Here is a 56632-nt window from a genome sequence, read left to right on the forward strand (position 1 = left end):
TGGGTGAGGGCGGCGGGCGTCGAGGCGTAGCGACCGTTGGGCGCGTAGTAGGACACGACGTAAGTCGCCCCCGGCGTGAGCGCGACCGGTGTCGGCAACGTGGCCGTCTGCCAGCCGGTCGCGGTCTCACCGGTGAAGGTCACCTGGGTGATCCGGGTGCCTGCCGAGTTCCACAGCGAGCCGGTGTGGGTGCCGGTGTTGCCGGAGCCCTTGTAGAACCGGATCGCCGTCACCGTGCCGGCCACCGACGTCGAGAACGCGGTGCCGACCTCGATCGGCATCAGGTCGAGCGTCGACGCGTTCTGCGGAGTCACCCCGGTGAACAGCGACACCTCGGTCACGACGGCCGGGACCGTGGTGAACGACCACGTCTGCGTGGGCAGGTTCGCCCCGTCGGTCGAGACCACCCCCGAGACCGTCACCGACACCGTCGCCCCGGACGGCAGCGCCGCCGACGGGGTGAAGCGCAGCGTACGTCCGTCGCTGCTCAGCGCGGCCGAACCCGCCACCGAGGACCCATTGGCCGTGACCGACATGTTCCAGCCGCTCGCGATCCCTGTCGAGAACGTGATCGACGGGTTCACCGAGGTCACCACCTCGGTCGTGCCCGGGTCCGGATCCCGCTCGGTGACCGAGATGGTCGCGGCCGCCCGCTCGAAGACGACGTCGGCGAAGTAGTTCGTCGACCCGAACGAGTACTGCGGGAACCCACCCGCGGCACCGTAGAGATAGCGACCGTTGGTGCCCGCAGGAGCGGTCAGGTCACCCGAGGAGTACGCGGTCGCGAAGAACTGCGACGTGGTCGCGTAGTGCCCCTGCGGAGCCAGGTAGGAGACCATGTACGACACCCCTGCCTGCACCTCGACCGGACTGGAAAGCGTGGCCTGCTGCCAGCCGGAGGCGGTCTCACCGGTGAAGGTCACCTGGGCGAGCCGCTGGCCGGTCGAGGTCCACAGCGACCCGACGTGGGTGCCGCCGTTGCCGGCACCCTTGTAGAACCGGATCGCGGTCACCCGCCCGTCTCGGGTGGGACTGAACAGTGTCCCGACCTCGACCGGAGAGCTGTCGTCCTGGGCCTCGACCGCGGGCACCACGTCACCGAAGAGCGTCTGACTCGCTGGTGTCTCCGCGGATCTGGTCCGGAACGTCCAGGTCTGCGTGGGCAGACTCGCCCCCTCGGTCGAGGTGACCCCACTGATCGTGACCGTCACGTCAGCGGATGCGGGCAGCAGAGAGGTCGGGTCGAAGGTGAGCGTCGTCCCGGAGTTGCCGAGCGTCGTCGTCCCCGGGATCGGCTGGCCGCCCGAGGTCGCCGACATCGAGTAGCCGGAGCTGATCGCCGAGGAGAACGACGCCACCACGTTGGTCGAGCGAGGCACCTCGACCGCCCCGGGAACCGGGCTGCGCGAGGTCATCGTCAGCGACGGCGCGCCCTTCTCGAAGACGACGTCGACCATGTAGCTCGAGGGCGAGGTCGCTGCCGGGAAGCCGGTGCCATAGGCGTACGCCCCTGCCGTCGAGGTCACTCGCAACGGCGGCTTCGACAGGTCGGCCGAGGCGAAGGCGTTCGGGGTGGCCGAGTAGTAGCCGTTGGTGCGGTAGGAGGCGACGTAGTCGGTGTTCGCCTGGATCTGCACCGGCTCGGTGAAGGTCAGCGTCTGCCAGCCGCTGGTCGTCTCGCCGGTGAAGGTGCCCTGGGCGAGCACCGCCCCGTTGGCCGACCACAGGGTGCCCGTGTGCGGGGCGGCGTTGTTGACGCCCTTGTAGAACTTGACCCCGGTGACGGTGCCGGCGACGTCGGCGCGGAACCTGACGCCCAGCGTCAGCTGCGCGTTCTCCGGGTCCTGGAGGACCGTCGGTGTGGCGTCCTCGTCATAGATCGAGCACGGGCAGACTCCTGCCGTAGCCGGCGGCTTAGCCGTACGGAACGACCACGTCTTCCCGGTCGTGATCGCCGTTCCACCGCTGTCCTGGCCCGAGAGCGTTGCGGTGTAGGTGACGAACCCGGCGAGGTTGGCCGAGGGGGTGAAGGTCACCGTCCTGGTCGTCGAGTCGTAGGCCGTCGACCCGGCCACCACGTTGCCGAGGGAGTCGGTCAGTCGCAGCCCGACGGTCGAGGCGACCACCGGCTTGGTGAACCTGGCGCTCACCGTCGTGTTGCGCGGGACCGAGGACGAGTCGGCCAGCGGCCACTGGTTGGTGGCGGTCAGCGGAGAGTTGTCCGTGGTCGTGAACAGCACGTCCACGAAGTAGTTGGGGTTCTGGTACGAGTTCGCCGGGAACTGCCCGGCACCCGCGTAGACCCCTGCCGGAGCGGCACCGTAGCCACCCTCGACCTCGAACGGGTACGCCTCGAACCCCTGCGCCGCGAAAGCCCAGGGCGCCACGGCATAGTGCCCGGCTGGAGCCGTGTAGGAGACGGTGTACCTCGCCCCCGCGGCGACCGCGACCGGCTGGCTGAACGTCGCCGACTGCCAGCCGCCGCTCGACTCGTTGGCGAAGGTGACCTGGGCCAGCCGCTCGCCGCTGCTGCTCCACAGGGAGCCCACGTGGGTGCCGGTGTTGCCGGCGCCCTTGAAGAAGCGGACGCCCGCGACGTACCCGTCGGCCTGCGGGGTGAAGCGCAGGCCGAGCTCGGCGGCGCCGCCGTCGTTGGCCGACGGTGTCGCCGGGCTGGTGACGGCGTTCCAGGTCGTCGGAACCTCCCGCTGGCCGAGGATGCTGCACGGGCAGGTCACGTTGAAGCTCCGGTTGACGGCGGTGCCGATGTTCGCGCTGTCATCGACGGCGCGGACCCGCACCGGGGTGCTGCCGACCCCTGGCTGGACGTACGTCACCGACCAGGCGGTCGTCCCGGTGGCCGGGTGCCACGAGGTGCCGTCATCGAGGGAGTACTCGACTCCGGCGACCACGCCACCGCCCGTGTCGGTCGCGGTGCCGGTGAGCGTCACCTTGGTGCCGTTGGGCTGGGTCGACCCGGCAGCCGGCGACGTGATGGCGACCGACGGGCCGGTCGTGTCGGTGGTCTTGGTCGCCGCGACCAGGCCGCTCATCAGCGTCGTCGGCTGGGCGTCCATGTCGGCCAGCAGGTTCACCTGCGCCTGCTGCATCCGGCGGTCGGCGGTCTCGTCGTGGTACGGGTTGTCGTGCTCGGAGTCGAGGCCCCAGGTCCACTGGACCGATCCCGCGCCGAAGACCAGCGCGCCGCTGGCGGCCCGGTAGAGCGTGAGGGCATGGGTCGTGGTGCCGTCGCCCGTGGTCCGGCCGAAGTCGGTCATGTACTGGTTGTCGATGAACCCGGTCGTCTCCGACATCCGGATCAGCCCGGGTGGTCGGAACCCGTTGTCCTGGTCCTCGTCGGACTCGTAGCCGACCGTATGTGGCGCCAGCGCGGTCTGGTCGGCGGTCATCCCGGACAGCCCGGTGTTGCGCCACAGCCGCAGCCCGCCCTGGGACTTCTTCACCGTCACCGGCAGGTCGGTCAGGTTGGACATGAAGATGGTGCCGGTCAACGAGTTCTCCGGCTTCCCGCCACCCAGACTCTTGGGGGTGTAGCGCGGATCGCGCCAGGTGCCGGTCGACTCCGGCGCGGGGTCGAGCTTGGCCTGCGCCCAGGACTCCTTATAGGTGACCAGGGTCCGGTAGGGCGTGTTGGTGCCGTCCTTCGAGGCCTCGTAGCGGGTCCGCCAGTAGACCTCGTTGCCGCTGAGGAACTGCAGGTTCACGCCCGCGTCGCGGGCGGCCTCGACGTTGGCCCGCTGCTGCCCGCTCCAGTACTCGTCGTGCCCGACGCTGAGGAAGGTCTCGTGGTTGGTGAGGAGCCCGCCACGACGGTCGGTGTCGATCCCGGAGATGTAGCTGACGTCGTAGCCGTTGCGCTCGAGGAACCGCACCAGCGGGTACTCGTTGGCGAAGAAGAAGTCGTGGGACGTCCCGCCGGAGCGGGTCGCGAACGGGCGGTTGTAGCTGAGCTTGTAGGCCCGGCCGTTCCCGCCGCCGGTGTAGAAGCTGGACCCACCGTAGGAGTTGTACGCCTGCCAGGTGGTGTCGGAGGTCTGGAAGACGACGTCGGAGTGGCTGTCGTCGTCACGGACGATGAAGGTGATGTGGCTCGACTCGTTGGTGTCGGCGCGGTCCAGCTTGGCGACGTAGACGCCCGAGACCGCGGTCGCCGGCACGTTCCAGGAGGCCGAGACGGCCCAGTTGCCGCAGTCGGTGATCTCGGTGGTGGTGTCGCGATAGCAGTTGGGCTGGTTCTGCGGCAGGCTCGCCGACGGAGTCACCGAGGTGATCCGGCGGGCGCCGTCACCGCCGTAGTAGCCCATCCGGTAGATCGTGACCGTGTACGCCGAGGCATTCGTGTCGACCTTGAAGTCGATCCGGTTGCCGGCGTCGACACTGATGTCGGTCGCGAACCCCTGGATCGAGTCGTCACCGGCGCCGGTGATGCCCCATTCGCTCGCGGGACTTCCTGGTTTGCTGTTCTCACACGCGATCGCGTTGCCCTCCGGGCCGCACGGGTCGGCACTGGCGCTCGTCGCAGTGACGAGCGAGATGACAGGGGTGACAAGAACAACTCCGAGCAACGCGGCCAGTCCCGTTCGCAGCTTCACAGTCGTGCTCCTTCTCGGATCAGGCCCGCGAACTCTCGTCGCGCAACCAGGTGGTGTAGTCGCCGGTCCGGACAGCTCTGCGGGAGAGCATCCGGGCGACGAGGGTGACTGTCATGAAGACCGGAACCCGAAGTCCGATCGCAGGCTGACGCAGCCCGAGCATGAGGAGATCCGAGAACGAGGTGGATCCGTGCCGAGCACCATGGGCGTCGGCTTGAGCGTTCCCGGTCGCGACGCGGATCCTGCGTCTGACCAGGTCTTTGACCGTACGCGGCGGCCGCACGACCACGGTCGCGTCGGTGACGACACGGCGCTCGGCGGGCGTGAACAGCTCCGACGCGACCAGGTCGTCGTTCATCAGGCTCGCTCCCGGACCGGTGGCGGCGGCGACCCGGGCCTGGCCCTCGGCGGTGAGGCAGAAGGCCCCACGGCCGAACAGGCCGCTGCGTACGGCTGGGAGGGACTGCCACACCCGGTAGTAGGCACGGACCGGCCAGGAGGAGTGCTCGGTCGGGATGCTCCGCCTGGGCGCGACGGCCAGCACCCCGTCCTCGTCGAGCGCGTCGACCAGCCGGAGCAGGTCGACGCCGGTGAGGCGTACGTCGGCATCCAGATGAAGTCTCGGATAAGTGACCGCAGCGGCGTTGCCCACCTCGACCGCGCGCGCCTTGGAGGCCTCGGCGATCTCCAGGACGCGTACGCCCGGGACCTTCCGCGCCACGGCGGCGGTGTCGTCGGTGCAGCCGTTGCACACGACCACCACCTCGACGGCCCCGTCGGGGATGCCGTCGAGCAGGGCCGTCAGATTCTCCGACAACCCCTTGGCCTCGTTGTGCGCCGGCACCACGACGCTCGCGATCATGATGGTCGCTCCCCGCTGGGGACGACGAAGTTGATCATGTTGCTGTTGTCGTAGTCCTTGGCGATGACCCGGCCGGGGTTGCCGCCGACGAGGCTGTGGGGCGGGACGTCCTTGGACAGCACCGTCCCGGCGGAGATCGTGCAGCCGTCGCCGACCGTGATCGCGCCGGAGATCACCGCGCCGGGACCGATCCAGACGTCATCGCCGATCGTGGGCAGCCCGAGGTCGCCGTCGGCGATGCGCTGGCCGATGGTGACGTTCTGGTGGAGGACGCAGTTGCTGCCGATCACGGCCGGGCCGAGGATGATCCCCGAGCGGTGCATGATCAGCAGCCCGGGCCCGATGTCGGCGCGCCGGAAGATGTCGGTGTGGTGGACCCGGATGTTGCGCCGGTTCCAGAACCAGTAGACCCCCAGCGCGAGCACGCCGAGGAAGCCGTTGCGGGCGCGCAGCCGCGTCGCCCAGCGTCCGTAGCGGTAGCAGGCGACGCAGTGCAGCTCGTAGTCGAAGAGCCAGAACCGCAGCTTGGCCAGCCAGGACGTACGCGTGCCGGAGAGGACGATCGCGTACATCTTGACCAGGTCGACCGCGAAGTCTCCTGTCACCGGGGCACCGTCAACTAGCAAGGCTCTCTCGATCCTGGGCCGCCGTCTTCCGGCCGACGTACGCCACCAGATTGGCGACCCCGTCGAGGTTCTCGGGCACGGTCTCGGCCTCGTCCACGGAGATCTCGAACTCCGCCTCGAGGAACTCGATGAGTTCCAGGATCCCGGTCGAATCGATCACGCCCGACTCGACCAGCGACTCCGACGGCCCGGGCAACCGGGTCTCATCACCCAGCAGCAGGCTGTCCAGGATGAAGCCTTCGATCGTGCGCTGTACGTCCGCCATCACATCTCCCTGTTTGTGAACGGTCTACGAATGCCCCTCCGTTCTGTCAGCCGAAGCGGGTCGGGAGCAGAAATCGGGCCCGGAGATGCCGACATTGGGTGATAAACGGGTCGATCCCGATGCCCTGGCATACCTGCACGAGCAAACCTTCGGGCACCGTCCGGGATCGATCGAGGAGCGCCATGTGCGGGATCTGTGGGGTGCTGAGCAGCACCGAGGCGCCTGACCCTGCCCTCGTGCGGGACATGCTGGGCGCTCTCGCCCACCGTGGCCCCGACGGCAGCGGCTACTACCGCGACGAGCGGGTCGCGCTCGGCCACACCCGGCTGGCGATCGTGGACACGGTGGGCGGCACCCAGCCGATGACCGGCCGCTCGTGCCGATCCTCAGGCGAGAGCGAGCAGGTCTGGGTCACCTTCAACGGCGAGATCTTCAACCACGTCGAGCTCGCCGCCCAGCTCCGCTCCCGCGGCCACGTCTTCGACACCCGCTCGGACACCGAGGTCATCGTGCACGCCTGGGAGGAGTGGGGGCCGGGCTGCTTCGAGCGGTTCAACGGCCAGTGGGCGCTGGCGATCTGGGACCGCCGGACGGGAACGCTCGTCCTCTCCCGGGACCGCTTCGGCGTACGCCCGCTCTTCTACACGCGCGCCGCGGGGCAGCTGCTCTTCGCCTCCGAGGTCAAGGCCCTGTACGCCTCCCCCGATGTCCCCCGCGAGCTGGACCCGGCCGGGCTGGACCAGGTGCTGACGCTGTGGTCGGCGGTCGCCCCGCGCACCGTCTTCCGTGACATCGCGCAGGTGCCGCCGGGCGCCTACCTCTCCTTCAGGGACGGGGTCGAGGTCGAGCGCCGCTACTGGGCGCCTTCGTTCCCACCGGCGGGGGCCGAGGAGCTCACCGACCTGGAGGCCAACGCCGAGGCGCTGCGTACGACGCTGATGGCCGCCACCCGGCTGCGGTTCGAGCGCAGCGACGTGCCGGTGGCCGCGTACCTCTCGGGCGGGATCGACTCCGCGGTCACTGCCGGGGCAATTGCCGGGTTCACCAGCGCGCCTCTGCACACGTTCTCGCTGCGGTTCGCCGAGGCCGAGTTCGACGAGGGCGGCTTCCAGGCGCTGATGGCCGAGCGGCTCGGCACCGTCCACCACGACGTCGTGGTCAGCGAGCGCGACATCGCCGACGTCTTCCCCCAGGTCGTACGCCACGCCGAGTCGCCGCTCCTGCGGACCGCCCCGGCGCCGATGTTCCTGCTCTCCCGGCTCGTGCGGGAGGCCGGCTTCAAGGTGGTCGTCACCGGCGAGGGTGCCGACGAGGTGCTCGGTGGCTACGACATCTTCCGCGAGGCCAAGATCCGGGACCTGTGGCTGCGGGACCCGGCGGCCGCCGAGGCGGCGGTCGAGCAGCTCTACCCGTGGATGCACCGCTCCCCCAACCAGGCGCCGGCGTTCGCACGCAGCTTCTTCTCCCGCAACCTCTCCGCCGACGACCTGGCGATGTCGCACCGGCCGCGGTGGGACTCCACGGCGGTGCTGGCCTCGATGCTGCGGCCCGAGATCCGGTCGGTCGGTGGCAGTGCGGCCGGCGTCGTCGACGCGATGCCCGCCTCGGCGGCGTCGTGGGACCCGGTCGCGCGCGCCCAGTGGCTGGAGATGACGACCCTGCTGCCCGGCTACATCCTGGCCTCCCAGGGCGACCGGATGCTGATGGGCAACTCGGTCGAGGGACGGTTCCCGTTCCTCGACCCGCACGTCGCCGAGCTCGCCGGCCGGGTCCCGGCCGAGCACAAGATCCACGGCATGGACGAGAAGCACCTGCTCAAGCGGGCCTTCGCCGACCTGGTGCCCGAGGAGATCCTGCGCCGCCCCAAGCAGCCCTACCGGGCGCCTGATGCAGCCGCGTTCTTCGCCGGCGGCACCCCGGACTGGGTCTTCGACGTCACCTCCGGCTCCGCGCTGGAGGCCGCCGGGGTCTTCCGGCCGGACCTCGTCCAGCGGCTGCTGGAGAAGGCCCGGCGGACCGGCGGACGGGGCCTGGGCAACACCGACAACATGCGCCTGGTCGCCGTCCTGTCCACCCAGCTGCTGCACAGCGAGCTGCTCACCGCACCGACCTCATCGGCCGCACCGCCGGCCCCGCTCACCGTCTTCGACACCACTCTCGAGACCACCGGCCTCGAGCCCACCGGAAGGACCTCAGGATGACCACGACCAGCCAGAACGCAGCGTACGGACTGGAGACGCTCCGCTTCGACGAGGAGGCGGAGGCGAACCGGATCGGCGAGGCGATCCGCCACTATCTGGTGACGAACAAGCGCAAGGGCATCGTGCTCGGTGTCTCCGGCGGGATCGACTCCAGCGTGGTCGCCGCGCTGGCGGTCAAGGCGCTCGGCCCGGATCGGGTCTTCGCGCTGCACATGCCGGAGCAGGAGTCCTCCGACGACACGATCGGGTTCAGTACGAAGCTGACCGATGCCCTGGGCATCGACTCGGTGCTCGAAGACATCTCCCCGGTCCTGGTCGGCCTCGGCGCCTACCAGCGGCGCGACGACGCGATCCGGCGGGTCGTGCCGGCGTACGGGCAGGGGTGGAAGTCGAAGATCGTGCTGCCCAGCGTGGTCGACTCAGACGCGTTCCGGCTCTTCTCGGTCGTCGTCGAGGACCCGTACGGCGCGCAGAGCACCCACCGCCTCACGACCGAGGCCTACCTGGAGATCGTCGCGGCGACGAACTTCAAGCAGCGTGCCCGCAAGGCGCTGGAGTACTTCCACGCCGACCGGCTCAACTACGCCGTCGCCGGCACCCCGAACCGGCTCGAGTACGACCAGGGCTTCTTCGTGAAGCTCGGCGACGGCGCCGCCGACGTGAAGCCGATCGCGCACCTCTACAAGTCGCAGGTCTACGCGATGGCCGCCCACCTCGGCGTGCCCGAGGAGATCCAGGCCCGCCCCTCGACCACCGACACCTACTCCCTGGAGCAGTCGCAGGAGGAGTTCTACTTCTCGCTGCCCTACCAGCGGATGGACCTGTGCCTCTACGGGCTCAACCACGACGTCCCGACCGCCGAGGTCGCCGAGGCCACCGGCCTCACCGTCGAGCAGGTCGAGCGCGTCTATCGCGACATCGAGCAGAAGCGGCGTACCACCGCCTACTTCCACGCCGCCCCGATGCTCGTCGAGGACGTCGCCGAGATCGCCAGTCCTAGGTAGATCTCCGACGCTGCGGCTCGCCGTGCGGTGACCGGAACAGGGTGGGTGGAGACATGTCCCACCCAGAACCGAGGAGGTTCCATGTCCGAACCATCACCAGAACCCGGCGAGATCGTAGACCTTTCACTCGGTCTCTCCGACACCGAAGCCAAACCGATGATCGACGCACTCGAGATCGACATCGACGAGGCCGTCACCGCTATCAACATCTTCGACGAGGACACCGAGGACGGCGAAGCTGCGGAGACCGCAGGCACCGACGCGATGATCCCTGCCGAGGATCTCCCGGAGGACCTGATCTATGACTGAGATGCTCAGCCTCAACGGCAAGCCGATCGACTGGAACAACCCACCGAAGCAGACCTCTCTGGCGCTGTGGTCACGAACGACCTCGAGCGGCAAGCAGGTCAAGGGATCGGCTCGGACCATCGCGCACCTGTGCGCGATCGACACCGCTGCGCAGAAGAAGTTCGGCACCAGGATCGTCATCCTCCAGGCGCCGTTCAACAACACCGTCAGGGCGTCCGCGGGCACCCACGACCACGACGCCTGCACCGACCTGCACATCCCGGGCGTCAACTGGAGAACCCAGGAGAAGTGGCTCCGGGCACTCGGGTACGCCTGCTGGTACCGGTTCCCGCCGCTGTTCGGCCACCACATCCACGGGTTCACGCTTCCGCCGCAGTCCGGGGTGGTCCGGACCGACGACTTCCGCGACCTCGGGGTCACCGTCGGAAAGTACGTCGACGGAGGCTCGGCGCTCTTCGGCTTCCAGGCCACGAGCTCGCAGCTCGAGGACTACCTGCACCACGCGTTCGGCCTCAAGGGCCAGCACGGTGAGAACTCGGACAAGGCCTGGCACCCCGCCGACATCAGGGCCACGATCTTCGACTACGCGGCGTACGCGAGGTCGAGGGCCAAGCCCGTGTGGAAGCCGAAGAACACCAAGTCGAACCTGGCGATCGTCCAGCAGCAGTTCCAGATCGCCGCGGGACTCCGCAAGGGCAAGCGGATCCGCACCAACGGCGTGGGGTGGATCCAGAACGCGCTCAACGCCAAGGCCGGTTCGAACCTCGTGGTCAGCGGCATCGTGGATGACGCCACGCTCGCCACCTGGAAGAAGTTCGAGCTCAAGACAGGCGGCACCGGCGCGAAGTCGACGCCGGATCCCCGGAGCCTCAAGAAGCTCCAGATCGCGTTCCGGTTCGTCGGGCCCGAGGCGCACCTGCCCGTCGGGTGAGCGGGTTGAATATCAACATTCCTTGATATAACGTCGGCAGGCATGAGCACACCACCCTTCATCCCTGCCGACCACCTCGGCGCCGTGAACCGCGCCCTGACCACCACGACCCGCGGCGGCGAGGAGCTGCGCGTGCTCGTCGTCGAACGCAGCTACGACGCCGACCCCGACGAGGTCTGGGACGCGCTGACCACCAAGGAGCGCATCCCGCGCTGGCTGATGCCGGTCACCGGCGACTTCGAGGTCGGCGGCCGCTACCAGCTCGAGGGCAACGCCGGCGGCGAGATCCTCGCCTGCGACCGCCCGAAGCTGCTCTCGATCACCTGGGCCTACGGCGACATGATGTCCTGGGTCGACGCGACCCTGACCGCCTCCGGCGGACGTACGCTGCTCCGCCTCGAGCACTCCGCCCCCGTACCGCCGGAGCAGTGGAAGGAGTTCGGCCCCAGCGCCGTCGGCATCGGCTGGGAGCAGATGCTGCTCGGCCTGGCACTCCACCTCTCCGCCCCCGAGGCCGAGAAGATGGACCCCATGTCCCCCGACGCGCTGCCCGCGATGATCGAGCACACCAAGGGCTCCGCCGCCGCCTGGGTCGAGGCCGACATCGCCTTCGGCACCTCCCCCGAGCAGGCCCGCGCCGCCGGCGAGCGCTGCGTAGCCGCCTACACCGCGATGCCGGAGTAGCCGCTTGCACGCCTTCGACGTCCTCGGCGATCCCGTACGCCGCCGCATCCTCGAGCTCCTCGCCGACGACGACCTCACCTCCGGCGAGATCGTCGAGACCATCTCGGCCGAGTTCGGCATCCGCCAGCCCGCCGTCTCCATGCAGCTCAAGGTCCTGCGCGAACACGGCTTCGCCAACGTACGCCCCGACGGCACCCGCCGCATCTACTCCCTGGACACCGGCCCCATGGCCGAGGTCGACGCCTGGCTCACCCCCTTCCGCCGCTTCTGGACCCAGCACCTCGACGCTCTCGACACGGAGATTCGGCGTGGGCGTCGGGAGGGTTCTACTGGGGACTGAGCCGCATTGGGCCCGGCCGCCGACCCGTTACGGATGGTGTTCTCGACGAACCCCGGAGTCAAGGACGGCCTTCGGCCGCCGGCTTCGCCGGCCGCTTCGCGGTCCTTGACACCGGGCTCCGCCGAGAATTTTGGCTGGCTATCGGGTCGGCGGCGGGGTTTGGCGCGGAGTCAGTTAGTTGGGCACGGGATTGGGATCTCGGGCCAGTGACGATGGGCCGCAAGGCTCGCGGGTGGCGGGGTCACGAGTTCCCCACTCACCGGAAGAGTTCCCCACGGGCGCGGCGGTTCCCCACGCTCCGGAGCGTGGGGAACCGCCACCGCAGTGGGGAAATGTCCCCGCCAGCAGGGAAACGGCGAGCGTGAATCGAAAGGGGTGGCCGGCATGCGACACGACCACCAGTGAGGAGTCCTAACGCAGCCGATTAGGGGCGGCGGGTGAACCTGATCGTGCCATCCGGTAACCGCTCATGGACGTACGCCGGGTTGTGCGCCAGACGGTGATGATGGGGACACAGGAGTGCCCCGTCTTTCAGATCTGTCTTCCCGCCCGCCGCCCATGGTTCGAGGTGGTGGGCGTCGCACCATTCCGGTGGCATGTCACAGCCCTCGGCCTGGCAGCACTTCTGCTGCAACCGCATCGCCTTGCGTTGAATGGGCTGGAAGAACCGGCTGCCTCGGCCGGCGTCGAGGACCTCACCGTCACCGCCGAGAACCCAGGGGATGATGGTGGCGTTGCACGCCATCCGCCGCGCCTCGGCCGCACTGATCGTGGTGCCGTTGGTCTCGTCGTAGCCCAGGGTCGCGATCCCGAGGTCCTTGCGGAGCTCCTCGAGGCTGATGACCACGTTGATGGTGGTCGCGTCGCCACCGTGGCGGGGCAGCGCGGCGGGGTCGATGGTCTCCAGGAGCCGGGCGAAGCCTTGCCCCATCAGTCGCTCCCACGGCGGCAGCGGGGCACCCTTGCCGACCAGTTGCTGTTTGCGGGGCTGGGCGTAAGCCTCGACCAGCCGCTTGAACCGCATCCCGATCGAGGTCGGCAACACACCCTCGAACCCGACGGTCCCGTCGTGGTTGTCCCAGACCCGCAGCGCGGTCTTCTGCTGAGCCCGCTCCTCCTCAGCGAGAAGGGCCTTGGCTTCGACGTCCTCGAACCGGGCCGGGTCGACCTCGGCCAGGATCCGCTTACCGACGATGTGGAGCTCGTTGGCCGTCAACCGGATGGCGTAGTCGACCAGCAGCTTCTCGGCCAACACCAAGTCCTCAGCGCTCGCGATCGGGTTGGCCTCGATCTTGTCCAGTGCCCGGGTGATCACCCTGGCCTTGTCCTGGGACAGCACACCCTCAGCGAGACCGGCGGCGACGAGGTCGTATTTAGCGACACTGCTCGCGAGCTTGATCTGCGAGCGGGCCACGGCCTTGTCGACCAGCAACTCGGCGCGCATCCATCCGGAGGCGTCCTTGGCGCCGGTCTCCTCGGCGATATCGCCGGCAGATGCGAGCACCCTCAGCTTCAACGCGGCTTGCTGGGCCTGGAGCTTCTCCAGTCGTTCCAGCAGGTCTTTCTTCTGTCCGGTGCGCCAATAGGCAGGGTCCGTGGAGAGGAGTTCTTGGAGGGCGGTCTCGATGGCCTTCAAGGCAGCGTCGATCGCGTCGCCGGGATTGGTGCCCCAGTGGTCGATCGAGCGGCCGAGACTCATCGCCATCCTCCCCTTCAGAGGTGTGCTGTGATGGGTCTGATTCTACGCCTCTAGCCCCGCCATTTCCATCTATTTTCCCAGGTCAACCACTGTTTTCGCGGTGAGCGAACGACCTAGCATCTGTGGATGGTAAGTGGCCCGAAGGGTCACCCTTCCGCCCAGAAACCTGACCTGTCCAAGGCAAGAATCCGCTGCGCCACACCCGGGCCGCCGCCCCGATAGCCAGCCAAATCCTTTCTCGATCTGGTCCGGAGTCCAGGACCGCCGAAGGCGGCCGGCGAAGCCGGCGCCCGAAGGGCGTCCTTGACGCCGGATCGGATCGAGAAGACCCTCAAGAACGGGTCGGCGGCCCACCCCAACCCCGAAGAAACAGTCCGCAAGAGAGACGACCGAGAAGATCACTCGATCCGAGCCCGACGCCGATCAGTAGTGATGAGCTCGACATTGATCCCAGCAGCCCGCACGAACGCGATGAGCTCGTCGTCGAACATCTCCCCAGGCTGAGGCGGACTGAGCGTACGAGCCCCAGCGACCCCGAGCTCGACGAGAGTCGACTCGAGGTCAGGAACCATGAAGGCAAGATGATGGAGACCGTACGCATGCGGCCCAGGAGTCACCGGAGTGATGAGCTTGACGGCGATCGAGTCAGGCTTCTCCAGGAAGACCCCGCAGACGCCGTGGCGGGTGTTGACGACCGGGTCCGTGACGCGGCGGTAGCCGAAGAGCCGCTCGAACGCCTCGGCGGTGCGGAGCAGGTCGCGGACCTGGATGCCGATGTGGTCGAGTCGGAGGTCAGGCATCGTCGCCTCGCATCGCGGCGCCTTCGGCGACGGCGGTGGCGATGGCCATCCGGGGCCCGGGGACGGTGGCGACGCGGACTGCGGTGACACCGGCCAGCGCCGCGAGATCCGCCGCGGGGCCTTCGAGGGTGACCTCGAGAGACCCGGGAGCATCCTCGAGCACGGTGATCCCGCGCCACGGCAGCGGCCCGGACCATTCGCCGGGACCGAGGGCCTTCCAGACGGCCTCCTTGGCGGCGTACCTCATCGCGAAGGCCGTGGCGGGGGTGGTCGCAGCCATGCACTGGGCGATCTCGGCGTCGGTGAACCAGCGCACCGCGAACCCTGAACCACGCATCGCCAGGAGCCGAGCGAACCGCCTGATGTCGGCGATGTCGATCCCGACCCCCTGCAGGCTCATCGCACGCTCATCGCCGTGTGTCAGCACCTCAGGCGACCGGACTGTGGGTCGCCACCATCTTGAGCAGCTCGGCGGCGACGGCCTCCGAGCCGGCCTCGTTGAGATGACCGCGGTCGAAGGTCAGGTTCTTGTTGAGCACGTAGTAGGTGCTGCCGTCCTGGCTGCGCTCCCCGGTGCCGTCGGCCTCGGCCGCGGCGATGTCGACGAGGCGGCCGGTGGCGCCGTACTTCTCCCGGATCATCGCGTTGTAGCGCTCCCGGGCGATGTTGTCGGCAGGCCCCATCTCGTCGTCGCGACCCAGGGCCGCCTTGACCTTGGACTTCCAGTTGCGGTCGGCGGTGAGCGGCACGGTCGTGTAGAGGAAACGTACGTCGGGATGGGCTGCCTCGACCTCGTCCATCGTCGACACATAGGCGTCGAAGACGGCCTGCACATCGGTGGAGGCGGTGATGTCGACGTAGCAGAGCTTCATCAGCGCCACGTCGACGTCCTTCCCGGCAGGGCTGTCCACCAGCTCCGTGAACGCGGCGAACTTGCTGAGCGGGTCCTCGTTCACCCCGATGTAGGCATGCCGCATCGTCGCGCCCTCCGCATCATTCATGCTGGCGCCGGAGATCTCGGGACCGGTCACATCGGCCATGGCCGGCGCCGGCACCGAGGCATCGGCGTACACCTTCGAGACCCCGTCGAGGATGTTCATCCCGACGGAGTTGTGCCCGAAGAGCACCTTGGTCTGCCCCACGACCTGCAGCTCGGACTCGCTGGGCTCTGCGATCGCGACCTGCTCGTTCATCCCTGGACTCCTCAGCAACCATGCCCCGGCCAGCGCGACCGCGACCACCAGCACTCCTGCCCACACTCCGGCCAGCACCTTCACCGGACCGGACAGCTTTCCCCTCGGCATCCTCAACCCACCTTGACCCCTTCGAAGCCGGCATCATCCGCATCATCGACGTCGTCGTCCTGCCCCTCGGCCGGCTCCTGGGCCAGCCGCAGACACATCGCGCGTACGTCACGCTTGATGACCTTCCCGTTCGCGTTCAGCGGCAGCGCGTCGACGAAGCGGACGACCTCGGGCACCATGTGCTTCGAGAGCCGCTCGCGACAGTGCGCGATCACGTCGGCGCCGCGCAGCACCGACCCGCGGCGCCGCACCACCACCAGCTCGACCCGCTCACCGGCGGCATCGTCCGGGAGCCCGACCGCGGCCGCCGCCACCACGTCCGGCAGATAGAGCGCCGCGGACTCGACGTCCTGGCTCGCGATCCGGTGCCCCCATGACTTGATGAAGTCCTCGACCCGGTCGACCACGTAGATGTAGCCGTCCTCGTCGACCTTCGCCAGATCTCCCGTACGCAGCATCCCGCCGGGCATCTTGCGGGCCGTCGCCTCGGGGTCGTCGAGATAGCCGGGCGAGATGTTCGCGCCGCTGGCCCAGATCTCGCCGACCTCACCGGGGGCGACGTGCACGCCGTCGCGGTCGAGCACCCGCAGGTCCACGCCCGGTATGCCCCGACCGATCGACCCGGGCCGCAGGGAGACCTGCTCCGGCGGGAGGTAAGAGAGCCGGGCGGTGGCCTCGGTCGCGCCGTACATCACGAAGACCTCCGCCTGTGGCTGGGCGCGCGCCATCTGCTCCACCAGAGCCGGGGCCAGCCGGCCACCGGCCTGCTGGATCGTCCGCAGCGACGGCAGCGCCTTGCTGCCGAAGGTGCTGTTGCGCAGCAGCATCCCGAAGGTCGACGGCACACCGGCGAAGCCGGTGCAGTGTGCGGACGCCATCCGGTCCACCACCGCCTGCGGGAAGACGAACGTGGGCTGGATGACCATCGCGGCGCCGGCGCGCAGATGGGTGTGCAGGAGCGAGAGCCCGAAGACGTAGGTGAACGGCAGCACGACCAGCATCCGGTCCTCGGACGTGATGCCGAGGTAGCCGAGGATCGAGGTCGTGTTCGCCTGGATGTTGCGGTGGGTGATCCGCACCGCGCGCGGGTCGCCGGTGGTGCCGGAGGTGAACATGTAGAGCGCGTCCTGGTCCGGGTCGACCTCGACCGCGTCGGACAGCTCGACCGGCGTCGATCGCTGCTTCGGGACCAGCCGCTCCTTCCGCTCCACCACGACCGGGAGGCTCCGCGGCAGGCTCAGCCTTAGCGCCTGGGCCTGGGCGCGGCCCACCAGCAGCGCGTCGGCGCCGACCCAGCGTGCCCGGGCCACGACCTCCTCGGTCGGCAGCGTGACGGCCAGCGGCACCACGATCAGCCCCATCCGGAGCGCGGCGAGATAGGCCGAGGTCCAGAACAGCCCGTTGGGCGCCATGATCCCGACCGGCGTGCCCGGAGTCAGGCCGAGCACGGAGAGCCGTCCCATGAGCACGGACACGCTGGCGCGTAGCTCTTCGAAGGTGTACTCGCGACCCGCTTCGGCGAGCGCGATCGATTCCTCGGGCGCGTGCTCGAGAAGAAAGTCGGCTGTGTTCAACGTGGCCCGTCCCCCGGGATGCTTGGGCCGGGACCGTTCCCGGCTACGGCAACGTCGCATGCCTCACCTCGACCGGCGGTGGGCCGCTCGGCAGGCTGCCTGAAATTGAGTACGCGACCCGCCCATCGGTCCCGACTCGACTCCACTGCGCGTCGACTGGTCTCGTGAACCTCAAGCGCCTCCTCATGTTCGTGCTGCTCGGCGTGCTCGTCGGCGTCGCGATCTTCTGGATGCCGGGGCGCTTCGCCGACTCCTCGTCCGGCAAGGACGGCGGAGACTCGACCTCCTCGTCACAATCCGGCTCGCCGGGTGCCGACGCGAGCTCGAAGGCGAGCGCCGGGTCCGGGTCCGGCCGGAAGTCGGAGTCGGATCCCGAGCCCGCGACCGAGGCGCTCCCTGAGGCGGCCTCGACGCCCAGCGAGTCGGGCCTGCCCGGCCTCAGCGAGAAGCCACGTACGAAGACGGCCGCGCTGATCTCGGAGCCGCTGCCCAAGCAGGCGGTCCGCAAGGGCACGCTGGTGGCCGGCTACCCGGCTGCACTCGAACCCCCGTCCCGCACCGCTGTCGACGTCTCCAGCGTCTCGCCCACCAAGGGCGCGCTGCAGGTCGCGCTGACCGCGAGCTGCCGGAAACCCTGCGACGTACTGCGTCACTTCCGGACCCGCCTCGCGCAGCACGGCTTCAAGGAGGTCACGACCACGTCGGTCGAGAACACCCCTGCGATGTCGATGCACCGAGGCGACGAGACCGTGAGCGTCACGGTCACCCACACCGGCCGCCGCAACGTCGACTTCACCCTCTACTCCGTCCTCCACACGAAGACCTGAGCCGGTGTATCTGTCTCTCAGCGACCGTCCCACCACGAGTGCCGAGCCGCGGCCCACCGGCGGGCGGGTCTCCCGGACCGTCGTCACCCTCGGCATCGTCAGCCTGCTGACCGACATCTCCTCGGAGTCGGTCTCGGCGATCCTGCCGCTCTACCTGACCGCGGTGGTCGGGCTCTCGCCGGTGGCGTACGGGCTCATCGACGGGCTCTACCAGGGCGTCTCCTCGCTGGTACGGATCGCGGCCGGGTGGGCGGCCGACCGCACCGACCGGCCGCAGCCGGTGGCGCTGGCGGGCTACGCGATGAGCGCGGTCGCGCGGCTCGGGCTGATCTTCGCCGGCGGCTTCGGGACGATCTCGGCGGCGATCTCGCTGGACCGGGTCGGCAAGGGCGTACGCACTGCTCCGCGCGACGCGATGATCGCCGCCTCCAGCGACCCGGCGCATCTCGGCCGCAGCTTCGGCGTCCACCGGGCGCTGGACACGATCGGGGCCACGATCGGGCCGCTGCTGGCGTTCGTGATCCTGTGGCGGATCGCCGACGGCTACGACACCGTGCTGGTCGTCTCGCTCGGCTTCGCGGTGCTCGGGGTGGCGACGATGGCGTGCTTCGTGCCGTTCCGCACCGGCGCCGTCCGCCGGACCGCTCCTCGCCGCAGCGAGCCACGCCCCAAGGTGCGTTGGCGCACCGTGCTCACGCCCGGCCTCACGCGGGTGACCGGTGTGTCCGCCGTGCTCGCCTTGCTCACCATCGGTGACGGGTTCGTCTACCTGGCACTGCTGGAGACCGGCGGATTCGCGGCGCAGTGGTTCCCGGTCCTCTACGTCGGGACCAACCTCGCCTACCTCGCCCTGGCCGTGCCGATGGGCCGCCTCGCGGACCGGTTCGGGCGCGTCAAGGTCCTCGTCCTCGGCCACCTCCCGCTCGCGGCCGCCTACCTGTGCGCCGCGACCGGGTCCGGCGCGCTATGGACGACGTGCGCCGCGGTGCTCCTCCTCGGCGTCTTCTACGCCGCGACCGATGGCACCCTGGCCGCGGTCGCCGGGCAGCTGGTCCCCGAGACCGTACGCGCCAGCGGCATCGCCACCGCCCAGACCGCGGTCGCGCTGGCGCGGCTCGTCGCGGCGACCGGCTTCGGCCTGCTCTGGTACGCCGTCGGGCCCCGGGTCGCCATGCTCGCGGTCTGCGTGGTGCTGCTCGCCGCGATCCCGGCCGGGTACGCCGTGATGCGCAGGGCGGTGCGATGACCACGTTCTGGGTCAAGCAGCGCACCGCGATCTTCGGCGCGATCGTCGTGCTCGTCACGGCCGGCGTGACGGCGTACGCCCTCTCCGCGATCGCGGAGAACGACCGGCGTACGTCCACGGCGACCGCCGCGACGACCACCTCCCTGGCGCAGGTGGAGGAGGGGCCGAGGATCCTCTTCCGGCACACCGGGCGCGACGCCGACTACGGCCACGTCGGCGCGGTGGCGCTGGCCGACCCCGGCGGCGCCCGGGCGCTCACCGACCTGAGCTGCGACCGGGTCTACGCGCAGGCGGAATCGATCTCGTGCCTGACGACCGAGCGGGGCGTGGTCAGCCGCTACCGGGCGACCGATCTGGCGACCTCGGCCCCGGGTAAGGCGTGGCGAGAGGTCGACGGGACCGACCTGCCCGGTCTGCCCAGCCGCACCCGGATCTCGCCGGACGGACAGCTCGTCGCCTCGACGGTGTTCGTCAACGGCGACTCCTACATGGTCAGCGGCTTCTCGACGCGCACCCTCGTCCGCCGGATCGGCGGGGCGAGCTACGGGGACCTGGAGAAGTTCAGGCTGGTCGTCGACGGCCGCAAGGTCTCTCCGGTCGACCGCAACATCTGGGGCGTCACCTTCGCCGACGACGACCGCACCTTCTACGCCACGGTCGCCACGGGCGGGCGGACCTACCTGGCCCGCGGCGACCTCAGCGAACGCTCGCTGACGACCATCGCCGACCACGTCGAGTGCCCGTCGCTCTCCCCCGACGGCACCCGGATCGCGTTCAAGGAGGCGGACAAGGACGGCACCCGGTGGACGCCCGCGGTCCTCGACCTCGCCACCGGCCGGCGCACCGTGCTCGCGGGTGAGACCCACAGCATCGACGACCAGATCGAGTGGCTCGACGACGACACCGTCCTCTACGGCCTGGAGCGCGCGGGCGAGCCGGTCAGCGACGTCTGGGCGCTCGACACCTCGGGCTCCGCGACTCCTCGCGTGCTCGTCCCGGAGGCGGCCTCGCCCGCGGTTCTACGCTGAATCGGGTACTCCATCCCGGGTCTTGCCCACTCGCCGTCCGAGTCCCGGTTTGCTGTGGGGATGACCGTTGAGGAGACTCACGCCGCGCCCAGGATCGCGCCCAGGATCGAGCCCAGCGCGGACGTCGACGACCGTGCCACGATCGGCGACGGGACCCTCGTCTGGCACCTGGCCCAGGTCCGCGAGCACGCCCGGGTGGGCAGCGAGTGCATCATCGGACGCGGGGCGTACGTCGGCCCCGGGGTCGTGGTGGGAGACCGCTGCAAGATCCAGAACCATGCGCTGGTCTACGAGCCTGCGGTGCTCGAGGACGGCGCCTTCGTCGGGCCGGCGGTGGTGTTCACCAACGACTACCTCCCCCGTGCCGTCAACCCGGACGGCACCCTCAAGGACGGCGAGGACTGGGAGGCCGTCGGCGTGACCGTACGCACCGGCGCCAGCATCGGTGCCCGGGCCGTCTGCATCGCGCCGGTCACGATCGGCGCCTGGGCGATGGTCGCGGCGGGGGCCGTGGTCACCCGCGACGTACCCGACCACGCGCTGGTCGTCGGGGTCCCGGCGCAGCGGATGGGCTGGGTCGGGCACGCGGGCGCGCCGCTGGTCGCCCAGGGAGATGCCTGGCGCTGCCCGAAGACGGGCACGCTCTACGGTCTGCGCGGGACGAGCGAGGACGACGGCCTGGTCGCGCTCTGACGAGCCGATCGACCGCGGGTCAGGCGGCCCGCCACTCGGCTTTGTGGGCGATGCTGACCGCAGCGATCTGCGAGGAGACGCCGAGCTTGGCGAGGATCGACTTCACCTGGGTGCGCACCGTCGCCTCGGACACGACACGGAGCTTGGCGATCTCGCCGACGGTGAAGCCGTCCATCAGGTGCTCGAGCACCTGCGACTCACGCGGGGAGAGCTGGGCGAGCCGGCGACGGATCTCGATGACGCCCTGCTCCTGCCCCACCCAGGCCCGGATCAGGCGCTCACGGTCGTCGACGTCGAGCACGCTGAGACCGTAGTTGAGCCTGCGTACGGTGCCCAGGATCTCGCCCAGCGGCACCGTCTTGGACAGGACCGTGCGAGCCCCGACGTGCAGGGCGTGCCCCCAGCGGGTCTCGTCGGTCGAGCCCGTCACCACGACGACGTCGGCACCCGCCCGGGCGAGCGGGGCGATGAGGCGTACGCCCGAGCCGTGCTGGCCCAGATCGAGGTCGAGCAGGACGATCCGCGGCTGCGAGCGCATGATCAGGGAGGTGAGCTTGGCCTCCGAGGGCGGCTCCTCGGGCAGGTCGACGCGGTGGGCGTCGTAGCCCTCGAAGGTGAGGGCCAGCTCGAGCGACTCGGCGAACAGGGTGTGGTCCTCGACGATGACCACCTTCACCCTTTTACGCGGCGACACCACGGCGACCTCCCCGGGTCGGGGTGTCGTGCTGGTCGGCCTCGTCGCCTGCCCTGCCATCGGCACAGCCGAGCATCGGGATGCCCAGGACGAAGGTGGTGCGGTCGCTCGCCTCGACCAGCTCGAGGTAGCCGCCCTGGCGTTCCATCAGGTCTCGCGCGGCGTGCAGGCCGATGCCCTGGCCCGTCGACCCTGGTCGGCTGACGCCCCAGGCGAAGATCCGCCGGCGCAGCTCGGGGGCGACCCCCGGGCCGTCATCGGTCACCGCGATCTCGACCGAGGTGCTCGCCGGCTCGGCGGCACGTACCTCGATCCGGACCGATCCGCTCCCGTGGGCGGCGGCGTTGTCGAGGAGCACGTTGAGCGCCTCGGTCAGCTGGTCGGAGTCGCCCAGCGCCAGCATCCGGCTGGGACGCCACACCACGTCGGTGCCCTTGGCCTCGTGAGCGAGCACCATGGTGGCCACCACGGAGTCGAGGTCGATCACCTCGGCCCGCATCTCACCGGCCGACATCTCATCGGCTCGCATCTCATCGGACCGCGGCTCCGGGATCCCCGGCCTCGCGGCATCCTGCTGCCGGCGGACCATCCGCTCGAGTCGCTCCAGCTCGCTCTGCACCATCGCCGTCATCGCGGCTCGCCGGTCGTCACCGATCGCGCCGGGTGAGTTGAGCAGCGTGGTCGCCGCCCGGATCCCGGCCAGCGCGGAGGCAGCCTCGTGCAGCCGGGCACGTTCGTCCCGACCGACTCTTGACATTGACACAGCTCTCCCCTGGTCATCCTCGTCGTGCCACGCCCTCCCAAGACGCAGCCAGGCGGCATGAAACACGCGTGGACCCGAAGGTCCGACATGAACAGCGCCGTACGGCAAAGGGACTTTACTCACTCAATCCGGGGGACGGATCGCCTACCTATTTTTGGTTACCGGCCGTTACCGACTGGTGCCTCAAATTGAGGAATGGCGAGCATCTGGACCCCATATGGAGGGAGTCCCGGGTCCCATACTCAGGTGGCCATCCTCGATCATCCGCCCGTGCCGCCGCAGCCGGATCCTGCGGACGTGCCCCCCGCGCGCGGATGGCGTCGTGCCCGCAAGCCCCTGATCGGGCTGCTGGTGTGTCTCCTCCTGCTCTGCGCTGCGGCCCTGACCGGGGTCCTGTGGCTCCAGGCGAAGGTGGAGAGCAACATCCAGCGGCTGCCCGACACGTTCACCGGCCTCACCGACCGGCCCGACAAGCCAACCTCCGGGTCGGCCGCCGACGCGATGAACATCCTGGTCCTCGGCACCGACACCCGATCCGACGCACCCACCACCGGAGCCGAGGCGCCCGGCTGGGAGCCGGGGCAGGCACGTTCCGACACGATGCTGCTCGTCCATCTCGACGGCGACCGCGACTCCGCGTCGGTGATCTCGATCCCGCGCGACTCCTGGGTCGACATCCCCGGCCACGGCAAGGGCAAGGTCAACTGGGCCTACTCCTTCGGTGGCCCCAACCTCACGGTCGAGACCGTCGAGAAGATGACAGACGTACGCATCGACCACCTCACCGTCATCGACTGGGACGGCTTCAAGGCCCTCACCGATGCGATCGGTGGCGTCGACATCGACATCCCGAAGACCGTCTACGACTCCGCCCGTGGTGTCCGCTGGGAAGCCGGCCGCCACCACCTGGACGGCGAGCAGGCTCTCCTCTACGTACGCCAGCGCTACGGCCTCCAGGGCGGCGACCTGGACCGCGTCGCCCGCCAGCAGGCCTTCCTGCGCGCCCTCCTCAAGCAGACCCTCGAGCAGGAGCTGCGCAAGAACCCCGACCAGGTCCTCGACCTCCTCTCCCTCTTCTCGAAGCACGCCTCCGTCGACGACGACTGGTCCACCACCCAGATGGCCAAGCTCGCCGCCTCACTCCGCAACCTCCGCACCGACGACATCAGCTACCTCACCGTCCCCACCGACGGCACCGGCATGGTCGGTGACCAGTCAGTCGTACGCCTGGACCCCTCCCGCGACCGCGACCTATGGCGCGCCGTCCGCGAGGATCGGATGGGCGATTGGGCCGAGGACAACCAGGATCTGCTGACGCCTGACGTTGTGCGTTGAGCCTTGCACCTGCTGATCGTTCTCAAAGGCGGAGTTTGGCGCGGATTCCTCTGGTCGCGTACGGGCTCGGGAATCCGGACCGGCGACGACCTGGGCGTGGCAGACGGCGCCGTCTCAACGGCGGCTGCTCACGCCGGTCTCAGACGGCTCGCACGGCAGGGTGATCAGTTGACGACGGCCAGATGCAGCCAGGCGGGCTCAGCCTGACATACCGAAAAGGTCGCAGATCAGGCGGGTGCCTGGGCATGACACGACGGCGCGCGAAGACACAGATCAGGTACGCCGGGTGAACCGGATCCGCCCATCCGGAAGGCGCTCATACCCGTAGTTGGCGTCATGGATCCGGCGATGATCGCTCGAACACAACAAGACCATGTTCGCTAGGTCGGTTCGACCGCCTTCGGACCACGGTTTCAAGTGATGCGCCTCGGTCCAGGCTGCTGGAGCGTCGCAGTCTTCGGCCTGGCAACACTTATCGCGTAGCCGGGAGCGCCTTGTGTTGGATCGGGTACGCCAACCGTGCGGTGCGGCCGAAGTCGAGGATCTCGGAGTCGGTGCCCAGCACGACCGGGACGAGGTCTGCGTTGCAGGCCATTCGTCGGGCTTCGGCGGCGGTGATCTGCTCGCCGTTGAAACCCAGTGCGGCGGTGCCGAGGTCTTTGTGGAGGTCCTCGACGCTCATGGTGATGAACACCGTGGTGCCGTGGCCACCGTGCCTGGGCAGTTGGTCCACGTCGTAGGTCTCGATGACTCGGGCAAAGGCCTGGCCGAGCAGCCGGTCATAGGGCGCCTTGCGGCCCTTGTCCTCGGCCGACAGCTTCCGCGGCTGGGCCAGCGAATCCAACTGGGTCCGCAGCCGCATCCCGACCGCGCGGGAGACGCGGGCGTGGATGTCGATGGTGCCGTCACCGTTGTCGCGGGATTGGAAGAACGTACGCCGCTGGGCGTGCTCCTCCTCCCGCTGCAGGGCTTTGGCCTCGGCGGCTTCGAACCGTTCGGGGTCGATCTCGGCCAGGATCCGTCGGCCGACGATCTTCAACTCGTTCGCCGTCAACCGGTCCGCGTAGTCGACCAACAGCTTCTCGGCCAGCACCAGATCCTCAGAACTGGCAGCTGGGGCGTTCTCGATGGCATCGAGGGCCTGGGTGATCACCCGAGCCTTGTCCTGAGACACCACACCCTCAGCCAGGCCGGCAGCCACCAGGTCGTACTTCGCGACACCGGCGGCCAGCTTGACCTGCGAGCGCGCCACGGCCTTGTCGACCAGCAGTTCGGTCCGCATCCACCCGGAGGCGTCCTTGGCACCGGTCTCCTCAGCGATGTCACCGGCAGACGCGAGCACCCGGAGTTTCAACGCAGCCTGTTGGGCCTGGAGCTTCTCCAACCGCTCCAGCAGGTCCTTCTTCTGCCCCGTGCGCCAGTAGGCGGGATCGGTGGCCAACAGGTCTTGGAGGGCGGTCTCGATGGCCTGCAGAGCAGCGTCGATCAGGTCTCCGGGGTTGGTGCCCCAGGGGTTGATCTCGCGGCCGAGACTCATCGCCATCCTCCCCTTCAGAGGTGTACTGTGATGGGTCCGATTCTACGCTCGCTGCGCCTGTCTGACCATCTATTTTCCCTGGTCAGCCACTATTTTCTCGGTGATCGAACGACATCGTCTCTGTGGATGGTAAGTGGCCCGAAGGGCCACCCTCAGCCCCATCAACCTCACCCTTCCCAAGCAAGAATCCGCTGCGCCACACCCGGGCCGCCGCCCCGATAGCCAGCCAAGTCTTTTCTCGATCTGGTCCGGAGTCCAGGACCGCCGAAGGCGGCCGGCGAAGCCGGCGCCCGAAGGGCGTCCTTGACGCCGGTCCAGATCGAGAACACCCTCAAAGAACGGGTCGGCGGCCCACCCCAACCCCGAAACAGGGATCAGGAAGCAACCTCCCCAAGATCAACCCGATTCTCCGGACGCGGCAACCCATAGTGATCCCGAAGAGTGACCCCGGTGTACTCAGTCCGGAAAAGCCCCCGCTCCTGCAAGATCGGAACAACAGAGGATGCAAACGCCTCGATCCCCGACGGCAGCACAGCAGGCATGATGTTGAACCCGTCAGCAGCACCGTTCTCGAAGTAGTACTGGATCGTGTCGGCAACCTGAACAGGAGTCCCGGTGAAGGTGCGATGGCCGCGCCCACCACCCAGTTTCCCGATCAGCTCACGAACCGTCAGACGATCACGACGAGCCCAGTCGACGACGAGCGTGTAGCGGCTCTTGGCACCCTCGATGGAGTCCTCCGACGGTAGATCAGCCGGCAGCTCAGAATCCAGGTCCAGCCGCGAAGGGTCGACCCGGAGCAGCTGAGCGAGCTGGGCGAGGGCGTACTCCGGAGCGATCAACCGGTCGAGCTCGGCCTCGAGCTCACGCGCCTCGGCTTCGGTCTCGCCGAGGACCGGGACGATCCCGGGGAGGACCAGCACATGGTCGGGGTTGCGGCCGGCCGCCACGACCCGGCGCTTGATGTCGGCGTAGAACGCCTGGCTCTCGGCCAGTGTCGGCTGGGCGGTGAAGATCGCCTCGGCCCAGCGGGCCGCGAACTCCTTGCCGTCGTCGGAGGAGCCGGCCTGGACGAGCAGCGGGTGGCCCTGCGGCGATCGCGCCAGGTTGAGCGGACCCTCCACCGAGAAGTGAGGCCCAACGTGAGAGATCGGCCGAATCCGGTCACCGAGCGCATGCACCCCGGCATCCTTGTCCGCCACGATCGCGTCGTCGGCCCAGCTGTCCCAGAGCTTGGTCGCCACCTCCAGGAACTCCGAGGCCCGTTCGTACCGGGTCTTGTGCAGCGGCTGCCCCTCCAGACCGAAGTTGCGCGCCGCGGCGTCCCCGGCGGTCGTGACGATGTTCCACCCGGCCCGACCGCCGGAGATGTGGTCCACCGAGGCGAGCCGCCGGGCGAGGTTGAACGGATCGTTGTACGACGTCGAGGCGGTGGCGATCAGGCCGATGTGCTGCGTGGAGACCGCCAGCGCGGACAGCAGCACGGTCGGCTCGATCCGCCCCGACGGCCGACGGCCCGGCTCGCCGAACAGAGCCGGCGAGTCGGCCAGGAACAGCGAGTCGAACTTGGCCTCCTCCGCCACCCGCGCCAGATGCTGATGCGCCGCGAGCGACAGGTTGGCATGCGGGTCCGAATCCGGGAGCCGCCACGACGCCTCATGGTGACCGGTGTCGAGCAGGAACAGGTTGAAGTGGAGCTGTCGGGCGCCCATCAGGCCACCTCTTCCTCGACCACGCCGAGCTCGGCCAGCAACTGGGCCCGCAGCGCGGCGAACCGCGGGTCGCCCGGGCTCCGCTTCGCACCCAGGTCGATCCGGAGGTCGGAGCCGACGACTCCGTCGACCAGCACGATCACCCGGTCGGCGAGGGCGATCGCCTCGTCGACGTCGTGGGTGACCAACAGGATGGCGGGGTTGTGGGCGGCGTACAGCTTCTTGAGGAGCTTGTGCATCTTGATCCGGGTCAGCGCGTCCAGGGCGCCGAACGGCTCGTCGGCGAGAAGCAACTGCGGGTCGCGGACCAACGACCGCGCCAGCGCCGCGCGCTGCTGCTCGCCGCCGGAGAGCTCGTGCGGCCAGGCCCTGTCGCGGCCCTCGAGCCCGACCTCGGAGAGCGCCTCGAGCCCACGGGCTCGGGCGTCGGGACCCGACAGACCCAGGACCACGTTGTCCAGCACCCGCCGCCACGGCAGCAGCCTGGAGTCCTGGAAGACGACCGAGACCCGCTCGGGCACCTCCACGACACCCGAGCCCGAGACGGCGCGGTCGAGGCCGGCCAGCGCCCGCAGCAGCGTGGACTTCCCAGATCCCGAGCGCCCGATCAGCGCCACGAACTCGCCGCGGGCGATGGTGAGATCGAGCCCGTTGAGCACCCCACCGGCCTCGGAGAAGCTGCGGCGCAGCCCCTCGACGCGTACGGCGGGTCCTTCGGGTGCAGTCAGTGACTCTCCAGCGTGCGTCGCCATGCCAGTGCCTTCCTCTCGGTGAAGCGGACGATGCCGTCGGCGACCAGGCCCAGCAGGGCGTAGACCACCAGGCCGACGACGATGATCTCGGTCTGGCCGTAGCTGGACGCGAGGGTGATCATGTGGCCGATGCCGCTGGTCGCGTTGACCTGCTCGACGACCACGAGCGACAGCAGCGCATTGAGCACCGCGAACCGCAGCCCGAGCAGGAAGCCCGGGGTCGCACCCGGCAGCACGACATGCCGGACGAACGCTCCACGGCGGAGGCTGACGGTCTCGGCGAGCTCCGCGTAGCGGCTGTCGATGCCACGCAGCCCGTTGTGGGTGTGGATGTAGATCGGGATGAGTACGCCGAGGGCGATCGTGATCACCTTCATCGGCTCCCCGATCCCCAGCCACAGGATCAGCAGCGGCATCAGCGCCAGGCTCGGGATGGCCCGCTTGACCTGCACCGGACCGTCGATCAGCGCCTCACCGACCCGGCTGAGCCCGGAGACGAGCGCGAGTGCCAGCCCGACGCCGACCCCGATCACCAGCCCGAGCGAGGCGCGGTAGGCAGAGGTCGCGAGTGCCTCGGGAAGCCGTCCGTCGGCGATCAGCCGCTGAGCGGTCTCGACCACCACCCACGGCTCGGACAACGTACGCGGATCGAGCACGCCCGTCGCCGAGGCGAGGCACCACAGCCCGAGGAGCAGGATCGGTCCGATCCACAGCGTGCCGGGGACCCTCGGCCCGGGGCCGAGGCGGCGGCGTACGACCCGCTTGTCCGTGGTCTTCTCGGAGACGACGCCGACGATCGGCGCCTCGACTGCGGTGGTGGCCATCACTGACCGCCCTTCACGGCCTCTGCGATGACCTTCTCGTAGCGGCGGTCATAGAGCTCGGCGACGTCCAGCTCCGGATGGTCCTGCTCCTTGGAGAGGATGTCCGCGGTCTCCTGCTGGCGTTCGATGAAGCCGTCCCAGTTCTCCGGGATGACGTTCTGGCCAGAGGTCTCGAAGACCTTCTTGCCGTCCTCGAAAGTGAGTCCCTCGTGGTCGACGTAGTAGGCCTGGATCCACTCGTCCGGGTGCTCGTCGACCCACTTCTCGGCCTTGACCCACAGCGCGAGGAAGTCCTTGAACGCGGCCGCCTTGGCGGCGTCCTCGAAGGTCTTCTCCGGCCCGTAGATGAGGGTCGCGTCGTCGCGGATGCCGGTCCGGATCGAGGTGGCACCGTCACGGCCGTACTTGGCCAGATAGGAGGTCAGCTGCGGCCCACCCAGCGGGGCGACGTCGACCTGGTTCGAGGCCAGCGCGTTGGAGAAGGTGTCGTCGACGCTCTGGATCTCGACCAGCTCGACGTCCTCCTGGCTGAGCCCAGCAGCCTTGAGCGTCTTGAGGACCAGCGCACCCTGGGCCTGGCCGGGCGAGTAGGCGATCTTCTTGCCCTCGAGGTCCGCGAGCGTCTTGACCTTCGACTTCGGCGCGACGCCGAGCTCGTAGATCGGGTTGTCGAGCGGGTCGGGGTTCTCGGTGACCGCGACGATCTTGACCGGGGTGTCGGTCCAGGTCGCGAACAGCGGCGGGATGTCGGCGACGTAGCTCGCGTCCAGCGCGTCTGCGCGGAACGCCTCGATGCTCTTCGGACCACCGGAGATGTTGGCCCATTCGATCTCGTAGCCCTCGACCTCGTCGATCAGGCCGGACGCCTTCAGCGCAACCTCGATGGGCGGCAGCCCGAGGCGCAGGACGGTCCCCTCGGGGACCTGGTCGGGGAGCGCCGCGTCGGCGGCGAGCTTGGAGGCACTGGACGCATCGGCGCCGCCGCAGGCCGTCAGCCCCAGGAGCAGGGTCGAGAGAACGGCGGCGATGGCGGTCAGGCGCGGTGGGGTGGGGCGGATCATGGCTCTCCTCTGGTTGGTCCGTCCAAACCAGAGTAAGTCACTAGAGTTTAGTCATAAATGCTTGTTCGGATCCTGAGACCGCCGAGAAGTCAGGTACGCAGGCCGAGACGTCACTTGCGTCGGCCGAGATGGCACTCGATTGCCGTCTCGGCCGACGGGAGCGACGCCTCGGCGGGATGGGGTCAGACGCGGTCGAGCCAGTCGGCGAAGCCGGAAGGATCGTGACGACCGAGGACCCCGTGCTCGAAGAGCCCCCAGCCCTCGACCCCATCGGCACCCGGACCGTGCGCGACCGCACGCCCGACATGGTCGATCACCCCGAACGGCACCCGGCCGCCGACGTCGGGCGCCTTCATGTCGTAGGTCAGCCGCTCGGTGAACCCGGCGCCCTTCCAGATTCCGTGGGACCAGTCGGAGTCGCCGCCATAGCCGCCACCGACGTGGATCGGCACTCCCAGCAGCGAGGAGACCTCGAGCACCAGCGGCTCCCCGGCCGGAGTCGTGCACGTGATCGTCGCGCCCTCCGGGAGCCTCGTTCCCTCCTGGTAGTGGACCCGGACGTGCGGCCAGCCGAGCTGCTCGACCCGACCGTCCGCGAAGGTACGGGTGCAGTCGTTGAGCGTGCGATGACCGTCCGGGGTCTCCTGGATGATCAGGACGACGGCGAACTCCTCGAACCGCAGCGGCACATAGAGCCACCACATCCCGTCGAACCCCGGGTCGGCCGGCTTGCCCGGCGGCAGCCCCTCGCCGGAGGGGCGGATGCCCCAGGACCGGTCCCGGGTGCCGACCCAGCGGTCGGGGTCGACGACGATCGCCTCGCCGTCGACCTCGATCACCCCCTCCCAGGTCCCGACCTGCGCGAACCGCTGCGCGTCGAGCACTGTCGCCGCACCCTGACGCATCACGTGCGGCTGCTCCTGGACCACCTCGAACGAGCCCTCCCATCGCAGGTCCAGGGCGATCCCGTGGGTCTCCTCCATCACCAGCCGGAGCTTCCGCAGCGGCTCCGAGACCTCGATCCGGTACGCCCCGACCCGCTGCTCCAGCCGGTCACCGCCCCGCGGGTCGGCGCCGTCGCCCAGGTGAACGGCGGTCTGCTCGTCGCCACGGCGGAGCAGGACGTACGCGTCCTTGGTGCCGAGGTTGGGATAGAACCCCATCCCGGAGATGAGGAAGAGGTCGCCGGTGCGGTCATGGGCGTTGAGGTAGCAGCGGTCGTAGAAGTTGCGGTCGCTGCTGCCCGCCCAGGCCACCGGTCGCGGGAGCTGGTGGATCGGGTACTCGTCGAGCGGCCCGACACCGACGTACTCCCCGTGCCCGCCCAGCACGCTCATGCGCCGACCTCGTCCAGCATCGTCGCGAACATCGCCCGGTGGTAGAGCACCGACTCCGGATCCTCGGGCGCCTCGATCTCACCGAAGTGGATCTGCCGCGCCGCGATCCGCAGATAGATGATCCCCCACATGACGGCCGCGTGGACCTCGTGCCAGGTCAGGTCACCGAGCTCGACACCGCTCGCCGCGGCATAGGCCTTCCGGACCTCGTCGGCGCTGAGGAAGCCCGGCATCCCCGGCAGCTCCAGCATCGCGGCCAGGTCCTCGAAGATGCGGTGGGCGAAGATCATCCAGGTCACGTCCATCTCGCGAGGGCCGAGACTGACCATCTCCCAGTCGAGGACCGCCACCGGCGCGAAGTCGCGGTAGATGATGTTGCCGATCCGCGCGTCACCCCAGCACAGGACGGGCTCGCCGCCATCTTCGGAGAGACCAGTCTCGGGGAGGTGGGTCTCGAGCCAGGCCAGACCTCGCTCGACCAGCGGCGAGCGGCCGCCCCATTCCTCGGCGGCGGAGGCGAAGGCGTACCAGGCCCGGGTCTTGGCCAGATTGCGGGCGACCAGCGTCTCGCCGGAATGACCGGCCGCGGCGGGATCGAGGAAGGCGAACCGCGAGGCAGCCTCAGGGATCGAGTGGAGCCCGGCGAGCACCTCGACCGAACGCCTCTGAAGCGCCACCCGGTCCCCGGGCGAGGCGTCGAAGAGCCAGCTGTCGCCGAAGTTGTACGGCATCACGTCGGGCGGGACGACCCCCTCGACCCGCTCCATCAGGAAGAACGGCGTGCCCAGGACCGAGCCGCTCATCTCGGCGAGGCCGACCTCCGGGACCGGCACGGGAGACAGCGAGCCGGCCAAGCGCATCGCGTCGTACTGCGCCTGCAGGTCATAGGTCGCGAAGACGGGGATGTCCTCAGGGCGGGGCGCCACCCGCAGGACGTACGCCTTCGTCTGCCTCTCTCCGGCGACGGTCGAGGTGACATCGAGCAGGACGGTCTCGCTGGAGAGCCCGTTGGCATCGATGCCCCCGATGATGGCGACCTCGGGATCTGCACCTGGCGGTAACGCCGTGGCCAGCCACTGCTCCAGCCTCGCGCCGATCGCCGCAGGGTCGCGGCCCGATCGCTGGAAGGTCATCTCGGGCGGCGGGGGCGCCTGGGTCACGTGCTCCTCCTGGTGGTGTGTGAGTCAGGTCACACACCACCAGGTTGGTGGAACACGTTCTAGTTTGTCAATCGGTCAGAACCGGATCTTCGCCGGTGTCTCGGTCGGCGCGGCCTTGCTGACGAACGCCTTCCGCTTCGCGGCGAACCCGAAGCGGTCGTCGAAGATGTCGCGAGCCATCTCGGCCAGCTCGATGCTCTGGTAGTAGGACATCGGCATCACACAGGCACGGCGTGCCTCGCGGGCCGCCAGGGCCGGGACGTACGCCTCGGGCTCGGCGACGCTCTGCGCCAGGTTGCGCAGCCAGCCGTCGAACTCGGCCGCGTCGCGCGGACCGAGTTCGCTGACCATGTCGATGCGCGCCGCCTCGGCCGCCGAGATCGGCAGCTTCGAGCCGAGCAGCTCGTCGGCCTTCTCGGCGCCGACCCGGCTCGGCAGGCCCCAGGTGTGCAGCTCGGAGCCGAAGATTCCCATGTCGTAGTAGGGATTCAGCACGACACCGGCGCGCGCGACCGTGATGTCGGCACAGAGGCCGGCCATCACGCCGCCGGCTCCGGCATTGGCGGTGAACGCGGCGATGGTCAGCTGCTCGGCCTCGGCGATCGCCAGGCAGAGCTCGTCGATGGCCCGGATGTTGTCCCAGGCCTCGGCCGCCGGGTCCTGCGCCGCCTCGATCACGCCGAGGTGGATGCCGTTGGAGAAGGCGTGCTCGGTGCCGCGTACGACCAGGACCCTGGTGTCCTCGATGAGCGCCTTGCGGACGGCATCGGTCATCCGGCGGCACTGCTGGGTGTGCATCGCGCCGCTGTAGGAGCGGAGGGTGAGGTAGCCGACGTCGCCGTCGCGCTCGTAGGTCGTCTCGGCCAGCGCATCCGGCATCCTCCGGTAGGGCGCGTGCCCCGTGTCGAGCACCCAGGCCGCCGGAAGCTTGGGACCGCGCTTCTTCTCGAGCGTGGCGGCGTAGCCGACCCACAGGGTGCCCTCGCCGGTGGCGATCGCCACCGCGTCGGTGTCGACGCCGACGATGGTGCCCGGCTCCACGTCGCCATGGTCCTCAGGCGTCGTGGCGGCGTCGAAGAGGCAGTACGCCTTCCCGTCGACGGTCGCCGGCGCACCCGGGGCACCGTCGGCCGCCGCGATCCGCCGGGCGATCTCGGTGGCCGGCGCGGACCAGTCGATCTCGAAGGCCTTGCGACGCAGCAGCGGCAGCTCGCCGGTGCCGTCGACCTCAGCGGCCCACTCGTCGGCGGGCTTCGGCGCCTCCCCCGCGGCGACCATCCGGAGGACCTCCGCGACGCAGTCCATCGCGGCATCGGCGACCGGGCCGTTGTAGAGCGCGCTCTTCGCGATCGGGACCTCTGGCATCTCGAAGGTCTCGGTCGCCCAGACCGGGCCGGCGTCCATCTCCTCGACGGCCGACAGCGCGGTCACGCCCCAGCGGTCCCGCCCGTCGAGGGTGGCGTGGTCGAGCGAGGACGGGCCTCGGTCACCGACCGGGCCCGGGTGGATCACCACCGTTCGATAGCGACCCCAGATCGCCTCCGGCACCCGGTGCTTGAGGAACGGGCACAGGATCAGGTCGGGCTCGATCGCTTCGACCGCCGCCACCAGGGAGGAGTCGTCGTGGACCGGCGCCAGGAGGACACCGACGTCATGGCCGCCCTCTTTGAGATCGCACCAGACACGTTGGGTAAGACCGTTGAACGCGGAGACGAGCAGAAGAATGCGCATGTGGGGGAAGTGTCCTTCTCGTAGGTAGCCCGAACAGACCTCATATCCCCCGAGGGGTATTTATCCCCCGAGGGGTGTCACTGTATCGAGCGCACCCAGCCGGCTGCACCTCGGTGTCCAGAAGAGGGACCGAAGACCCGGTCATCTCCGGGCCGCTCGCCCCGGTCTCATGCCGGGCATCGCGGCGACGTCTTGTCGCTGCCTGCAAAGATGACTCTGTCAGGAGGGGACAATGACAACAGTCGACGACAACCCGTTCAACGGGTTGGTCGATCTCGTCGAGGCGAGCGCCAGCGACATGACCCGTGAGATGGCGCGCGACCTGGCCAGGTTCCGGATGCGCTACAAGTTCGCGATCGACGAGGTCTCGACCAAGATCGCGATCCTGCGCGAGGAGTTCGAGCACACCCACGACCACAGCCCGATCGAGCACGTACGCACCCGGCTCAAGACGCCCGACAGTCTGCTCGCCAAGGCCCGCAAGATCGGCTGCCCACTCACCCTCGAGGCGCTCGAGCAGCAGATCCGCGACATCGCCGGGATCAGGGTCGTGTGCCCGTTCGTCTCCGACGTCTACTGGATCATGGAGATGCTGGGCAGCCAGTCCGATGTCGACGTGGTCGAGGTCGAGGACTACATCGCCGACCCGAAGGCCAACGGCTACCGCAGCCTCCACCTGATCATCAAGGTGCCGGTCTACCTCTCCGACCGGGCGGTCGACGTGCCGGTCGAGCTGCAGATCCGCACGATCGCGATGGACTTCTGGGCCAGCGTCGAGCACTCGATCTACTACAAGTACGACGGCACCGTCCCCACGACCCTGCGCGACGAGCTCGGCGCCGCCGCCCGCACCGCGGCCGACCTCGACGCCACCATGGCCCGGCTACGCAGCGAGGTCCACGGCCCGGTTCGCTGAACCGAGCCGTGGACCCTCACAGGCTCAGCGGCCGTTGACGAACCGCTGATACTGGGCTCGCGCCTCGTCCGGCGTGATCGCCCGGTCGAGGAACATCAGCGAGTCCATCCGGCAGTTGCAGGGGTTCCGCTCGACGGTGTCCTGCGGGAACGATCCACCGACCTTGATGCCTCGCGGCAACGTGTCGGAGGTGCCGGTGCCGTCGACCTGCCACGGGTCACCGGCGGAGGTGTAGAACCCCTCGACGGCCTTGCCGTTGCGGTAGAGCGCCATCTTGCCCGTGGTGTAGTCGAACGTCGCCGCCAGGTGCACCCACTGACCTCGTGGCAGCAGGGTCTGCCAGTCCGCCGAGGCGGCGAAGGTCTGCGAGGCCCCCTCGTCGAGCCGGCGTCCCAGCGCGACCAGGCGCAGGGTGCCGTCGACGTTGATGAGCTCCAGCAGGGCGCGTACGCCATGGCCGTCGGAGTTGCCCGAGAGCACCCCGGCCAGCCCGATCGCGTTGAACCGGTCGGTCGGATCGGCGGTCACCGAGTTGAGCGCCGGCCCGTCCATGTCGACCTTGAACCAGCCGGCCACGGTGATCTGCTCGGCTCCCGCGAGCGGCGCCAACGAGGCGACCCCGTCCTGGTTCCACACCCCCGCCTTCCAGTCGTCGTTGCCGTTCACCTCCGGGTTCAGCTGCTGGGTCTGCAGCGCGTTGTTGCTGGTCCGGTAGGCCGAATCACGCACCTGCATGGCGTTGCCGCCGTTGACCTGGTTCAGCAGCGTCCGCGAGAAGCCCTGGTCCTCCTCGCGCGATCCCGGGGCGAAGGGGTGCTCGAAGTCGTAGTAGCTGACCAGGTCCTCGCGCAGCGACGGCACGACCTCGCTCGGCCATGGCCGCTGCACCGTGTTCACGACCTTCCAGATCTTCCCGTTGGCCTTGGCCAGCAGGTAGAGGTTGCGGCGGGAGTCGGTGCCGAAGCGCAGGTCGACACGCGGGTCGTCGACGAAGTCCTGCATCGAGAGCCGCTTGCCGGAGGTGTCGAAGAGCTGCATCTGGTGCAGGGGCGCCTCCTTGCTGCTGCCGCGGCGCATCTGTCGGGAGTCGGTCCAGTAGACCTCGCCGTTGACCAGGTCGCCGAAGACGTACTTGCCCTTCAGGTCGTCGAACCGGCCGCGGTAGACGACACCGCCGCTGACCGCGTGGCCGCTGTCGGAGGTGCAGGAGTAGTTGGCCGGCGGGTCGTGGTCGAAGGAGGCCACCGGAAGGGTGAAGCCGGACATGTCGTAGTCGTCCGGGACCGTGTAGAGCGCACACTCGTCGGTGTTGTCGTAGAGCAGCCGGCCCTCGATCTCGCTCCAGCCGAGATTGTCCCCGGCGCGTACGTCGTAGACGCCCTCGATCGCGTGCTGGCCGATGTGGCCGAGCAGGAGCGTGCCCTTCTCGGCGTCCCAGGAGAACCGGTGCGGGTCGCGCATGCCGTACGCCCAGATCTCGCCGATCGCGCCCTCCCGGTCGACGAACGGGTTGCTGTCCGGCACCCCGTACGCCCCGTTGCGCCCGTCGCGGGCGAGCGGGTCGATCCGGAGGATCTTGCCGAACGGGTTGCCGAGGTTCTGCGGGTCGTCGCTCTTCACCCCGTTGCCGCCGTCGCCCGAGGCGATGTAGAGCAGCCCGTAGTCCTCGTCGCCGGGCCTGGCGGTCGGGTTGAAGTCGAGCTGCTGGATGGCGTGGATCTGACCGGCGAAGTCGATCCGCATCACCTCACGGCTGGTGCCCTCGAAGGTGTCGGCCGCAGGGTCGTTGGCGTGCCACTCGGTGACCACGCTGACCGTGCGCCCGGAGCCGGGGTTGGTCTGCGACGGGAAGGTGGGCGTCTTGGCGAAGCCGCCGAAGCGCTCGGTGTGGGTGGTGTAGAAGAGCCCGTTCGTCTCGAACTCGGGGTGGAACGTGATGAACCCGGCGCCGCTGCCCAGCCCGGCACCGGACCAGAAGTCGACGAAGTGGTCCCGGAGGTCGAGGTACTCGTGCTGCTGCCCGCTCTCGAGCAGATACATCGGCCCGTTGAGGTCGGGGACGTACATCCGGCCCGAGCCGTCAGGGACCTCGCCGATGAAGTTGATGCGGTTCTGGCGGACGAGGCGCTGGTCGGTCGGAGCGGGGTAGGGCTCGGTCTTGGGAAGCTGTGCGACCTCCTGGAGCACGAGGCCGAGGCTGCTGCGTAGGGGCTGTTCGGGGATGGGGTCGGGGACGGGCTCGCTGCCGGGGATGGCGGCGTTGGCAGAGAGCGTGGGGGTGAGTAGCGCGGCGAGCATGGCGCCCACCGCGAGACCGCCCCATAGACGTGAGGTTCCCATGGGTGTGTTCTCTCCTTACCGAGGTTCAGCGATGACGGAGGCCCGCGACCGTGACGTCACGGATGCGGCCGAAGTTGTCGAAGGAACCGAAGCCGAACCGGCCTCCGGTGAAGGTGGTGTCCGTGGCGGTCATCCGGGGCTCGTCGGCACCGTCGAGATAGACCGCGATCGCGCCCGTGCGGGCGTTGTAGTCGAGACGTACGTCGTGCCACTCGGCATCGGTGATCGACGGCGCTGCGCCGACGGTGCCGTTCCACTGGTGATCGATGCGCAGCCGGTCGGCGTCGTTGACCACGAAGATGCCGTTGTGGGGGTAGATGGTGTTGTCGGTCGAGAGGTGGGCGTAGTAGAAGCGCGTCGGGGACTGGTAGTTCCAGACCAGGATCACGTCGCGGTTGGTGACCGTGACGGCCTCGTCGATGCGGACCTCGGCGCGGTAGGTCAGCGAGCCGAGCTCGGGACCCTTGGTCACCACGGCGTACTCGAAGGGACGTCGTGGGCCGGGCTGTGCCGTCCCAGGCTCGGTCAGGATGACCTGACCGTCCTCGAAGGCCCATTTATCCTCGGTGACCGGATCCCAGTCAGCGAGGCTCGCCCTGGGCTTGACCACGGTCAGACCGGGGCCTTCGGTCGGCTGCGTATATATCTGGGCCTGGGCTCCGGCGAGCGGAGCGGCCAGCGCCACTGCGAGGGCGACCACACCGGCGCGTACGCCTCGCCCCACCATTCGGTTCAGCTTCCATCTCATGGTGCTTTCCCTTCCCCTAATCGGGACCGTCGGTGGTCCCTGCTGAGGTTGTTGCGGCTCCCCCGAGATAGAGCTCAGCCATGCGCGGATCAGCGAGCAGGTCGGCAGCGGCCCCTGCGATGTGCACCCTCCCCAGATCCAGTACGCACCCCAGATCCGCCGACTCCAGGGCCCGCCGGGCGTTCTGCTCGACGAGCAGGACCGCCAGACCGGCGTCCCGCATGCGTACGACCTGCTCGAACACGGTCGCCGTGGTCTTCGGGTCCAGGCCCATGCTGGGCTCGTCGAGCAGCACCACCTTCGGGCTCACCATCAGCGAGCGGGCGAACTCGACCTGCTTCTGCTGGCCGCCCGAGAGCGCGCCGGCGAGGGTGTTCCACCGCTCGGCGACGACCGGGAAGAGCGTCTTCACGAAGTCGGTCCGCTCCTGGATCGCGGCCGCGTCGCGCACCGTGTAGGCGCCCAGGCCGACGTTCTCGGCGACCGTCATCTCCTTGAACACGGAGTGGCCCTGGAGGACGTGGGCCATGCCCGCGCGGAGCATCTGCTGCGGCCCGTTGCGGGTGACGTCGACGCCGTCGACGGTGATGGTCCCCGAGCGTGGCGTCAGCATGCCGCTGGCCACCTTGAGCACCGTGGACTTGCCGGCCCCGTTCGGACCGACCAGACAGACGATCTGACCTGCGGGAACGATGACGGTGAGGCCTCGCAGCACCAGCGCCGCACGGCCGTAGCCGGCCTCGATGTCGCGCAGCTCGAGAAGAGGTTCAGACACCAAGGTAGGCCTCCAGGACTCGTGGGTCGTTCTGCACGTCCGCCGGCGCACCGGAGGCGATCGGGCGGCCGCGGTCGAAGACCACGACATGGTCGGAGAGGCTCATCACCAGCTCCATGTTGTGCTCGACGATGACGAAGGTGCGGCCCTCGGCGTTGAGCTCGCGCACGAGCGTGGCGATCCGGCCGATCAGCGCCGGGTTCACTCCGCCGGCCGGCTCGTCGAGCATGATCGTGTCGGGCTCGGCCATCAGCACCCCGGCGAGCTCGAGCAGCTTCTGCTGCCCGTAGGAGATGTCGCGGGCCTCGCTGCGCTCAAGGTGCTCGATGCCGACCCGGGCCAGCAGCTCCCGCGCCCGGGCGATGTCGTCGGGGTTGTGCGCCCCGCGCAGCCGATGGACCAGCCCCTTGGACCGCACTCCGGCCAGCACGTTGTCGAGAACCGTCATCCGCGGGAAGATCCGGCACAGTTGGAAGCTGCGCCCGAGGCCGGCCCGCGCGATCCGGTGAGGTGCGTGGCCGGTCACGTCGCGACCCTGATAGGTCACCGTGCCCGAGTCGGGCCGGATCATCCCGGTCACGCAGTTGAAGAAGGTGGTCTTGCCCGACCCGTTCGGACCGATCAGGGCGTTGATCTTGCCCTCCTGGAAGCTGACCGTGGCCTCGTCCACGGCGCGTACGCCGCCGAACGCCTTGGTCAGGTTCTCGGTCGCCAGGAAGTCCTTGTTCGCTGCGCTCATGACTTCGTCTCCTCGAGCGCCTTGCGCTCCTCGGCCAGCTGGGCGGCGTCGACCTCGCGGATCGAGGTGTCGCCGGGTCGGAACCGGTCGAACTGCGCGGTCAGCCAGGGGATGACCCCGTCGGGCATGAAGAGCACGACCAGGGCGAGCAGCAGACCGAGCGCGACCAGGTGCAGCTGGGTGTCGCCGTACTGGTTCTTGAAGAACTCGACCGCATAGCCCACGATCACCGCGCCGACGACCGGACCGAGCAGGCTGCGTACGCCGCCGAGCAGCGACATCAGCACCAGATAGGAACCGGTCAGGATGGAGAACTGGAAGATCGGGTCGAGCGAGCCGAACCAGAGGGCGTACATCCCGCCCGCCATCGCGGTCATGAACGCCGAGACGACGAAGACGAACAGCTTGTAGGCGAACGTGGGCACGCCCAGCGCCTGGGCCTTGTCCTCGTCCTCCCGGATCGCCTTGAGGCCGGTGCCGAGCCGCGAGCGGTCGATCGCCCACCACAGCACCAGGGCGACCAGAGTCAGCGCCACGAACAGGTAGAAGAACCGCTCGTGCTGCTCGGGCCGGAGTACGTCGGTGCCGAACGGCCGCGGCACCCGCAGCCCGTTGGACCCGCCGGTCACGTCGGCCCAGCTCTGCGCGACCAGCAGCAGGATGAGCACCAGTGCGATCGAGACGATCACGAACGAGGCGCCCCGGACCCGCAGCGACGCGATCCCGATCGGCACCGCGGCCAGGCCGACGAGCACGGCCGCGACGACAATCGAGACCCACGGGTTCACCCCGGCCTCGGTCACCAGCAGCGCGGTGCCGTAGCCACCCAGTCCTGCATAGGCGGCATGTCCCAGCGAGATGTAGCCGGTCAGCCCGCCGACGAAGTTCCACGCCACCGCGAGCGCGGCGTAGCTGGCGATCACCACGCCCACCGACAGGATGAACGGGTCCGGCGCGAGCGCCGGGAAGGCGAGCACGAGGCCCAGCGCGACCGCTGCCGCGACGAGCTTCGCCACCAGGACGGAGCGGCCCGAGGACGTACGGCTTTCTTGGTGTGTCGCAGTCCTGTGTCTAGAAGCGCTGAGCAAGGCGACCTCCGAAGAATCCCTGGGGGCGGAACATGAGGGTGGCGAAGAGGGCGAGGTAGAAGACCGTCTGCGCCCAGGTGGTGCCCATCGGGATCTGCAGCAGGCTCTGGGTCACCCCGAGGACCATCGCCGCGACCGCGGCGCCCGGGATGCTGCCGAGGCCGCCGATCACGATGATCGCCATCAGCGGTCCGATCCAGTGCCAGTGCAGCGAGGGATAGATGGTGGCGTCGAGCGCGAGCGCAGTGCCACCGACCGCCGCGGTCGCAAGGCCGAGCCCGAAGCCGAAGCCGGCGATCCGGTCGGTGTCGATGCCGAGCAGCTGGGCGGCCTCACGGTGCTGGATCGTGGCACGCAGCGCCTGCCCGAAGCGGGTCTTCTTGAGCAGCAGGAAGAGCGCCAGGAGCGAGACCACGGCCAGCCCGAAGGCGACCAGCTTCACCACCGCGATCCGCGCTCCCCACAGCTCCAGGCTCGCGCTCGAGTAGCCGAGCTGGATCCGCCGCTGGGTGCCGGAGAAGAGGTAGCCGAGGCCGCCCTCGATGACCAGCGCGATCGCGAAGGTCAGCAGCACCGACATCATCGTCAGCGTCGCCGGCCGCAGCCGGGAGAGCAGCGCCCGCTGCATCCCATAGCCGGCCGCGAAGAAGAGCGGCACGGTGATGATCAGCGAGAGCAGCGGGTCGAGCCCGGTCTGCGTGGTGAAGAACCAGGCCAGGTACGCAGCCAGGATCAGGAACGCGGAGTGGGCGATCATCACGACCCGCATGACGCCGAAGTAGAGCGTCAGGCCGGCGGCGAGCAGGGCATAGAGGCCTCCGAGCAGCAGCCCCAGGATCAGGCTCTGCAGAAGGAGTGGACCTGACATCGGCTCACCACGCCGGCTTCGGGTAGACGAACTCGGCCTCGGCCTGGTCCTCGGGCAGGACGATCTTGATCTCGCCGTCCACCCACTGCTGGATCATGTGGGCGCTCTGCGGGCGACCCTTGTCGTCCCAGCTCAGCGGCCCGACGACGGTCTCGACCTCGTTCTCGTGCAGCCAGTCGATCAGCTTGGACTGGCAGTCGGGGTCGGGCTCGGCGCACTCGACCGCCTCGACCGCTGCCGCGACGACCTGACCCGTGGTCCAGGCGTTGGCCTCGTCCTCACCGGGCGCCTCACCGTGCTTCTCCTCGTAGAACTTCACGAACTCCTGGTTCTCGGGGTAGTCCGCCTTCGTGGTGTAGCCGGTCGGCGCGATGATGCCCTGCGTCTTGTCGCCGATCGCCTCGGCGAACTCGGTCTCGGTCGGCGCGGTCGAGAACGCGGCCAGCTTGGGCTGGTAGTTGAGCTGCTGCAGCGCGACGATCAGGTTGACGCCGTCCTGGTACTGGCTGCCGCCCACGACCATGTCGGCCTTGCTGTCGGCGATCTTGGCCGCGATGCTGCTGAAGTCGGTGGTGTTGGGCGGGTAGACCTCGTCCACGACGGTCTTGACGCCGCCCTCTTCCAGCGCGTCCTTGAGCCCGTAGGCGGTGCCCTGGGCGAACGGGTCGTCCATCGAGGCGTACGCCGCGGTCTTGGGCCGCTCGGCCTCCGGCATCGCGAGGATGTGCTCGGCGAGGAGCTTGTAGTGGTCGTTCGCGACGGCGGGCGCGGCGTAGAAGAGGTTCTCGAAGCCCTCCTCGAAGACCTCGGGCGCCGCGCCGGCAGGCTCGACGAAGAGGTAGCCGTAGTCCTGGGCGACCTGGGCGGCCGGGATCACCAGGCGGGTGGAGAACGGCCCGACGATCAGGTCGACCTGCTCCTGGTTGATCAGCTTCTCGTAGTCGGCGGCGACACGCTCGGCGCTGGACTGGTCGTCGAGCATCTCCAGTCGTACGTCACGGCCGAGCAGGCCGCCGTTGGCGTTGACGTATTCGGCCCAGGCCTCGTATCCGCGCTGGATGCCCTTGCCGGGCTCGCTGAAGTCGCCGGTCAGGGGCAGCGAGATGCCGATCACGATCTCGTCGTCACCGCCTCCTTCCTCGGCGGCGCCACAGGCGGCGAGGGTGGAGGCGAGAGTCACGGCCGCCGCGGCAGCCAGGGTTGCTCTGGACCGCTTGCTCGCGGTGGGGGTCTTCGTGAAGCGCATCTGCGGGTCTCCTCTACGAAAGCGCTTACGTAAGCGTTTACGATGACGTTACCCACTCTCGCTTAGTGTGGCAAGAGTCACATTCCTGACGACAAGGGGCATCGATGGTCCGAACCAACAGCTCCCCCCGCCTGATCGACGTCGCGCATGCATCCGGCGTCTCGATCGCAACCGCCTCCCGCGCGCTCTCCGGAACCCCGGGTGTCAGCGACTCGGTGGCCGAGAAGGTCCGCCAGGCGGCACGCGAGCTCGGCTATGTCGCCAATCTCCATGCCCGCTCGCTCGCCAGCGGATCGACCGCCACCATCGGGCTCGTCGTGCACGAGATCGGCGACCCCTACTTCTCCGAGATCGCCAGCGGCGTGCTCAGCCTCGCCGCCGAACACGGGCGCACCGTCCAGATCTGCCACACCGGCCGCGACCCCGAGGCCGAGGTCGAGCAGGTACGCAGCCTGGTGGCCAACCGCGTCGGCGCGATCCTGATCGCGGGATCGGGCTTCGTGGACGCCTCGGTCGAGGCGCCGATGCGGTTCGAGGTGCAGCGCTACGCGGAGGCAGGTGGCCGCGTGGCCGTCGTCGGCCGGCACCACCTCGGGGTCGACAGCGTGCTGCCCGACAACCGCCCCGGCGGCCGCGCCGTCGCCGAGCACATCCTCGGCCTGGGCCACCGGCGCATCGTGGTCGTCTCGGGCACCCTGGAGCTGACCACCGTCGCCGACCGTCTCGAGGGGGTGCGCGACGCGCTCGAGGCGGCGGGGCTCGACGCCGGCGACGTACCTGTTCTCGAGGGGCCGTTCACCCGCGAGGGCGGGCGCGAGTGCATCCGCCGGATGCTCGCCGACCACCCGCGTACGACCGCTGTCATCGCCCTCAACGACGACATGGCCATCGGGTGTCTCTCCCAGCTGCGCAGCTCCGGGGTCTCGGTTCCCGGCCAGGTCTCGGTCAGCGGGTTCGACGACGTCGCCGTCGCCCAGGACCTCTCCCCCGGACTCACCACCGTCCGCCTGCCGATGGCCGAGATGGGCGCCCGGGCGCTGACGCTGGCGTTGAAGGAGCCCGGCTCACGCGCTCGACGGCAGCGGGTCCCTGCCGAGCTCGTCGTGCGCGACTCGACCGGGCCTGCCGCTCGATAGCCCCGCGGTCTAGGGTTCTTCGAGTGAAGGATCTTCGGGTACCACCGGGCCCTGGGCTGCCCGAAGGTCTCGTCATCCCCGACACCGAGCTGGTCGAACGCTTCTCCCGCTCCCCCGGCCCCGGCGGGCAGTCGGTCAACACCACCGACTCCCGCGTCGAGCTCTCCTGGGACCCGTCCGCGTCATCCGCCCTCGACGAACGCCAGCTCGCCCGCCTCCTGGCCCGCTCCTCGGGACCGCTCGTAGTCGTCTCCCACGAACAGCGCTCCCAGCACCGCAACCGCATCGCCGCACGCGAGCGTCTGGCCCTCCGCATCCGCGAGCTCCTCGCCCCGCCACCTCCCACCCGCCGCCCCACCAAGCCCACCCGTGGCTCCAAGGAACGTCGCCTCGACGCCAAGCGCCAGCGCGGCCAGACCAAACAGCTCCGCGGCCGCGTCCAAGACTGACCTCCCGAGCCGTCGCTTGCGTCGGCCGAAGCGTCACCCCCGTCGGGCGAGGCGGCAGCCCCGTCAGCCGAGAGGTCAGTCCCGTCGGCCGATGCGTCAGCCCCGTCAGCCGAGAGGTCACGTACGTCGGGCGAGATGCCACCCAGGCGCATCTCGATTCGCCGGAGCGACCTCTCGCCCGACCGGGGTGACGCTTCGCCCGACCGGAGCGACGCCTCGGCCGACGTACGCGCCCTCTCGGCGTCAGGCGGGGTCGGGGTCGGTGGCCAACCGGGCGTGGGTCTCGGTGTCGTAGCGGACGCCGTCGTAGAGCAGTTTCTGGCGTTCGCGGCCCTCGACGAGGAAGCCCGCCGCGGTGGCGACACGGCACGACCCTGGATTGTCGAGCCGGTGGCCGGTCTCGAGGCGGAAGAGGCCCAGCTCGTCGAAGCAGTACTTGGCCAGCAGTTTCAGGCCGGTGCTGCCGACACCTCGGCCGCGGTGCTTCTCGAGGGTCCAGTAGGAGATCCAGCCGATGCTGTGGACCCGCATCTGGGTGGTGACCCGCATCTGCCCGAGGATGTCGGCGCCGTCGACGACCGCGAAGGTGTAGGCCCGGTCCGCGACCGCGTCCTCATCCCACCCGGCGATCAGCCGCTCGGCATCCTCGACCGTGGCCACGTCCGCCGGGCGCTCGGTCTCCATCCCAGCGCCGGCGTACGCGGCGAGCAGGACCTCCGCATCCGACTCCTCCCACTCGCGGAGCCGAAACCCGTCGTTCCTCATGAGGCACACGATAGCCACCAGCCAGCCATGCACGATCGGTGCACCAACCCCGCCAACCCGAATGCACCAATCGTGCATATGCACGATCCAGGCACCGGCGAGCACTGCTTGGGTGCACAGATCGTTCACGCCTACTAACGCACCACAGGGAAGTGGGGACGCCAGGCATCCGAGACATGCTTCGGCACTCCGGGTTCGCCTCGTTCCAGCAACACCCGGTGGATCTTCTCCAGAGTCAGGTCGGGTCGACGGTAGATGCCCTTCGCGACGACGGTCAGGATGCGCCAGCCGTCATCGTCGGCCTCCTCACGTCGCTCGAGGTCACGCTCCCGCTTGAGCATGCCGTCTCCGGTGCCGACGAGGGCGTTGATGCGTGGTTCGGGGAGTCCCGCGAGCACGAGCAACATGCGAAGACGAGTCTCCATCGGGGAGCGCACGTTCTCGCGCACGTAGCCCGCAGCCGTGGCAGCAGCGCGCGAGGCGGGCAGGCCGCCGGCCGCCGCGAAATCGGCCAACGTCGCCGCAGTCACGCCACGGTGACGGCGTGCGAGGTGATCGCCCGCGACGACGAGGTCGACCAGGCTCACCTGACTCGCGAACTCGGTGAAGAGCTGGTCAGGCGAGGAGACACCGATGCCGTCGAAGACCACCGCTCGCGGCTTCCGCATCACATGGCAGACGATGCCGGGATGCGTACGCCGGTGGGCCGCAGCCGTTACCGTCACATGCTCGTCGGGCAGCGTCGGAATCGGCACCTCGTAGACCCGAGCCGCGGACGCGTGACTGGCGAAGCCATTGCCCCGGAACGGCACCAACGCGGCTCGGACCCGCTGCAGCGGTGTCAGCGGCGCATCGACTGAGACGTACACACCACTGAAGAGGCGTACGAAGCGCGGCCCACGCAACGTGCTCGGCTTGATCTTCGCCTTCGCGGCATCTGCTCGCGAGAACGGTCGCGACGTGTCCAGGACGAATGCCTCGTCCTCATCGGCGGGATCCCCGATGAAGGCATCATCCGCCACCCATGCACGATCCGTGCACCTTTGATCGATTGTCGGTGCATGGATCGTGCACATGAATGATCAGTGCACTCGCCGCCGCGGGCCAAGCGCACCGATCGGTCACAGGGTCGACTGGATGCCGGCGAGGAGCTGGCGGGCCATGACGATCCGCTGGACCTGGTTGGTGCCCTCGTAGATCTGGGTGATCTTGGCGTCGCGCATCATCCGCTCGACCGGGTAGTCGCGGGTGAACCCATAGCCACCCAACAGCTGGACGGCGTCGGTGGTGACCTGCATCGCGACATCGCTCGCGAAGGCCTTGGCCGCGGCGCCGAAGAAGGTCAGGTCCTTGTCGCCGCGCTCGGAACGACCCGCGGCGGCGTAGGTGAGCTGACGGGCGGCCTCGATCTTCATCCCCATGTCGGCGACCATGAACTCCACACCCTGGAACTCCGCGATCGCCTTGCCGAACTGCTTGCGCTCCTTGATGTAGCCCAGCGCGTAGTCCAGCGCACCCTGCGCGACACCGACGGCCTGGGCCGCGATGGTGATCCGGGTGTGGTCGAGGGTCTGCATGGCGTAGGTGAAGCCCTTGCCCTCCTCGCCGATGAGCCGGTCGGCGGGGATGCGTACGTTGTCGAAGTAGACCTCGCGCGTCGGCGAGCCCTTGATGCCGAGCTTCTTCTCCGGCGCACCGAAGGACACGCCCTCATCCGACTTCTCCACCACGAACGCGGAGATCCCCTTGGAGCGCTTCTCCGGGTCGGTCACGGCGAGCACGGTGTAGTACTCCGAGACACCCGCGTTGGTGATCCAGCGCTTGACGCCGTTGAGCACCCAGAAGTCGCCGTCGCGTACGGCCCGGGTCTTCTGGTTGGCCGCATCCGAGCCCGCGTCGGGCTCGGAGAGACAGTAGGAGAAGTTGCCCTCACCAGCTGCGAGCTTGCCGAGGTACTTCTTCTTCAGCTCCTCCGAGCCACCGATCTGCACCGGCAGCGAACCGAGCTTGTTCACCGCGGGAATCAGCGAGGCCGAGACGTCCGCACGGGCGATCTCCTCGATGACCAGGACGGTCGCGAGCGCGTCGGCACCGACACCGCCGTACGCCTCCGGCACATGCGGCGCGAAGAACTCGGTCTCGACCAACGCGTCGTGCGCCTCCTGCGGATAGCGAGCCTCCTCGTCGACCGCAGCCGCGGCCGGCGCGATCTTCGCGTCACAGATCTCGCGGATGGCCTTGCGGATCTCCTGGTGCTCCTCGGAGAGGGCGAACAACGGGTACTCGGCACTCATGTCCCGGAGTCTATGCCTGTTTGCTACTCGCCAGTAAGTCGGTGGGTCACGGAATCCACCGACCCCCGTTGTTGTTGAGCGCTACATGACCGTTGCGTGGCTCGACCAGGACACCATCGACAAGCTCCTCGACGACTCCGAGACGTGGGCGGTAGTCGGCCTCTCGGGCGATCCGTGGCGTACGGCCTACGCGATCGCCCAGGAGCTCCAGCAGCACGGCAAGCGGATCATCCCGATCCACCCCGGCGCCGCCGCCGAGGGCAAGGAGGTGCTCGGCGAGAAGGTCTACGCGACCCTGGCCGACGCCGCCGCGGCCGTCGGGAAGATCGATGTCGTCGACGTCTTCCGCCGCTCCGAGGCCGCCGGCCAGTTCGCCGACGAGGCCGTGGCGATCGGCGCCGGCGGCGTCTGGTTCCAGATGGGCGTGGTCGACGAGTCGGCCTTCGAGCGCACCACCGCGGCCGGCGTACCGATGGTCATGGACACCTGCCCCAGCAAGATCTGGTTCCAGCGCGCCAGGGCCGGCGCACAGGCATAAGGGCTACGGCTCGAACGTCATCGTCTGCAGGTGCTCATAGATCACCGAGGTCTCCACGTCGGCGATCTCGGCTCGCGAGGTGAGCCGGTCGATCACGAACGCGTAGAGCGCGTCGTTGTCGGCGACGGCGACGTGGACGATGAAGTCCATCCGGCCGGAGGTGACGAAGACGCCGACGGCCTCCGGGAGCGCGCCGACCCAGTCGCGGAAGGACTCGATGTTGGCGCGCGAGGGCGGTCGGATCCGCACGGCGACGAGCGCCTGCACGCCTCGGTCGATCTGGCGTAGGTCGAGGTCGAGGTACGCCCCGCGGATGAGCCCGCGACGCTGCATCGCCCGCGCGCGGTCGTGCACGGTGGTCGCCGAGACACCGACTTCCGCGGCGATGTCCCGAAGGCTCCGCCGTGCATCCATCGTCCAGGCGGCCAGAATCTGACGGTCGACTTCGTCCATGCACGCCAGATTAACCGATATTCCTGACAATGCCCGGCCCGATTGCGATCACTCCTGACATTCTCAAGACTTGTCCTCGAATCAGTTGGCGAATGACAGGAGTCGGAGTGATGAGCACAGACGTCGAGGAAGCCTCGATCGGGTTCGCCCCGGACGAGATCGACCAGTCCGCGAGCACGCGGGACGTGCCTTTCAAGTGGGTGGTCGTCGTCGACCAGGCCCTTCCCGCCGGACGCGCGGTGAACGCGGCCGTCTGCGTCGCGGGGGCGACCACGCAGCGTACGGTCGGCCTCCTCGGAGAGGACGCGATCGACGCCGACGACTCGACGCACCCGGGCCTGCCCTGGATCGGCTGTACGGTCCTGGGCGCCCCGGCCCAGCGACTGACCGACCTGCGGCGGCGGGCGGTCGCCCAGCCCGGCGTCGCGGTCATCGACATGCCGACCCAGGCGCAGCACACGAGGGTCTACGACGACTACCTGTTCGCCGTCGGGAACAGTCGCGGCGCCGACATGTCCTACTGCGCGGTCAGCCTCTTCGGCCCCCGCCGGATCATCGACAAGCTGGTCAAGGGGCTCTCGCTCCTCCCCTGAAAACTCAGGAGGAGGCGTTGCGGACGACCTCGCCCTTGGCAGCCGCCAACTCGGCGAGGGACTTCTCGTACGCCACCAGCTTCTGCTGGAGCTTGGGGTCGGCGACGCCGAGGATGCGGGCGGCGAGGATGCCGGCGTTCTTGGCGTTGCCGATGGCGACCGTCGCCACCGGGATACCACCGGGCATCTGGACGATCGACATCAGCGAGTCGAGTCCGTCGAGGTACTTCAGCGGCACCGGGACGCCGATGACCGGGAGCGGGGTGACCGAGGCGAGCATGCCCGGAAGCGCAGCCGCACCGCCGGCGCCGGCGATGATCACCGAGAGGCCGCGACCGGCAGCCTCACGGCCGTAGTCGAGCATCTCCTGCGGCATCCGGTGAGCCGACTTCACATCGGCCTCCCACTCGATCCCGAACTCGTCCAGCAGCTCGGCCGCAGCCTTCATCGTCGGCCAGTCGGAGTCGGACCCCATCACGATCCCTACACTTCGCGCGCGCATGAGGCCAAGGCTAGGCCGACGAGCATGTGTACGCGTGAACCGGGCCGCCCAACGGTGTCCGTAATTCGCTGTCGCGCTCCACAAGGTTAAGAGATCGTGTGGCCCGTGATGTCCGCCATGAGATATCGGCTCGGCCAAGCCGTGGTCATCTCGCTGCTGTCCGCGCTGATCACCGCGTGTGCTGTCTTCGCCCCGCTCTACGACCGCGCGATGCAGCAGGCCGCCACCGCGGTCACCCTCGACAACGCGACCAGCGTGGAACGCGACCTCCAGATCTTCGGACCGCAGGCGGACTATCTCCTGGAGCGCACCGACCCCGCAGAGCTCGCGCGACAGCTTCCGAACTCCTCGCTCTTCGAGCCCCCTGTCGCCGGCCGCAATGCCATCGCCGACCTCGATCTCGGCCCTGACTCGCTCTCTGTCCCCCAAGGTGACATCTGGTGGCGCGAGGGCCAGTGCGACCACATCAGGATCACCGCGGGAACCTGTCCCGACCAGAGCCGCGAGATCCTGGTCACCGACAACGAGGCGAAGGTATACGGCGTCGCCATCGGGAGCACGGTGAAGTCGTTGGCGGCCAAGCCCCCTATCGACGTGAACTATCACCAGCCGCCGACACCGTCGGCGACCTACCAGGTCGTCGGCACCTATCGGGCCGACGACGAAGCGTGGTGGCAAGGTCTCCAACTGGAGGGCCGGGCCGGGATCGCCGCCGGTGACATCGTCCAGCACGATGTGTGGCTGACCGACGAGTCGACCTTCGGTGGCACGACACCGTTCCTCGACGCCGAGCGGCCATGGGTCGGATCGCGGTTGCGCGCCGATGCCGTGGGGGTGGACGAACTCACCGCTCTCGAGGGCGACCTACGTGACCTCCGGGCGCGGGCCGAGAAGGTCGAGGAGCACGACGAGATCTTCGAGGACTCGATCACGTCGTTGGTGACGTCGCTGCCCGAGCTCACCGACGAGGTCGACGCTCAGATCGAACAGAGCCGTACGACGGTGCCACTGCTCCTCGTACAGCTGGGTGTGCTCGGGGTGATCGTCCTGTGGCTGATGCTGCTCGCGGCGACGGACCAGCGCCGCCCAGAGGTGGTGGTCGCGCGGCTTCGGGGACGAGGTGCGTCAGGGGCCAGGTCCTTGCTGATGGGCGAGCTTCTCCCCGCTGTGCTCGCCGGGATCGTGCCCGGGACAGCCGTGGCGATCCTCGCCGCCACCCTCGCGCGGGAGTACGCGCTGCCCGGCGATCCACCCTTCGAGCTGCCCCGGGGCATGCTGGCGTCCGGCATCGTCGCAGCCGCGGCCCTGGTCCTGGTGACGTACGCGGCCGTCTACCGGGTCGCCCGCGAACCCCTCGGCACCTTGCTCCATCGGACCCACCGCCGTCGCTCCGGATGGGCGATCGGCGCCGGCGACGCCGTGGCCATGGCCGCGTGCGGGGCGTGCGTGGTCGCCTTTGTGACGGGCAGCCTGACCGGGCCCATCGCGCTCGCCGCCCCTGCGCTGCTCTCCGCGCTCGTCGGTCTCGTCCTCGCACACCTCTTCACCCCGACGGCGATGCGGATCGGGCGCACGCTGCTGCGCCGCGGCCATCTGCGCGCCGGCGTCTCGCTGCTGGACGCGTCGCGGAGCATCGCCACGCGGCGTACGGTCGCCCTGGCCACCGTCGCCAGCGCGCTCGCCGTCTTCTCGGTCTGCGGTCTCCTCGTGGGCGAGCGCAACCGTGCGGTCGCGGCGGAACAGGAGGCGGGCGCCCCGTTGATCGCCGAGCTCCAGGGGCAGCGGTCGGCCGCAGACAACCTCAGGTCGGTACGTCGCGTGCTCGCGAGAATCGACCCCGAGAGCACCCAGGTGACCCCCGTCGTACGAGCCGCAGCTCCCAGCGGTGGCGCCACGACGTTCGCCGTCGATCCGCACGGGTTCCGGCAGATCGCTCTCTTCGGCACCGGGGACGGCCCCAGCGCCGGCCAATGGAAAGCACTCGCCGACGAAAAGGCGCGCGAGCCGATCCCGGTCATCACCACCGGGTCGCTCTTCGAGGACGAGGTCACCATCGTCGGCCTTGACGGCATCGAGCAGGACGGCGAGGAGGTCGCGGCCATCGACCGGGTTCCCGGCGGCGGCCCGGACGTCGCCCTTGTCGATCTCGCCACCGCCCAGGAGCTCGCCCCTCCCGACGCCGATTCCACCATCTCCCTGTGGTTCTCTGCCGAGGATCGGGCGCTGCTCGACCGGGTCAGCGCCGACCTCGAGGAAGAAGGCATCATCGTCACCGAGACCCGAACGCTGAGTGACGTACGCCGCAGCCTGGACGAGTCGGTCGCAGCCTGGAGCCTGCGGCTCGGCGTCGTGGTCGGCCTCGCCGCCGTGGCGATCGCCGTACTCGCGTTGAGCGTGTTGACGGTGACCGGCTGGCGCACCCGCGCTCGCGACCTGGCCTCGCTGTGGTTGGCGGGTGTGGATCGGCGCACAGTCAGGCGGCTCCCCGGCGCCACGCAGCTGCTGCCCGTGGTCCTGGGGGTCCTCGCCGGCGCCGGAGCCGGTGTGCTCGGCGCCCTGCTGACCCTGCCCGACATCCCCCTCTTCGCCGTGCCACCTGCCGTCGACACCATCGACGTGTCCGTTCCATGGCTGGCGGTCGGACTGACCACGCTCGGCTGTCTGCTGGTCCTCGGCACAGCCGCCGTCCTCCTCGGCCGGGCAGTCGCAGCCGCCGCGCGCCTCGACCGGGTCCGGGAGACGGCATGAGCAGCGGCATGAGCAGCGGGATGGGCATCCGTACCCACGGCCTGGTGCACATCTACCACGCAGAGGGACACGACGTGGCGGCCCTATCCGGTGTCGACCTGGACGTGAGACCCGGCGAGCTGATGGGGCTGCTGGGCCCCTCAGGATCCGGGAAGTCGACGCTGATGAGCCTCCTGGCCGGCGTCTTCCGGCCCAGCGCCGGCAAGATCTTCGTGGGTGCGCACGAGGTCTCATCGGCGAGCACGAAGGAGCTGGACCGACTCCGGGCGACCCAGGTCTCACTCATGCTCCAGGGTGCGGGACGCAACCTGCTGCCCTACGCCACTCCGGCGGCCAACGTGGGTTTCGCCCAGCGCGCGGCTCGCGCGACCAAGGATCTGCCCACCGCGGAGGAGGTGCTCAGCGAGCTCGGAATCGCCGACGTGGCCCACCGTCCGCTGGCCGGCCTCACCCCTGGTGAGCTGCAGCTCGTTGCGCTGGCGGTTGCTCTCGCCACCCGGCCCGGGCTCGTCCTCGCCGACGAGCCCACCAGCCAGCTCGGCCACGCCGCCCGTGACCTCGTCCTCGAGCGGCTCGCTTGGATCAACCGCACCCACGGCACGACCGTCGTGCTCGTCACCCACGATCCGCACGTCGCCGCGTTCCTGCCCCGCACGGTCACCATCCGCGACGGCCGTATCGGTGGCGAGGGACGCAGCGGGGAGGAGTACGCCGTGGTGACGGCAGATGGTTCGCTCCCGCTTCCCGGCCACGTACGCGACGCGCTTCCGCCAGGCACACTGGTGCGCTTCCATCCGGTGGACGGTCACTATGAGCTCGTTCCCGAGCACGAGGAGGCGAGCGATGAGTGAGCTTCGCGCGAACGGGTTGACGGTGACGTACGGGAACCTGGTTGCCGTCCAGGCGATCGATCTCGACCTCGAGGCAGGGGTCATGCTGGCGGTCACCGGGCCCTCCGGCGCCGGGAAGTCGTCGCTGCTGTGGGCGCTGGGCGGCGCCCTGCCCCCGGCAGCAGGATCCGTGAACGTGGACGGAACGCCGCTGGCCGGCCGGGACGACGCCGCCGCCCGCGGCGTCACCCTCATCCCCCAGGGCAACGGGCTCGCCGGGGCGCTCTCCGCGGAGGAGAACATCCTGGTACCGATGCTTGCCCGCAAGGTGTCACCCCGGGAGGCGCTCGAGCGCACCTCGGCGGCGCTCGAGCTGGTCGGCCTCGCGGAGTCCGGACGCCACCTGGTCGATGAGCTCTCAGGCGGTCAGCAGCAGCGGGTCGCGCTCGCCCGCGCGTTCGCGATGCGGGCCGCCGTGATCCTCGCCGACGAGTCCACCAGCGACCTGGATGCCGGCAACCGGGAGCGGATGATCGCCGCACTTCGGGCCGAGGCGGCGCGGGGCGCGATCGTCGTCCTCGCCACCCATGACCCTGAAGCCGCCGACGAGGCCGACGCCGAGCTCGCGCTCGACGAAGGGGTCGCGTCATGGCCCCGACCTCTGCCTGTCACCTGAGTGTCGGTCCTGGCCGCTAGTGTGCTGGGCACTCTCCCCCACGACCCCACAAAGGCAGATGGATCCAGCTACCAGCACCGACGTCGTCGTCAGCGCGCGACCGAACCCGACCGCGGTCGAGCGGTTCACCGGGCTGACCAAGGCGGAGCGCAAGGCGCTGCCGTCCCGGCTGCGGCAGGTCGCTTCCTGGTCCCGGCAGGCGGCGTCGGTGACCCGCGCCCGGGCCGAGATCGAGCAGGAGGCGGCCGAGGCGGTCGACCACTACCGGGCGAGCGCGGCCGAGCTGAAGCGCGCGGCGCAGGTGGCCTGGCGCAGCATCGCCCTGGACCGGAGCGATGGGCCGCGCCTGGCCGCGATCGCGCGGCGTCACGCGCTCGAGCCGGTCGAGGAGACCACCCAGGAGCTCGTCGACTCGCTCGTCGCCGCCGCGGACGACGTGGCGCAGGCCAAGAAGGCTTCCGGGGCGCGTCGCCTGCTGGTGCGCAGGAGCCGCCGCGAAGAGGCCGAGCTGGCGGGCAGACAGGTCCTCGATCTGCACCAGCGCGCGAGCGAGATCCAGGCGCCGGCGCGGCTCGACGAGCTGACCAGGCTCCCGTCCCGGCGCCGGGTACGGATCCGCGAGGCGCTGCTGCCGAGCGTCGGCCTCCTCGAGGCGCTCTCCGACCTCGGCTCGGAGGCGGTGCTGGCTCCGCGCAAGGGCGTCCTCGTGCTGCGCAACGAGGGCGAGGCCCTCAACGAGGCCAGACGCTCCGAGGAGCCCGCACGCCGCGCCGCGACCGACGCCGCCAACGCGGTCCGGAGCGCGGACACCGACACGGCGGTCAGGTCGCTGCCGGTCGACGAGCTCGCCGACCTCGTCCGCGTCGAACCCCTCCTCGAGGCCGGGATCCATACCGTCCACGAGGTCATCCATCCCGCCTCTGACCTGCGACAACTCCCCGGCGTCGGCCCGGCCACCGCGATGCGGATGCAGGAGGCGGCGCAGGCGCTGTGGCAGCGCACCTACGACGAGATGCCGCTCGCCATCGACCACGAGCGTCGCACCCCGGCGGCCACCAGGCTGCTCGCGCGGCTGGCGGAGTGGGAGGCCGGGCGGCGTACGAAGGACGCGGGGGCGGAGCTCGCCCTGGTCCAGTCGCTGCGGCCGCTGACCCGGTCGCTCGACAGCGGCGCGAGGTTCCATCTGATCCTGGCCAACGCGGCCAGCCTCGACGACTTCCAGGGCGCACTGCGGGCGATCGCCCATCGGGCCGAGATGGCTCGCCGGGTGCGTCCGGGCAACCGGCCCGCCGACCCGTGGGAGGACTTCGAGAAGCGGCCCGCCGACTACTACGCGATGCTCTCCGAGCTCGGCTTCCTCACCGAGGACGAGGACAAGATCCACGGTGACCTGTCCGCCGAGATCATCGAGGCGGTGCGGGCGCAGGAGCTGCGCACGAACAACCTGACCGCGTCGCTGCGCGGCTACCAGCACTTCGGCGTCCGCTTCGCGCTGGTGCAGATGAAGGTGATCATCGGCGACGAGATGGGGCTCGGCAAGACGCTCCAGTCGCTGGCCGTGCTCGCTCATCTCCACGCGATGGGCGCGTCCCACACGCTGGTCGTCTGCCCCGCTGCCGTGGTCACCAACTGGGTGCGCGAGACCGACTCGAAGACGACCCTGATCCCGCACCGCCTCCACGGCAACCGCCGTCTGAAGGCCGCTAAGATCTGGGTCGAGCAGGGCGGCGTCGCGGTGACCACCTACGAGACGCTCAACGCGATCCAGCCGTTCCTCGACCAGGTCAAGGTCGCCTGCGTCGTGGTCGACGAGGCGCACATGATCAAGTCGCCCCGCACCCAGCGCACCGAACGCGTCCGCCGCGTCCTCGACGCCTGCGATCGCGCCATCCTGCTCACCGGCACGCCGATGGAGAACCGCATCGACGAGTTCCGCAACCTGGTCTCCTACCTCCGCCCCGACCTGCTGCTCTCCGCCGACGAGTTCAACCCCCACCGGTTCCGCAAGCAGGTCGCCCCGGTCTACCTGCGCCGCAACCAGGAGGACGTGCTCACCGAGCTGCCCGACCTCGTCGAGGTCGAGGACTGGCTGCCCCTGTCCGTGGCCGACGAGAGGGCGTACGCCGAGTGCGTCCGCGACGGCAACTTCATGGCCATGCGGCAGGCCGCAATGCTCCAGGGCACCTCGTCGGCGAAGGTCGAGCGGCTGGTCGAGATCGTCGGCGAGGCCGAGGAGAACGGCCGCCGCGTGATCGTGTTCTCCCACTTCAGGAAGGTCCTCGACGACCTGGTCACGCTGCTGCCGGGCGAGGTCTTCGGACCTTTGACCGGGTCGGTGCCTGCCGAGGAGCGCCAGCAGATGGTCGACGAGTTCTCCGCTGCTGGGCACGGTGCCGTGCTGGTCACCCAGATCGTCGCCGGCGGCGTCGGCCTCAACATCCAGTCGGCCAGCGTCGTCGTCATCTGCGAGCCCCAGCTCAAGCCGACCATCGAGTGGCAGGCCATCGCCCGTGCCCGCCGGATGGGCCAGCTCCAGTCCGTCCAGGTCCACCGCCTGCTCTCGGAAATCGGCGTCGACCAGCGCGTCCACGACATCCTCGCCGCCAAGGCCGAGCTCTTCGACGACTTCGCCCGGGTCAGCGCCACCGCCGCCAGCAGCCCCGAAGCGTACGAGACCTCGCACCCCGAGGACGCCGTCACCGCCCTGGCCACCGAAGCCTCCGACGCCGAGATCGCCCGTGACGTCGTCGCCACCGAACGCCAGCGCCTAGGCGTCTGACCCGTCCAGCCCCCGCCGAGACGTCAGCCCCGTCGGCCGAGACGTCACTTGTGCAGGTCGAAACGTCACTTACGCAGGCCGAGTCGGCACCGGCGTGACATCTCGGCCGACCCAACTGACGTTTCGGCCGACCTACGTGACGCCTCGGCCGGCGCGGGTGACTTCTCGGTCAGTCGGAGTCGTTGCCGAGGTCGCCCTGGAACCAGTCGGCGGCGTGGCGGGCGCGCTCGAGGCAGT

At 69.2% G+C, this 56632-nt stretch carries 53 protein-coding genes (2 of these 53 only partly in view); 20 read left to right on the forward strand and 33 right to left on the reverse strand.

Annotation, left to right across the window (positions count from 1 at the left end; genetic code table 11):
- The 4 genes in view from OH802_RS28220 to OH802_RS28235 are tightly spaced (at most 19 nt apart) and all read right to left on the reverse strand, a layout consistent with a single transcriptional unit that may run on beyond the window.
- Positions 1-4613 carry the 5' portion of a DUF4082 domain-containing protein gene (locus OH802_RS28220; RefSeq protein WP_406023673.1) on the reverse strand. It extends 142 nt beyond the left edge of the window, so the window shows 4613 of its 4755 coding nt (coding positions 1-4613); its start codon is at positions 4611-4613; the stop codon falls past the left edge of the window.
- Positions 4614-4632: 19 nt separating this feature from the next.
- Positions 4633-5475: a glycosyltransferase gene (locus OH802_RS28225; RefSeq protein WP_406023674.1), complete on the reverse strand. Its 843-nt coding sequence runs from the start codon at positions 5473-5475 to the stop codon at positions 4633-4635.
- The gene (locus OH802_RS28230; protein WP_406023675.1) at positions 5472-6080 is read right to left on the reverse strand and encodes a serine O-acetyltransferase; all 609 of its coding nucleotides are present in this window, start codon (positions 6078-6080) and stop codon (positions 5472-5474) included. Before OH802_RS28230 ends, OH802_RS28225 begins: the two co-directional genes overlap by 4 nt.
- Before the next feature lie 10 nt (positions 6081-6090).
- Positions 6091-6366 carry an acyl carrier protein gene (locus OH802_RS28235; RefSeq protein ID WP_355020352.1) on the reverse strand — a complete coding sequence of 92 codons (276 nt, stop codon included), beginning with the start codon at positions 6364-6366 and terminating at the stop codon, positions 6091-6093.
- 200 nt (positions 6367-6566) lie between these two features.
- On the opposite strand from OH802_RS28235, the gene asnB reads away from it, so the two are divergent.
- The 6 genes from asnB to OH802_RS28265 all read left to right on the forward strand — a co-directional run bounded on the left by asnB (position 6567) and on the right by OH802_RS28265 (position 11835).
- Entirely contained in the window at positions 6567-8567 is a 2001-nt protein-coding gene (gene asnB, locus OH802_RS28240) for an asparagine synthase (glutamine-hydrolyzing) (protein ID WP_406023676.1), read from the forward strand.
- Positions 8564-9571: an NAD(+) synthase gene (nadE, locus tag OH802_RS28245; RefSeq protein ID WP_406023677.1), complete on the forward strand. Its 1008-nt coding sequence runs from the start codon at positions 8564-8566 to the stop codon at positions 9569-9571. Before asnB ends, nadE begins: the two co-directional genes overlap by 4 nt.
- A gap of 156 nt (positions 9572-9727) precedes the next feature.
- Entirely contained in the window at positions 9728-9880 is a 153-nt protein-coding gene (locus tag OH802_RS28250; RefSeq protein WP_406023678.1) for a hypothetical protein, read from the forward strand.
- Positions 9873-10811: a hypothetical protein gene (locus tag OH802_RS28255; protein ID WP_406023679.1), complete on the forward strand. Its 939-nt coding sequence runs from the start codon at positions 9873-9875 to the stop codon at positions 10809-10811. The genes OH802_RS28250 and OH802_RS28255 overlap by 8 nt, the downstream gene beginning before the upstream one ends.
- A 42-nt stretch (positions 10812-10853) precedes the next feature.
- Positions 10854-11495: an SRPBCC family protein gene (locus OH802_RS28260; RefSeq protein WP_406023680.1), complete on the forward strand. Its 642-nt coding sequence runs from the start codon at positions 10854-10856 to the stop codon at positions 11493-11495.
- Between the two features lie 4 nt (positions 11496-11499).
- Positions 11500-11835, forward strand: coding sequence for an ArsR/SmtB family transcription factor (locus OH802_RS28265; protein ID WP_406023681.1), 336 nt, complete (start codon positions 11500-11502; stop codon positions 11833-11835).
- A 424-nt stretch (positions 11836-12259) separates the two neighbouring features.
- Here OH802_RS28265 and OH802_RS28270 read toward each other — a convergent pair whose 3' ends face one another.
- The 5 genes from OH802_RS28270 to OH802_RS28290 all read right to left on the reverse strand — a co-directional run bounded on the left by OH802_RS28270 (position 12260) and on the right by OH802_RS28290 (position 17212).
- The gene (locus tag OH802_RS28270; RefSeq protein ID WP_406023682.1) at positions 12260-13534 is read right to left on the reverse strand and encodes a DUF222 domain-containing protein; all 1275 of its coding nucleotides are present in this window, start codon (positions 13532-13534) and stop codon (positions 12260-12262) included.
- 398 nt (positions 13535-13932) lie between these two features.
- Positions 13933-14334: a VOC family protein gene (locus OH802_RS28275; RefSeq protein ID WP_406023683.1), complete on the reverse strand. Its 402-nt coding sequence runs from the start codon at positions 14332-14334 to the stop codon at positions 13933-13935.
- Positions 14327-14734 (reverse strand): holo-ACP synthase, encoded by a 408-nt coding sequence (locus OH802_RS28280; RefSeq protein ID WP_406023684.1) that lies wholly within the window; start codon positions 14732-14734, stop codon positions 14327-14329. The genes OH802_RS28275 and OH802_RS28280 overlap by 8 nt, the downstream gene beginning before the upstream one ends.
- A gap of 28 nt (positions 14735-14762) precedes the next feature.
- The gene (locus OH802_RS28285) at positions 14763-15638 is read right to left on the reverse strand and encodes an SGNH/GDSL hydrolase family protein (protein WP_406023685.1); all 876 of its coding nucleotides are present in this window, start codon (positions 15636-15638) and stop codon (positions 14763-14765) included.
- Between the two features lie 2 nt (positions 15639-15640).
- On the reverse strand, positions 15641-17212 hold the full coding sequence (locus OH802_RS28290) for a class I adenylate-forming enzyme family protein (RefSeq protein ID WP_406023686.1): 1572 nt from the start codon (positions 17210-17212) through the stop codon (positions 15641-15643).
- A 164-nt stretch (positions 17213-17376) separates the two neighbouring features.
- On the opposite strand from OH802_RS28290, the gene OH802_RS28295 reads away from it, so the two are divergent.
- From OH802_RS28295 to OH802_RS28310, 4 genes are read left to right on the forward strand one after another with little or no spacing between them, the layout of a single operon-like run.
- Positions 17377-18039, forward strand: a complete 663-nt coding sequence (locus tag OH802_RS28295) for a hypothetical protein (protein ID WP_406023687.1) — start codon at positions 17377-17379, stop codon at positions 18037-18039.
- Between the two features lie 4 nt (positions 18040-18043).
- Entirely contained in the window at positions 18044-19285 is a 1242-nt protein-coding gene (locus OH802_RS28300; protein ID WP_406023688.1) for an MFS transporter, read from the forward strand.
- Complete coding sequence (locus tag OH802_RS28305; protein WP_406023689.1) at positions 19282-20313, forward strand: hypothetical protein; 1032 nt, start codon at positions 19282-19284, stop codon at positions 20311-20313. Before OH802_RS28300 ends, OH802_RS28305 begins: the two co-directional genes overlap by 4 nt.
- A 60-nt stretch (positions 20314-20373) precedes the next feature.
- Positions 20374-21006 carry a DapH/DapD/GlmU-related protein gene (locus OH802_RS28310; protein ID WP_406023690.1) on the forward strand — a complete coding sequence of 211 codons (633 nt, stop codon included), beginning with the start codon at positions 20374-20376 and terminating at the stop codon, positions 21004-21006.
- Between the two features lie 19 nt (positions 21007-21025).
- Here OH802_RS28310 and OH802_RS28315 read toward each other — a convergent pair whose 3' ends face one another.
- Together OH802_RS28315 and OH802_RS28320 are read right to left on the reverse strand one after the other, a co-directional pair.
- Positions 21026-21682, reverse strand: coding sequence for a LuxR C-terminal-related transcriptional regulator (locus OH802_RS28315; RefSeq protein WP_406023691.1), 657 nt, complete (start codon positions 21680-21682; stop codon positions 21026-21028).
- Between the two features lie 4 nt (positions 21683-21686).
- Positions 21687-22457, reverse strand: coding sequence for a sensor histidine kinase (locus tag OH802_RS28320; RefSeq protein ID WP_406023692.1), 771 nt, complete (start codon positions 22455-22457; stop codon positions 21687-21689).
- A 303-nt stretch (positions 22458-22760) separates the two neighbouring features.
- Here OH802_RS28320 and OH802_RS28325 point away from each other — a divergent pair, with 303 nt between their 5' ends.
- The gene (locus OH802_RS28325) at positions 22761-23798 is read left to right on the forward strand and encodes an LCP family protein (RefSeq protein ID WP_406023693.1); all 1038 of its coding nucleotides are present in this window, start codon (positions 22761-22763) and stop codon (positions 23796-23798) included.
- A gap of 273 nt (positions 23799-24071) precedes the next feature.
- Here the strand turns inward: OH802_RS28325 and OH802_RS28330 are convergent, their stop codons facing one another.
- The 9 genes from OH802_RS28330 to OH802_RS28370 form a co-directional block, all read right to left on the reverse strand.
- Entirely contained in the window at positions 24072-24215 is a 144-nt protein-coding gene (locus tag OH802_RS28330; RefSeq protein ID WP_406023694.1) for an HNH endonuclease signature motif containing protein, read from the reverse strand.
- A 55-nt stretch (positions 24216-24270) separates the two neighbouring features.
- Positions 24271-25335, reverse strand: a complete 1065-nt coding sequence (locus OH802_RS28335) for a DUF222 domain-containing protein (protein ID WP_406023695.1) — start codon at positions 25333-25335, stop codon at positions 24271-24273.
- A gap of 374 nt (positions 25336-25709) precedes the next feature.
- Positions 25710-27047 (reverse strand): LLM class flavin-dependent oxidoreductase, encoded by a 1338-nt coding sequence (locus tag OH802_RS28340; protein WP_406023696.1) that lies wholly within the window; start codon positions 27045-27047, stop codon positions 25710-25712.
- Positions 27047-27799 carry an ABC transporter ATP-binding protein gene (locus OH802_RS28345; protein WP_406023697.1) on the reverse strand — a complete coding sequence of 251 codons (753 nt, stop codon included), beginning with the start codon at positions 27797-27799 and terminating at the stop codon, positions 27047-27049. Before OH802_RS28345 ends, OH802_RS28340 begins: the two co-directional genes overlap by 1 nt.
- Positions 27772-28623 carry an ABC transporter permease gene (locus OH802_RS28350; protein ID WP_406023698.1) on the reverse strand — a complete coding sequence of 284 codons (852 nt, stop codon included), beginning with the start codon at positions 28621-28623 and terminating at the stop codon, positions 27772-27774. The genes OH802_RS28345 and OH802_RS28350 overlap by 28 nt, the downstream gene beginning before the upstream one ends.
- Complete coding sequence (locus tag OH802_RS28355) at positions 28623-29684, reverse strand: ABC transporter substrate-binding protein (protein WP_406023699.1); 1062 nt, start codon at positions 29682-29684, stop codon at positions 28623-28625. The genes OH802_RS28350 and OH802_RS28355 overlap by 1 nt, the downstream gene beginning before the upstream one ends.
- Before the next feature lie 182 nt (positions 29685-29866).
- The gene (locus OH802_RS28360) at positions 29867-31021 is read right to left on the reverse strand and encodes a hypothetical protein (RefSeq protein ID WP_406023700.1); all 1155 of its coding nucleotides are present in this window, start codon (positions 31019-31021) and stop codon (positions 29867-29869) included.
- The gene (locus tag OH802_RS28365) at positions 31018-32181 is read right to left on the reverse strand and encodes a phosphotransferase family protein (RefSeq protein WP_406023701.1); all 1164 of its coding nucleotides are present in this window, start codon (positions 32179-32181) and stop codon (positions 31018-31020) included. The genes OH802_RS28360 and OH802_RS28365 overlap by 4 nt, the downstream gene beginning before the upstream one ends.
- Positions 32182-32256: 75 nt before the next feature.
- Positions 32257-33912, reverse strand: coding sequence for an enoyl-CoA hydratase-related protein (locus OH802_RS28370; protein ID WP_406023702.1), 1656 nt, complete (start codon positions 33910-33912; stop codon positions 32257-32259).
- Between the two features lie 232 nt (positions 33913-34144).
- On the opposite strand from OH802_RS28370, the gene OH802_RS28375 reads away from it, so the two are divergent.
- Positions 34145-34828 (forward strand): GTP pyrophosphokinase family protein, encoded by a 684-nt coding sequence (locus OH802_RS28375; protein ID WP_406023703.1) that lies wholly within the window; start codon positions 34145-34147, stop codon positions 34826-34828.
- A gap of 24 nt (positions 34829-34852) precedes the next feature.
- On the opposite strand, the gene OH802_RS28380 is transcribed toward OH802_RS28375, so the two are convergent.
- The 7 genes from OH802_RS28380 to OH802_RS28410 are packed head-to-tail and all read right to left on the reverse strand — an operon-like array spanning position 34853 to position 42632.
- A complete protein-coding gene (locus OH802_RS28380; RefSeq protein ID WP_406023704.1) occupies positions 34853-37168 on the reverse strand; it encodes a PQQ-dependent sugar dehydrogenase in 2316 nt (771 codons plus the stop codon).
- Between the two features lie 25 nt (positions 37169-37193).
- Positions 37194-37916: a hypothetical protein gene (locus tag OH802_RS28385; protein ID WP_406023705.1), complete on the reverse strand. Its 723-nt coding sequence runs from the start codon at positions 37914-37916 to the stop codon at positions 37194-37196.
- 16 nt (positions 37917-37932) lie between these two features.
- Entirely contained in the window at positions 37933-38691 is a 759-nt protein-coding gene (locus OH802_RS28390; protein ID WP_406023706.1) for an ABC transporter ATP-binding protein, read from the reverse strand.
- Complete coding sequence (locus OH802_RS28395) at positions 38684-39430, reverse strand: ABC transporter ATP-binding protein (RefSeq protein ID WP_406023707.1); 747 nt, start codon at positions 39428-39430, stop codon at positions 38684-38686. Before OH802_RS28395 ends, OH802_RS28390 begins: the two co-directional genes overlap by 8 nt.
- Positions 39427-40446, reverse strand: a complete 1020-nt coding sequence (locus OH802_RS28400) for a branched-chain amino acid ABC transporter permease (RefSeq protein ID WP_406023708.1) — start codon at positions 40444-40446, stop codon at positions 39427-39429. The genes OH802_RS28395 and OH802_RS28400 overlap by 4 nt, the downstream gene beginning before the upstream one ends.
- A 55-nt stretch (positions 40447-40501) precedes the next feature.
- A complete protein-coding gene (locus OH802_RS28405) occupies positions 40502-41386 on the reverse strand; it encodes a branched-chain amino acid ABC transporter permease (RefSeq protein WP_378826166.1) in 885 nt (294 codons plus the stop codon).
- A gap of 4 nt (positions 41387-41390) precedes the next feature.
- A complete protein-coding gene (locus OH802_RS28410) occupies positions 41391-42632 on the reverse strand; it encodes an amino acid ABC transporter substrate-binding protein (protein ID WP_406023709.1) in 1242 nt (413 codons plus the stop codon).
- A gap of 104 nt (positions 42633-42736) precedes the next feature.
- Between OH802_RS28410 and OH802_RS28415 the strand changes: the two genes are divergently transcribed.
- Complete coding sequence (locus OH802_RS28415; protein WP_406023710.1) at positions 42737-43768, forward strand: LacI family DNA-binding transcriptional regulator; 1032 nt, start codon at positions 42737-42739, stop codon at positions 43766-43768.
- Positions 43769-43791: 23 nt separating this feature from the next.
- Positions 43792-44217, forward strand: a complete 426-nt coding sequence (gene arfB / locus OH802_RS28420) for an alternative ribosome rescue aminoacyl-tRNA hydrolase ArfB (RefSeq protein WP_406023711.1) — start codon at positions 43792-43794, stop codon at positions 44215-44217.
- Positions 44218-44460: 243 nt separating this feature from the next.
- Here the strand turns inward: arfB and OH802_RS28425 are convergent, their stop codons facing one another.
- From OH802_RS28425 to OH802_RS28435, 3 genes are all read right to left on the reverse strand, one after another.
- A complete protein-coding gene (locus OH802_RS28425; protein WP_406023712.1) occupies positions 44461-44982 on the reverse strand; it encodes a GNAT family N-acetyltransferase in 522 nt (173 codons plus the stop codon).
- Between the two features lie 134 nt (positions 44983-45116).
- A complete protein-coding gene (locus OH802_RS28430) occupies positions 45117-46004 on the reverse strand; it encodes a hypothetical protein (protein ID WP_406023713.1) in 888 nt (295 codons plus the stop codon).
- 99 nt (positions 46005-46103) lie between these two features.
- A complete protein-coding gene (locus tag OH802_RS28435) occupies positions 46104-47276 on the reverse strand; it encodes an acyl-CoA dehydrogenase family protein (RefSeq protein ID WP_378826292.1) in 1173 nt (390 codons plus the stop codon).
- Between the two features lie 85 nt (positions 47277-47361).
- Between OH802_RS28435 and OH802_RS28440 the strand changes: the two genes are divergently transcribed.
- Positions 47362-47814, forward strand: a complete 453-nt coding sequence (locus OH802_RS28440) for a CoA-binding protein (protein ID WP_406023714.1) — start codon at positions 47362-47364, stop codon at positions 47812-47814.
- 3 nt (positions 47815-47817) lie between these two features.
- Here the strand turns inward: OH802_RS28440 and OH802_RS28445 are convergent, their stop codons facing one another.
- Positions 47818-48267, reverse strand: coding sequence for an Lrp/AsnC family transcriptional regulator (locus OH802_RS28445; protein ID WP_406023715.1), 450 nt, complete (start codon positions 48265-48267; stop codon positions 47818-47820).
- 110 nt (positions 48268-48377) lie between these two features.
- Here OH802_RS28445 and OH802_RS28450 point away from each other — a divergent pair, with 110 nt between their 5' ends.
- Complete coding sequence (locus OH802_RS28450) at positions 48378-48860, forward strand: DUF2000 domain-containing protein (RefSeq protein WP_406023716.1); 483 nt, start codon at positions 48378-48380, stop codon at positions 48858-48860.
- Between the two features lie 4 nt (positions 48861-48864).
- Here OH802_RS28450 and purE read toward each other — a convergent pair whose 3' ends face one another.
- Positions 48865-49362 carry a 5-(carboxyamino)imidazole ribonucleotide mutase gene (gene purE, locus OH802_RS28455; RefSeq protein WP_406023717.1) on the reverse strand — a complete coding sequence of 166 codons (498 nt, stop codon included), beginning with the start codon at positions 49360-49362 and terminating at the stop codon, positions 48865-48867.
- A 117-nt stretch (positions 49363-49479) separates the two neighbouring features.
- On the opposite strand from purE, the gene OH802_RS28460 reads away from it, so the two are divergent.
- Genes OH802_RS28460 through OH802_RS28475 form a run of 4 tightly spaced genes read left to right on the forward strand, consistent with a single transcriptional unit; the run spans position 49480 to position 56395 of the window.
- Positions 49480-52110, forward strand: coding sequence for an FtsX-like permease family protein (locus tag OH802_RS28460; protein WP_406023718.1), 2631 nt, complete (start codon positions 49480-49482; stop codon positions 52108-52110).
- Complete coding sequence (locus OH802_RS28465) at positions 52107-52961, forward strand: ABC transporter ATP-binding protein (RefSeq protein WP_406023719.1); 855 nt, start codon at positions 52107-52109, stop codon at positions 52959-52961. Before OH802_RS28460 ends, OH802_RS28465 begins: the two co-directional genes overlap by 4 nt.
- Complete coding sequence (locus OH802_RS28470; protein WP_406023720.1) at positions 52954-53616, forward strand: ATP-binding cassette domain-containing protein; 663 nt, start codon at positions 52954-52956, stop codon at positions 53614-53616. Before OH802_RS28465 ends, OH802_RS28470 begins: the two co-directional genes overlap by 8 nt.
- A 58-nt stretch (positions 53617-53674) precedes the next feature.
- Positions 53675-56395 carry a DEAD/DEAH box helicase gene (locus OH802_RS28475; RefSeq protein ID WP_406023721.1) on the forward strand — a complete coding sequence of 907 codons (2721 nt, stop codon included), beginning with the start codon at positions 53675-53677 and terminating at the stop codon, positions 56393-56395.
- Between the two features lie 169 nt (positions 56396-56564).
- Here OH802_RS28475 and OH802_RS28480 read toward each other — a convergent pair whose 3' ends face one another.
- A protein-coding gene (locus OH802_RS28480; protein WP_406023722.1) for a 5-(carboxyamino)imidazole ribonucleotide synthase crosses the window boundary here: on the reverse strand, positions 56565-56632 show its end. Its footprint extends 1090 nt past the window's final position; 68 of the gene's 1158 nt are visible here — the last part of the coding sequence; its start codon lies off the right edge, out of view; its stop codon occupies positions 56565-56567.

The sequence above is a fragment of the Nocardioides sp. NBC_00850 genome (assembly GCF_045207335.1).
Taxonomy (GTDB): Bacteria; Actinomycetota; Actinomycetes; order Propionibacteriales; family Nocardioidaceae; genus Nocardioides.

What these genes read in the sequence shown, in the direction of transcription:
- OH802_RS28225 (WP_406023674.1), bottom strand. Translation starts at nt 5,475, where the DNA reads ATGATCGCGAGCGTCGTGGTGCCGGCGCACAACGAGGCCAAGGGGTTG.
- OH802_RS28235 (WP_355020352.1), bottom strand. Translation starts at nt 6,366, where the DNA reads ATGGCGGACGTACAGCGCACGATCGAAGGCTTCATCCTGGACAGCCTG.
- nadE (WP_406023677.1), top strand. Translation starts at nt 8,564, where the DNA reads ATGACCACGACCAGCCAGAACGCAGCGTACGGACTGGAGACGCTCCGC.
- OH802_RS28250 (WP_406023678.1), top strand. Translation starts at nt 9,728, where the DNA reads ATGATCGACGCACTCGAGATCGACATCGACGAGGCCGTCACCGCTATC.
- OH802_RS28255 (WP_406023679.1), top strand. Translation starts at nt 9,873, where the DNA reads ATGACTGAGATGCTCAGCCTCAACGGCAAGCCGATCGACTGGAACAAC.
- OH802_RS28260 (WP_406023680.1), top strand. Translation starts at nt 10,854, where the DNA reads ATGAGCACACCACCCTTCATCCCTGCCGACCACCTCGGCGCCGTGAAC.
- OH802_RS28270 (WP_406023682.1), bottom strand. Translation starts at nt 13,534, where the DNA reads ATGAGTCTCGGCCGCTCGATCGACCACTGGGGCACCAATCCCGGCGAC.
- OH802_RS28275 (WP_406023683.1), bottom strand. Translation starts at nt 14,334, where the DNA reads ATGCCTGACCTCCGACTCGACCACATCGGCATCCAGGTCCGCGACCTG.
- OH802_RS28280 (WP_406023684.1), bottom strand. Translation starts at nt 14,734, where the DNA reads ATGAGCCTGCAGGGGGTCGGGATCGACATCGCCGACATCAGGCGGTTC.
- OH802_RS28285 (WP_406023685.1), bottom strand. Translation starts at nt 15,638, where the DNA reads ATGCCGAGGGGAAAGCTGTCCGGTCCGGTGAAGGTGCTGGCCGGAGTG.
- OH802_RS28305 (WP_406023689.1), top strand. Translation starts at nt 19,282, where the DNA reads ATGACCACGTTCTGGGTCAAGCAGCGCACCGCGATCTTCGGCGCGATC.
- OH802_RS28310 (WP_406023690.1), top strand. Translation starts at nt 20,374, where the DNA reads ATGACCGTTGAGGAGACTCACGCCGCGCCCAGGATCGCGCCCAGGATC.
- OH802_RS28320 (WP_406023692.1), bottom strand. Translation starts at nt 22,457, where the DNA reads ATGTCAAGAGTCGGTCGGGACGAACGTGCCCGGCTGCACGAGGCTGCC.
- OH802_RS28335 (WP_406023695.1), bottom strand. Translation starts at nt 25,335, where the DNA reads ATGAGTCTCGGCCGCGAGATCAACCCCTGGGGCACCAACCCCGGAGAC.
- OH802_RS28340 (WP_406023696.1), bottom strand. Translation starts at nt 27,047, where the DNA reads ATGGGCGCCCGACAGCTCCACTTCAACCTGTTCCTGCTCGACACCGGT.
- OH802_RS28345 (WP_406023697.1), bottom strand. Translation starts at nt 27,799, where the DNA reads ATGGCGACGCACGCTGGAGAGTCACTGACTGCACCCGAAGGACCCGCC.
- OH802_RS28350 (WP_406023698.1), bottom strand. Translation starts at nt 28,623, where the DNA reads ATGGCCACCACCGCAGTCGAGGCGCCGATCGTCGGCGTCGTCTCCGAG.
- OH802_RS28355 (WP_406023699.1), bottom strand. Translation starts at nt 29,684, where the DNA reads ATGATCCGCCCCACCCCACCGCGCCTGACCGCCATCGCCGCCGTTCTC.
- OH802_RS28360 (WP_406023700.1), bottom strand. Translation starts at nt 31,021, where the DNA reads ATGAGCGTGCTGGGCGGGCACGGGGAGTACGTCGGTGTCGGGCCGCTC.
- OH802_RS28370 (WP_406023702.1), bottom strand. Translation starts at nt 33,912, where the DNA reads ATGCGCATTCTTCTGCTCGTCTCCGCGTTCAACGGTCTTACCCAACGT.
- OH802_RS28375 (WP_406023703.1), top strand. Translation starts at nt 34,145, where the DNA reads ATGACAACAGTCGACGACAACCCGTTCAACGGGTTGGTCGATCTCGTC.
- OH802_RS28380 (WP_406023704.1), bottom strand. Translation starts at nt 37,168, where the DNA reads ATGGGAACCTCACGTCTATGGGGCGGTCTCGCGGTGGGCGCCATGCTC.
- OH802_RS28385 (WP_406023705.1), bottom strand. Translation starts at nt 37,916, where the DNA reads ATGAGATGGAAGCTGAACCGAATGGTGGGGCGAGGCGTACGCGCCGGT.
- OH802_RS28395 (WP_406023707.1), bottom strand. Translation starts at nt 39,430, where the DNA reads ATGAGCGCAGCGAACAAGGACTTCCTGGCGACCGAGAACCTGACCAAG.
- OH802_RS28405 (WP_378826166.1), bottom strand. Translation starts at nt 41,386, where the DNA reads ATGTCAGGTCCACTCCTTCTGCAGAGCCTGATCCTGGGGCTGCTGCTC.
- OH802_RS28410 (WP_406023709.1), bottom strand. Translation starts at nt 42,632, where the DNA reads ATGCGCTTCACGAAGACCCCCACCGCGAGCAAGCGGTCCAGAGCAACC.
- OH802_RS28415 (WP_406023710.1), top strand. Translation starts at nt 42,737, where the DNA reads ATGGTCCGAACCAACAGCTCCCCCCGCCTGATCGACGTCGCGCATGCA.
- OH802_RS28425 (WP_406023712.1), bottom strand. Translation starts at nt 44,982, where the DNA reads ATGAGGAACGACGGGTTTCGGCTCCGCGAGTGGGAGGAGTCGGATGCG.
- OH802_RS28435 (WP_378826292.1), bottom strand. Translation starts at nt 47,276, where the DNA reads ATGAGTGCCGAGTACCCGTTGTTCGCCCTCTCCGAGGAGCACCAGGAG.
- OH802_RS28440 (WP_406023714.1), top strand. Translation starts at nt 47,362, where the DNA reads ATGACCGTTGCGTGGCTCGACCAGGACACCATCGACAAGCTCCTCGAC.
- OH802_RS28445 (WP_406023715.1), bottom strand. Translation starts at nt 48,267, where the DNA reads ATGGACGAAGTCGACCGTCAGATTCTGGCCGCCTGGACGATGGATGCA.
- OH802_RS28450 (WP_406023716.1), top strand. Translation starts at nt 48,378, where the DNA reads ATGAGCACAGACGTCGAGGAAGCCTCGATCGGGTTCGCCCCGGACGAG.
- purE (WP_406023717.1), bottom strand. Translation starts at nt 49,362, where the DNA reads ATGCGCGCGCGAAGTGTAGGGATCGTGATGGGGTCCGACTCCGACTGG.
- OH802_RS28460 (WP_406023718.1), top strand. Translation starts at nt 49,480, where the DNA reads ATGAGATATCGGCTCGGCCAAGCCGTGGTCATCTCGCTGCTGTCCGCG.
- OH802_RS28465 (WP_406023719.1), top strand. Translation starts at nt 52,107, where the DNA reads ATGAGCAGCGGCATGAGCAGCGGGATGGGCATCCGTACCCACGGCCTG.
- OH802_RS28470 (WP_406023720.1), top strand. Translation starts at nt 52,954, where the DNA reads ATGAGTGAGCTTCGCGCGAACGGGTTGACGGTGACGTACGGGAACCTG.
- OH802_RS28475 (WP_406023721.1), top strand. Translation starts at nt 53,675, where the DNA reads ATGGATCCAGCTACCAGCACCGACGTCGTCGTCAGCGCGCGACCGAAC.